This window comes from Candidatus Symbiopectobacterium sp. NZEC127 (genome assembly GCF_025962675.1).
Taxonomy (GTDB): Bacteria; Pseudomonadota; Gammaproteobacteria; order Enterobacterales; family Enterobacteriaceae; genus Symbiopectobacterium.
Map to the genome: position 1 here is coordinate 461,371 of NZ_JAGFPG010000003.1, position 57,671 is coordinate 519,041.

Annotated in this window: 50 protein-coding genes and 2 pseudogenes (2 of these 52 only partly in view); 41 read left to right on the forward strand and 11 right to left on the reverse strand. The window is 53.7% G+C overall.

Annotated elements, in window-relative coordinates; translation table 11 throughout:
• The 6 genes from J5069_RS15450 to J5069_RS15475 all read left to right on the forward strand — a co-directional run.
• On the forward strand, window positions 1-1,300 hold the 3' portion of the coding sequence (locus J5069_RS15450) for an enolase C-terminal domain-like protein (protein ID WP_413542238.1). It extends 41 nt beyond the left edge of the window; 1,300 of the gene's 1,341 nt are visible here — the last part of the coding sequence; its start codon lies beyond the left edge, outside the window; the stop codon is at window positions 1,298-1,300.
• Between the two features lie 90 nt (window positions 1,301-1,390).
• The gene (gudD, locus tag J5069_RS15455) at window positions 1,391-2,731 is read left to right on the forward strand and encodes a glucarate dehydratase (RefSeq protein ID WP_264644713.1); all 1,341 of its coding nucleotides are present in this window, start codon (window positions 1,391-1,393) and stop codon (window positions 2,729-2,731) included.
• Between the two features lie 55 nt (window positions 2,732-2,786).
• Window positions 2,787-3,566, forward strand: a complete 780-nt coding sequence (garL, locus tag J5069_RS15460; protein ID WP_195312217.1) for a 2-dehydro-3-deoxyglucarate aldolase — start codon at window positions 2,787-2,789, stop codon at window positions 3,564-3,566.
• Window positions 3,567-3,622: 56 nt separating this feature from the next.
• The gene (garR, locus tag J5069_RS15465; protein WP_264644714.1) at window positions 3,623-4,507 is read left to right on the forward strand and encodes a 2-hydroxy-3-oxopropionate reductase; all 885 of its coding nucleotides are present in this window, start codon (window positions 3,623-3,625) and stop codon (window positions 4,505-4,507) included.
• 107 nt (window positions 4,508-4,614) lie between these two features.
• Window positions 4,615-5,757, forward strand: coding sequence for a glycerate kinase (locus tag J5069_RS15470; RefSeq protein ID WP_264644715.1), 1,143 nt, complete (start codon window positions 4,615-4,617; stop codon window positions 5,755-5,757).
• A 201-nt stretch (window positions 5,758-5,958) separates the two neighbouring features.
• Window positions 5,959-6,612, forward strand: coding sequence for an RBBP9/YdeN family alpha/beta hydrolase (locus tag J5069_RS15475; RefSeq protein ID WP_264644716.1), 654 nt, complete (start codon window positions 5,959-5,961; stop codon window positions 6,610-6,612).
• 588 nt (window positions 6,613-7,200) lie between these two features.
• On the opposite strand, the gene J5069_RS15480 is transcribed toward J5069_RS15475, so the two are convergent.
• From J5069_RS15480 to barA, 6 genes are all read right to left on the reverse strand, one after another.
• Entirely contained in the window at window positions 7,201-8,148 is a 948-nt protein-coding gene (locus J5069_RS15480) for a hypothetical protein (RefSeq protein WP_264644717.1), read from the reverse strand.
• A 10-nt stretch (window positions 8,149-8,158) separates the two neighbouring features.
• On the reverse strand, window positions 8,159-9,169 hold the full coding sequence (locus J5069_RS15485; protein ID WP_264644718.1) for a hypothetical protein: 1,011 nt from the start codon (window positions 9,167-9,169) through the stop codon (window positions 8,159-8,161).
• A gap of 84 nt (window positions 9,170-9,253) precedes the next feature.
• A complete protein-coding gene (locus J5069_RS24290; protein WP_413542246.1) occupies window positions 9,254-9,325 on the reverse strand; it encodes a hypothetical protein in 72 nt (23 codons plus the stop codon).
• Window positions 9,316-9,453, reverse strand: a complete 138-nt coding sequence (locus J5069_RS15490) for a hypothetical protein (RefSeq protein ID WP_264644719.1) — start codon at window positions 9,451-9,453, stop codon at window positions 9,316-9,318. Before J5069_RS15490 ends, J5069_RS24290 begins: the two co-directional genes overlap by 10 nt.
• Before the next feature lie 21 nt (window positions 9,454-9,474).
• Window positions 9,475-9,609 carry a helix-turn-helix domain-containing protein gene (locus J5069_RS24295; RefSeq protein WP_413542239.1) on the reverse strand — a complete coding sequence of 45 codons (135 nt, stop codon included), beginning with the start codon at window positions 9,607-9,609 and terminating at the stop codon, window positions 9,475-9,477.
• Between the two features lie 739 nt (window positions 9,610-10,348).
• The gene (gene barA / locus J5069_RS15495) at window positions 10,349-13,123 is read right to left on the reverse strand and encodes a two-component sensor histidine kinase BarA (RefSeq protein ID WP_264644720.1); all 2,775 of its coding nucleotides are present in this window, start codon (window positions 13,121-13,123) and stop codon (window positions 10,349-10,351) included.
• Between the two features lie 60 nt (window positions 13,124-13,183).
• Between barA and rlmD the strand changes: the two genes are divergently transcribed.
• The 9 genes from rlmD (at window position 13,184) to J5069_RS15540 (ending at window position 27,626) form a co-directional block, all read left to right on the forward strand.
• Entirely contained in the window at window positions 13,184-14,614 is a 1,431-nt protein-coding gene (gene rlmD / locus J5069_RS15500) for a 23S rRNA (uracil(1939)-C(5))-methyltransferase RlmD (RefSeq protein WP_264644721.1), read from the forward strand.
• A 9-nt stretch (window positions 14,615-14,623) separates the two neighbouring features.
• The gene (gene relA, locus J5069_RS15505; protein ID WP_264644722.1) at window positions 14,624-16,855 is read left to right on the forward strand and encodes a GTP diphosphokinase; all 2,232 of its coding nucleotides are present in this window, start codon (window positions 14,624-14,626) and stop codon (window positions 16,853-16,855) included.
• A gap of 146 nt (window positions 16,856-17,001) precedes the next feature.
• Window positions 17,002-17,799 (forward strand): nucleoside triphosphate pyrophosphohydrolase, encoded by a 798-nt coding sequence (gene mazG, locus J5069_RS15510; protein ID WP_264644723.1) that lies wholly within the window; start codon window positions 17,002-17,004, stop codon window positions 17,797-17,799.
• A gap of 226 nt (window positions 17,800-18,025) precedes the next feature.
• Entirely contained in the window at window positions 18,026-19,663 is a 1,638-nt protein-coding gene (gene pyrG, locus J5069_RS15515) for a glutamine hydrolyzing CTP synthase (RefSeq protein WP_264644724.1), read from the forward strand.
• Window positions 19,664-19,743: 80 nt separating this feature from the next.
• On the forward strand, window positions 19,744-21,045 hold the full coding sequence (gene eno / locus J5069_RS15520; RefSeq protein ID WP_264627418.1) for a phosphopyruvate hydratase: 1,302 nt from the start codon (window positions 19,744-19,746) through the stop codon (window positions 21,043-21,045).
• A 317-nt stretch (window positions 21,046-21,362) separates the two neighbouring features.
• Entirely contained in the window at window positions 21,363-23,540 is a 2,178-nt protein-coding gene (locus J5069_RS15525; protein WP_413542240.1) for a TonB-dependent receptor, read from the forward strand.
• Between the two features lie 82 nt (window positions 23,541-23,622).
• Complete coding sequence (locus J5069_RS15530) at window positions 23,623-24,588, forward strand: ABC transporter substrate-binding protein (RefSeq protein WP_264644780.1); 966 nt, start codon at window positions 23,623-23,625, stop codon at window positions 24,586-24,588.
• Between the two features lie 296 nt (window positions 24,589-24,884).
• The gene (locus J5069_RS15535; protein ID WP_264644726.1) at window positions 24,885-26,447 is read left to right on the forward strand and encodes an MFS transporter; all 1,563 of its coding nucleotides are present in this window, start codon (window positions 24,885-24,887) and stop codon (window positions 26,445-26,447) included.
• A gap of 39 nt (window positions 26,448-26,486) precedes the next feature.
• The gene (locus tag J5069_RS15540; protein WP_264644727.1) at window positions 26,487-27,626 is read left to right on the forward strand and encodes a glycoside hydrolase family 105 protein; all 1,140 of its coding nucleotides are present in this window, start codon (window positions 26,487-26,489) and stop codon (window positions 27,624-27,626) included.
• A 55-nt stretch (window positions 27,627-27,681) separates the two neighbouring features.
• On the opposite strand, the gene J5069_RS15545 is transcribed toward J5069_RS15540, so the two are convergent.
• Window positions 27,682-28,659, reverse strand: a complete 978-nt coding sequence (locus tag J5069_RS15545; RefSeq protein WP_264644728.1) for an MBL fold metallo-hydrolase — start codon at window positions 28,657-28,659, stop codon at window positions 27,682-27,684.
• A gap of 227 nt (window positions 28,660-28,886) precedes the next feature.
• Here J5069_RS15545 and queE point away from each other — a divergent pair, with 227 nt between their 5' ends.
• Entirely contained in the window at window positions 28,887-29,558 is a 672-nt protein-coding gene (queE, locus tag J5069_RS15550; RefSeq protein WP_264644729.1) for a 7-carboxy-7-deazaguanine synthase QueE, read from the forward strand.
• A 16-nt stretch (window positions 29,559-29,574) separates the two neighbouring features.
• Here queE and queD read toward each other — a convergent pair whose 3' ends face one another.
• Window positions 29,575-29,937 carry a 6-carboxytetrahydropterin synthase QueD gene (gene queD / locus J5069_RS15555; protein ID WP_264644730.1) on the reverse strand — a complete coding sequence of 121 codons (363 nt, stop codon included), beginning with the start codon at window positions 29,935-29,937 and terminating at the stop codon, window positions 29,575-29,577.
• 306 nt (window positions 29,938-30,243) lie between these two features.
• Here queD and cysJ point away from each other — a divergent pair, with 306 nt between their 5' ends.
• The 3 genes from cysJ to cysH are packed head-to-tail and all read left to right on the forward strand — an operon-like array spanning window position 30,244 to window position 34,559.
• Window positions 30,244-32,064: an NADPH-dependent assimilatory sulfite reductase flavoprotein subunit gene (cysJ, locus tag J5069_RS15560; RefSeq protein WP_264644731.1), complete on the forward strand. Its 1,821-nt coding sequence runs from the start codon at window positions 30,244-30,246 to the stop codon at window positions 32,062-32,064.
• 14 nt (window positions 32,065-32,078) lie between these two features.
• A complete protein-coding gene (gene cysI, locus J5069_RS15565; RefSeq protein WP_413542241.1) occupies window positions 32,079-33,812 on the forward strand; it encodes an assimilatory sulfite reductase (NADPH) hemoprotein subunit in 1,734 nt (577 codons plus the stop codon).
• Window positions 33,813-33,824: 12 nt separating this feature from the next.
• Window positions 33,825-34,559: a phosphoadenosine phosphosulfate reductase gene (gene cysH, locus J5069_RS15570; RefSeq protein ID WP_264644732.1), complete on the forward strand. Its 735-nt coding sequence runs from the start codon at window positions 33,825-33,827 to the stop codon at window positions 34,557-34,559.
• A 70-nt stretch (window positions 34,560-34,629) separates the two neighbouring features.
• On the opposite strand, the gene J5069_RS15575 is transcribed toward cysH, so the two are convergent.
• Entirely contained in the window at window positions 34,630-35,364 is a 735-nt protein-coding gene (locus J5069_RS15575; RefSeq protein WP_264644733.1) for an XRE family transcriptional regulator, read from the reverse strand.
• Window positions 35,365-35,619: 255 nt separating this feature from the next.
• On the opposite strand from J5069_RS15575, the gene J5069_RS15580 reads away from it, so the two are divergent.
• The 22 genes and pseudogenes from J5069_RS15580 (at window position 35,620) to J5069_RS15680 (ending at window position 56,319) form a co-directional block, all read left to right on the forward strand.
• Entirely contained in the window at window positions 35,620-36,051 is a 432-nt protein-coding gene (locus tag J5069_RS15580; RefSeq protein ID WP_264626115.1) for an antiterminator Q family protein, read from the forward strand.
• 1,130 nt (window positions 36,052-37,181) lie between these two features.
• A complete protein-coding gene (locus tag J5069_RS15585) occupies window positions 37,182-37,400 on the forward strand; it encodes a class II holin family protein (protein WP_264644734.1) in 219 nt (72 codons plus the stop codon).
• The gene (locus tag J5069_RS15590) at window positions 37,393-37,947 is read left to right on the forward strand and encodes a lysozyme (RefSeq protein ID WP_264644735.1); all 555 of its coding nucleotides are present in this window, start codon (window positions 37,393-37,395) and stop codon (window positions 37,945-37,947) included. Before J5069_RS15585 ends, J5069_RS15590 begins: the two co-directional genes overlap by 8 nt.
• Window positions 37,948-37,951: 4 nt before the next feature.
• Complete coding sequence (locus tag J5069_RS15595) at window positions 37,952-38,479, forward strand: hypothetical protein (protein WP_264644736.1); 528 nt, start codon at window positions 37,952-37,954, stop codon at window positions 38,477-38,479.
• Window positions 38,480-38,543: 64 nt separating this feature from the next.
• On the forward strand, window positions 38,544-38,945 hold the full coding sequence (gene gpU / locus J5069_RS15600) for a phage minor tail U family protein (RefSeq protein ID WP_264644737.1): 402 nt from the start codon (window positions 38,544-38,546) through the stop codon (window positions 38,943-38,945).
• 7 nt (window positions 38,946-38,952) lie between these two features.
• Window positions 38,953-39,423: pseudogene (locus J5069_RS15605) on the forward strand (phage tail tube protein); the annotation flags it as partial.
• 80 nt (window positions 39,424-39,503) lie between these two features.
• Complete coding sequence (gene gpG / locus J5069_RS15610; RefSeq protein WP_264644738.1) at window positions 39,504-39,890, forward strand: phage tail assembly chaperone G; 387 nt, start codon at window positions 39,504-39,506, stop codon at window positions 39,888-39,890.
• Window positions 39,891-39,910: 20 nt separating this feature from the next.
• The gene (locus J5069_RS15615) at window positions 39,911-40,216 is read left to right on the forward strand and encodes a phage tail assembly protein T (RefSeq protein WP_264644739.1); all 306 of its coding nucleotides are present in this window, start codon (window positions 39,911-39,913) and stop codon (window positions 40,214-40,216) included.
• Window positions 40,197-41,549, forward strand: a complete 1,353-nt coding sequence (locus J5069_RS15620; RefSeq protein WP_264644740.1) for a phage tail tape measure protein — start codon at window positions 40,197-40,199, stop codon at window positions 41,547-41,549. Before J5069_RS15615 ends, J5069_RS15620 begins: the two co-directional genes overlap by 20 nt.
• Window positions 41,549-41,896 carry a phage tail protein gene (locus tag J5069_RS15625; protein ID WP_264644741.1) on the forward strand — a complete coding sequence of 116 codons (348 nt, stop codon included), beginning with the start codon at window positions 41,549-41,551 and terminating at the stop codon, window positions 41,894-41,896. Before J5069_RS15620 ends, J5069_RS15625 begins: the two co-directional genes overlap by 1 nt.
• Window positions 41,897-41,959: 63 nt before the next feature.
• A complete protein-coding gene (locus J5069_RS15630) occupies window positions 41,960-42,712 on the forward strand; it encodes a phage minor tail protein L (protein WP_264644742.1) in 753 nt (250 codons plus the stop codon).
• 4 nt (window positions 42,713-42,716) lie between these two features.
• Window positions 42,717-43,445: a C40 family peptidase gene (locus tag J5069_RS15635; RefSeq protein WP_413542242.1), complete on the forward strand. Its 729-nt coding sequence runs from the start codon at window positions 42,717-42,719 to the stop codon at window positions 43,443-43,445.
• The gene (locus J5069_RS15640) at window positions 43,429-44,028 is read left to right on the forward strand and encodes a tail assembly protein (RefSeq protein ID WP_264644743.1); all 600 of its coding nucleotides are present in this window, start codon (window positions 43,429-43,431) and stop codon (window positions 44,026-44,028) included. The genes J5069_RS15635 and J5069_RS15640 overlap by 17 nt, the downstream gene beginning before the upstream one ends.
• Window positions 44,029-44,104: 76 nt before the next feature.
• On the forward strand, window positions 44,105-44,434 hold the full coding sequence (locus J5069_RS15645) for a hypothetical protein (RefSeq protein WP_319801681.1): 330 nt from the start codon (window positions 44,105-44,107) through the stop codon (window positions 44,432-44,434).
• A gap of 47 nt (window positions 44,435-44,481) precedes the next feature.
• Window positions 44,482-47,151, forward strand: a pseudogene (locus J5069_RS15650) (host specificity protein J); the annotation flags it as partial.
• Window positions 47,152-47,304: 153 nt separating this feature from the next.
• Entirely contained in the window at window positions 47,305-48,693 is a 1,389-nt protein-coding gene (locus tag J5069_RS24300) for a DUF1983 domain-containing protein (RefSeq protein ID WP_413542247.1), read from the forward strand.
• 27 nt (window positions 48,694-48,720) lie between these two features.
• Window positions 48,721-51,192 carry a pyocin knob domain-containing protein gene (locus tag J5069_RS15655; RefSeq protein WP_264644745.1) on the forward strand — a complete coding sequence of 824 codons (2,472 nt, stop codon included), beginning with the start codon at window positions 48,721-48,723 and terminating at the stop codon, window positions 51,190-51,192.
• Between the two features lie 275 nt (window positions 51,193-51,467).
• Complete coding sequence (gene cysG / locus J5069_RS15660) at window positions 51,468-52,889, forward strand: siroheme synthase CysG (RefSeq protein WP_264644746.1); 1,422 nt, start codon at window positions 51,468-51,470, stop codon at window positions 52,887-52,889.
• Between the two features lie 9 nt (window positions 52,890-52,898).
• Window positions 52,899-53,807 carry a sulfate adenylyltransferase subunit CysD gene (gene cysD, locus J5069_RS15665; protein WP_195316280.1) on the forward strand — a complete coding sequence of 303 codons (909 nt, stop codon included), beginning with the start codon at window positions 52,899-52,901 and terminating at the stop codon, window positions 53,805-53,807.
• Window positions 53,808-53,818: 11 nt separating this feature from the next.
• A complete protein-coding gene (gene cysN, locus J5069_RS15670; protein WP_264644747.1) occupies window positions 53,819-55,246 on the forward strand; it encodes a sulfate adenylyltransferase subunit CysN in 1,428 nt (475 codons plus the stop codon).
• A complete protein-coding gene (gene cysC, locus J5069_RS15675; protein ID WP_319801682.1) occupies window positions 55,185-55,934 on the forward strand; it encodes an adenylyl-sulfate kinase in 750 nt (249 codons plus the stop codon). The genes cysN and cysC overlap by 62 nt, the downstream gene beginning before the upstream one ends.
• Window positions 55,935-55,992: 58 nt before the next feature.
• Window positions 55,993-56,319 carry a DUF3561 family protein gene (locus J5069_RS15680; RefSeq protein WP_264644749.1) on the forward strand — a complete coding sequence of 109 codons (327 nt, stop codon included), beginning with the start codon at window positions 55,993-55,995 and terminating at the stop codon, window positions 56,317-56,319.
• A 35-nt stretch (window positions 56,320-56,354) separates the two neighbouring features.
• Here J5069_RS15680 and J5069_RS15685 read toward each other — a convergent pair whose 3' ends face one another.
• Both J5069_RS15685 and J5069_RS15690 read right to left on the reverse strand, forming a co-directional pair.
• Entirely contained in the window at window positions 56,355-57,077 is a 723-nt protein-coding gene (locus tag J5069_RS15685; RefSeq protein ID WP_264644750.1) for an amino acid ABC transporter ATP-binding protein, read from the reverse strand.
• On the reverse strand, window positions 57,064-57,671 hold the 3' portion of the coding sequence (locus J5069_RS15690; protein WP_264644751.1) for an amino acid ABC transporter permease. 154 nt of this gene lie beyond the right edge of the window; only the last 608 of its 762 coding nucleotides appear in the window; the start codon falls outside the window, past its right edge; the stop codon is at window positions 57,064-57,066. Before J5069_RS15690 ends, J5069_RS15685 begins: the two co-directional genes overlap by 14 nt.

A 57,671-nucleotide genomic window follows, 5' to 3' on the forward strand; every position in this document is an offset into this window, starting at 1 on the left:
GAAGGTTATCCCGGTTGCCGGCTATGACAGCATGCTGTTGAACATTGGCGGCGCACACGGTGCCTATTTCACGCGCAACCTGGTGGTGTTGACCGACAGCGCGGGCCACACCGGTGTGGGCGAAGCACCGGGCGGCGAGGTAATTTACCGCACGCTGGTCGATGCGATCCCCCGTGTGAAAGGTGAACAGATTGCGCGGATGAACCGTCTGGTGCATGACGTGCACACCGGTAACCAATCCTCTGATTTTGATGCCTTCGGCAAAGGGGCCTGGACGTTTGAACTGCGGGTCAACGCCGTGGCGGCGCTGGAAGCCGCGCTGCTGGATTTACAAGGGCAGTTTCTGGGCGTGCCGGTTGCCGAGCTGCTTGGGCCGGGCAAACAGCGTGATGAAGTCACGGTGCTGGGCTACCTGTTCTACATCGGCGATCGCACTAAAACAGATCTGCCTTATCTGCCGGGGGAAACCGGCAAGCACGAGTGGTATCACCTGCGCCATCAGGCGGCAATGGACAGCGACGCCATTGTGCGGTTGGCTGAAGCGTCTGCCGATCGTTACGGTTTCAAAGATTTCAAACTGAAAGGTGGGGTACTGCCGGGCGAACAAGAGATTGAGTCGGTGAAGGCGCTGAAAAAACGCTTCCCGGATGCCCGCATCACCGTCGATCCCAACGGTGCCTGGCTGCTGGATGAGGCCATCCGTTTGTGCAAAGGCATGAACGGCATTCTGACCTATGCCGAAGATCCCTGTGGGGCTGAACAAGGTTTCTCTGGCCGTGAGGTGATGGCGGAGTTCCGTCGCGCCACCGGCCTGCCAGTGGCAACCAACATGATCGCTACCAACTGGCGTGAAATGAACCATGCCGTGATGCTGCAAGCCGTGGACATCCCGTTGGCGGACCCGCATTTCTGGACCATGCACGGTGCGGTGCGCGTCGCGCAACTGTGTAACGATTGGGGCCTGACCTGGGGCTGCCACTCCAATAACCATTTTGACGTGTCACTCGCCATGTTTACCCACGTTGGCGCGGCCGCTCCGGGCAACCCTACCGCGATTGATACCCACTGGATTTGGCAGGAAGGGCAGCATCTGACCAAAGAGCCGCTACAGATCGTCAACGGCAAGATTGCCGTACCCGAGCGTCCAGGGCTGGGGGTTGAGCTGGATATGGTGCAAGTGATGAAGGCCCATGAGTTACACAAAAAACTGCCCAGCGGCGCGCGCAATGATGCGGCGGCCATGCAGTACCTGATTCCCGGCTGGACATTCGATCGCAAGCGTCCCGTTTTCGGTCGTTAATAAACGGGCCTGCGCAACGGGCAGGCAAACGCTTTAGTAAAGCAAGCTTATCAAGACAGCTACCGAAAGACAGACTAAAAGGATAACAACATGACCCTACAACAATCCACACCGGTGATTACCCACATGCAAGTCATCCCCGTCGCGGGACACGACAGCATGTTGCTGAACCTGAGCGGGGCGCATGCGCCTTACTTCACGCGTAATATCGTGATTCTGAAAGATAACTCAGGTCATACCGGTGTGGGTGAAATTCCCGGTGGCGAGAAGATTCGCCAAACGCTGGAAGAGGCGTCGGTTTTGGTGATCGGTAAAACGCTGGGCGAATATAAGAACGTCATGAATGCCGTGCGTAACCAGTTTGCCGATCGCGATGCTTCCGGTCGCGGGCTGCAAACCTTCGATCTGCGTACCACCATTCACGTGGTCACCGGGATTGAAGCCGCCATGCTCGACCTGCTGGGCCAGTTCCTCAACGTGCCGGTTGCCGCCCTGCTGGGTGATGGTCAACAGCGTGACGCTGTAGAAATGCTCGGTTATCTGTTCTATGTCGGCGATCGTACCAAAACGGACCTGCCGTATCAGAGCCAGCCGGATGAGAAATGCGACTGGTATCGCCTGCGTCATGAAGAAGCGCTGACCCCTGAGTCGATAGTGCGTTTGGCGGAAGCCGCCTATGAAAAATACGGTTTCAATGATTTCAAACTGAAAGGCGGCGTGCTGGCCGGTAGCGAAGAGGCGGAAGCGGTTACCGCGCTGTCCAAACGTTTCCCGCAGGCGCGTATCACCCTCGATCCCAACGGTGCCTGGTCACTGGAAGAGGCCATTCGCCTTGGCAAGCAACTGCGCGGCGTGCTGGCGTACGCGGAAGATCCGTGCGGTGCAGAGCAGGGCTTCTCTGGCCGCGAAGTGATGGCGGAGTTCCGCCGCGCGACCGGCTTGCCGACGGCCACCAACATGATCGCCACTGACTGGCGTCAGATGGGACACACTATCTCTCTGCAATCGGTCGATATCCCGCTGGCGGACCCGCACTTCTGGACCATGCAAGGTTCGGTACGTGTGGCGCAGATGTGCCATGAGTGGGGCTTGACCTGGGGCTCGCACTCCAACAACCATTTCGATATCTCGCTCGCCATGTTCACCCACGTCGGTGCTGCCGCACCGGGTAAAATTGCCGCGCTTGATACGCACTGGATTTGGCAGGAAGGCAACCAGCGCATCACCAAAGAGCCACTGAAAATTGTCGGCGGTATGATTGAAGTGCCGAAGAAACCGGGTCTGGGCATTGAGCTCGACATGGATCAGGTGATGAAAGCGCACGAGCTGTACAAAAACATGGGGCTGGGCGCACGTGACGATGCGGTTGGCATGCAGTACCTCATTCCTGGTTGGACGTTCGATAACAAACGCCCCTGCCTGGTTCGTTAATTCACGCTGTACGCCGCCTCATCCGGGGCGGCGCGATAAAGAGTAAGGATAAAACATGAAGACGCCATTGTTGCCAAATCGGTTTCGCCAGGAGTTAACCGAGGGAAAAACCCTGATCGGTTGCTGGTGTGCGTTGGCTAACCCCATTTCTACCGAAGTGCTGGGTCTGGCCGGGTTTGACTGGCTGGTGCTGGACGGAGAGCATGCACCGAACGACATCAGCACCTTTATTCCTCAGCTGATGGCGCTGAAAGGCAGCCACAGTGCGCCGGTGGTACGCCCGCCCTGCAATGAGCCAGTCATCATCAAACGTCTGCTGGATATCGGTTTCTATAACTTCCTGATCCCGTTTGTGGAAACCGAAGAAGAAGCGGTGCGCGCGGTGGCGTCTACGCGTTATCCCCCTGCCGGTATTCGCGGTGTCTCTGTCGGTCATCGCAGCAATGCTTTTGGTACCGAACCCAACTATTTCGCCACCATCAACGACAACATCACGGTGTTGGTGCAGATCGAAACCCAGGAAGGTGTCGACAACCTGGATGCCATCGCGGCGGTCGACGGTGTGGACGGTATTTTCGTTGGACCGGGCGATCTCTCTGCGGCACTGGGCTATCTGGGGCAACCAAATCACCCGGAAGTGCAGAAAGTCATCCGTCATATTTTTGAGCGTGCGGCAGCGCACGGCAAACCGAGCGGCATTTTGGCACCGGTTGAAGCGGATGCGCGCCGTTACCTGGAGTGGGGTGCCAGCTTTGTTGCCGTTGGCAGCGATCTGGGCGTGTTCCGTGGTGCCACTGCGGCGCTGTGTGACAAATTCAAAAAATCATTTGAATAAATCCGGGCCAGTCAGGCCATTACCGCATTTAACGATCGGACTACGGGGTTAACGTAATGAAAATTGGTTTTATTGGACTGGGTATTATGGGTAAACCGATGAGTAAAAACCTGATCAAAGCAGGTTACTCATTGGTGGTCTCCGACAGAAACAGCGCTGTGGTCGCGGAAGTGGTTGCCGCCGGTGCTACCGCCGCCGACACCGCCAAAGCGGTTGCCGAGCAGAGCGATATCATCATCACCATGCTGCCCAATTCACCGCACGTGAAAGAAGTGGTGCTGGGTGAAAACGGCGTTATCGACGGTGCGCGCGAAGGCAGCATCGTAATTGACATGAGCTCCATTGCGCCGCTGGCCAGCCGTGAAATTGCGGCTGCACTGGCAGAAAAAGGCATCGAGATGCTGGATGCACCGGTGAGCGGCGGTGAGCCGAAAGCCATCGACGGCACCCTGTCCGTGATGGTGGGCGGTGACAAAGCGATATTCGATCGCTGCTACGACGTGATGAAAGCGATGGCGGGTTCCGTAGTGCACACCGGCGACATCGGCGCAGGCAACGTGACCAAACTGGCGAATCAGGTGATCGTGGCGTTGAATATCGCCGCCATGTCTGAAGCGCTGGTGCTGGCGACCAAAGCGGGCGTAAACCCGGATCTGGTGTATCAGGCAATCCGCGGTGGGTTGGCGGGCAGCACGGTGCTGGATGCCAAAGCGCCGATGGTGATGGATCGCAACTTCAAACCGGGCTTCCGTATCGATCTGCACATCAAGGATCTGGCGAACGCGCTGGATACTTCGCACGGCGTTGGCGCGCAGTTGCCGTTAACGGCGGCGGTGATGGAAATGATGCAGGCGCTGAAAGCGGACGAACTGGGAACGGCAGATCACTGTGCATTAGCACGGTACTACGAAAAGCTGGCCAACGTTGAAGTGACTCGCTAAGGCAACAGGTCGGTACGACGACTATTCGATACCGACCTGACATACTGACCCGTAACGACTCCGCGGCCCGTTGATACTGGTGGATCGTTTATGAAATCGGATCGTTTATGAAAATAGTTATCGCACCGGATTCTTATAAAGAAAGCCTGTCAGCACAGGAAGTTGCTACACAGATTGAAGCCGGTTTTCGGGAGATTTTTCCTGACGCCAGCTACGTCAAGCTGCCCGTGGCGGATGGCGGCGAAGGTACGGTTGAAGCCATGGTGGCGGCAACGCAAGGGCGTATTGTCGAGGTTCAGGTTACCGGCCCGCTGGGCGACAAGATCGACGCTTTTTTCGGCCTGTCGGGTGATGAAAAAACCGCCTTTATCGAAATGGCGGCGGCCAGCGGGTTGGAGCGGGTGCCAGCCGCGCAGCGTAATCCGCTGCTGACCACCAGCTATGGCACGGGCGAGCTGATTCGCAGCGCGCTGGACCATGGGGTAAAACACTGCATTATCGGTATCGGTGGCAGCGCTACCAATGACGGCGGCGCGGGCATGGCGCAGGCGTTAGGGGCAAAACTGCTGGATGCGCAGGGCGAACCGATCGGTTTTGGCGGCGGTGCGCTGGATGCGCTCACACGCGTTGACGTCAGCGAACTGGATCAACGCATTAAAAGCTGCCGTTTTGAGGTGGCGTGCGATGTGACGAATCCGCTGACCGGCAAGCTGGGTGCCTCTGCGGTGTTCGGGCCGCAAAAAGGGGCGACGTCGGCAATGATCGTGCAGTTAGACAATGCCCTCAAGCATTACGCCGAGGTGATCCGTCACAGCCTGGATATCGATGTGGATCAGGTGCCGGGTTCCGGGGCGGCCGGTGGTATGGGGGCCGCGCTATTGGCCTTCTGCGGTGCGGAACTGCGTCAGGGCATTGAGATTGTTACCGAAGCGCTGGGGCTGGATGAACTGGTGCGGGACGCGTCGCTGGTGATCACTGGCGAAGGGCGCATCGATAGTCAGACGGTGCACGGTAAAGTGCCGATTGGCGTGGCGCGCGTGGCGAAGCGTTACAACAAACCGGTGGTCGGGATTGCGGGCAGCCTGACAGCGGATGTGGGCGTGGTGCACGAACACGGCCTGGATGCAGTATTCAGCGTGCTTTACAACATCTGTTCTCTGGAGGAGGCGTTGGACAACGCGGCAGCCAACGTGCGCATGACAGCACGTAACGTCGCGGCAACCATCAAGCTGGCGCAAACGCTCCAATAACGTTCTTTTTGCCGATTTTTTCTGGCGGCTCCTTTCTTCGTCGTCCCCGCGCTGGTGCCGGGGGCGACGCGTCATCAAAGATCCAAAATCCATTCATTTTGTCATCACTGACGCTAACACCCTCTGTGCCATTGGGCTCGAAGCACTAAGATTCAGGTCTATCGACAACATCTGACTTTTCATCCCATTCAGTGAGGGAAAATGAATAAACTTATCGCTCTACTCCTTTCGATGGCAGCCGTATTGTCGGGCTGTACCTCTCCCGCAAACACACAACAATCAACTGCGCGCATCTACATTGTTCACGGATACGGCGCTTCACCGTCAGAGCATTGGTTCGCGTGGCTGAAAAGCGAGATGGAGAAAACGGGAGCTACGGTGTCGATCGTTAATTTACCCACTCCTGACGATCCACAACCGCAGGCATGGCAACGGGCTCTTGAAACACAGGTGACATCGCTAGATAAAAACACCTATTTTGTCGCGCACAGTCTTGGCAGCATTTCGCTGTTAAGATTCCTTGAAAAACACCCGACCAACGCGCCCATCGGTGGCTATATTCTGGTATCCGGCTTCAATGGCAGCCTGCCGACGCTTCCGCAGCTTGACCGCTTTATAAAACCCGCCATTGATTATGGCGCGCTGGCGCAGAGGGCAAGCACTCGGGTCGTTATCGCTGCGGCTGATGATACCGTGGTGCCTTACCGGTTCAGCCAGGCGTTGGCGAAATCCCTCGACGCCAGGTTCATTACGGTTGAGCAGGGTAACCACTTTCTGGCAAGCGATGGCTTCACCGCATTTCCTCTGGTGCTGGCCGAGCTACAGAAGGCTATTTCACTTTCGGAGGTTTTGTAAGGTCGCATGCTTTCTAACTAACTGGTTTGCTGCGTTCCATTTTTCCAGCAGTGCCAGTTCGTTGAATAGCGCTCGAAAATATGACAATTCTCGGTTAACGGTGGTTGGGCTGATTTTGGCTTCGCGGCAATTATATGATAATTGGCTGTTAAGCCGCTTTTAACGGTAAATAGAAAAATCACCGTCGGTAAAGTCGGTTCCCAATGGATTGCTTAATGACTTGGAGGTACTGTTAAGAACGCTCTTTCTGACTTCACGGTCACTCAGCGAGATTCTGTGGGTGCAATACATATATCAATCAGGTCAGACTGCTTGCGCGTATCGCGCTTCTCAGCTGTACACGGTGTTTTCTTCCTGTTCCATTGTGAATCATTCAAAGGACATGGTTTTCCTTTTGGTAGCAAAGTGCTTGCACATACGCTTGTCTTCACGTTCGCGCGAGGAGCACTCACATAGCCATTTTCCTGATGCTTGTTTATGAACTGCCATACAGCCCTCTGTTGACTGCGGATTGTATTTAACCTGTATGTAAACACAGTGGTCAGTGTTTGGTTTTGAACTGAATAAAAAGTATTTTAATATGTTGGTTTATTGAGTTAGATATGAATTAAAATCGTCGAATTCCTCTGATGTGAACGCAAGTTCTCCTATATGGAAAGAATTAAATGGTTCACTTGTTTTTTTCATTTTTTTGAAAGATGAAGAGAAATGGTATTCTTTGTTTTTGAATGCATAATTGCTTAGGTTAGGATAATAATCAAACTTTATATCCAATAAGTTCATAATGGTAATGCTCATGCTGTATAAGTTTTTTAAATAATCTTTTAACTCCTCTTCCTCTAAAAAAAAAGTGGAAATTTTGAATTTTGTATTGTTCTCAATAAATAATAACTTTCGATTGTTTTGGTTCGATGATATTTCGTGAGTGTTAATGTTTAAATGTCTCGATAATGATGTTATTTCAATCAGCATTTCAAATAGAATAATGTTTGATCTTGACGTTTCACCTTCTAATGCCTTAAGTTTTTTATCAATTTTATTGAGTGAACTCGATATTTCTGTCGCGTAATTTGTTTTTTTATCTAGAATAACTCCATTTTCAGGTGACGAATGAGGGAAAAAACTACGATATAAAGAATTAATGTTTGATATTTTGAGTTTGAATATATCCCCATTCGTTTTTATATTGCTGGATTCAACTGATGAAAGCGATTCTGTTATATATTTATAATGCGAGTAAAATCTATCACTTATGTTTTTTTGATCTGTTAATTGTATTTGCTTTTCCGTTTGAATCGTCCTGTGTATATGTGCAATGATAGCAACCAAAGGAATAGATAAAGACAAGACTCCTATAGGTAATGAATACATCAAAAGGAACCTTGCATATCCAGAAGATGAAAAGTCGAATGTTGTTTCGAACCATAATGGTATGCATAATAAGAAACTTATTGTAAAAGGTATTGCTATTGCCAATCTAAAAATCCATTGTTGTGATAGTCTTTTTTCATCTAATTTTAACCAAGTTAGCGACATAAAAAATCTCTTAATTATTATTAATTGTCATCTGGTTTTTAGTTGTATCACTCGCATTATCAGATTTTGAAGGCATCATGTTTTTTATCTGCGCTAATAATCCATGAACTGATGGCGGCTGTTCTGTTTTTTCAGAAAATGCGGTGTCACCTGACATGTTCCAATCTTTAAATACATGAATTGCATCTTCTTTTGAAGCCGTGCCGCCAAAAATCTGTAGGAAAATTTGCCCAAACATCAAAGCATGTTGACGATCTTTTCTCCGAATTGATTCGTGAGTGTATCGTCTTGAATTATTCAAGCATATGTAGGAAAGCCATGAAAGTAAGCCGATCCCTAACAATCCACGTGTAAATAAATAGAATAGGCTTATTGAGTTCAATTCCTCGTTTTTTAAAAGAGTATCAATGCCTGTTTTGAAAGTAAAAAATGCAGCAACTATTGCGCAAACACAAAAGAATGCGCCACAACTAGACCAAAGATGTGACATTTTTATAAAAAAAGCGTCATCTGCATTAAGCTTGTTTTTTACTGACTCAACATAGTCTGATATGTTTTCATCTATACGTGACTGTTGGTTCTTCTCTTTTAATTCATTGTTTTCTTTTTCGAGAGAGTCGATTTTTTCTTTTAGTGATTTATTGCTCAATAATGTTGATTCATAAAGTTCACTTATTCTAGTCGATTTTTTTGATAAATCAGTGTTTTTTTCTTCAAGCGATTTTGATTCTTCGTAAAATGCTTCTGATTTCTTTTCAAGAAAACTACACTTATTAAGTGCTTTCTGTAGTCGCTCATTTTTTTCAGCAAGTTGCTGTTGTAATTCTTTCTCTTTTTCTCTATTAAACAAGGATGATTCACAATTAAACAACATTCTCTCTGCGGCGGCAATATCTCCATTTATATAAGTGTCTAATATTCTACGCCCCCTTACTGTGCTTAATAATTCAGATTTAATTAATCGATCTACTCTTTCTCTAAAAAAATAATCATTTTCATGGTTGTTAGTTTCATCAGACATTTGAAAATCCCTCTTTACTATATTGATTAACTTATGACAATTCTAATTATTGCAATAACACCAACTACAAAATAAAACGCCATATCAACGTTTGCCTACAGGGATATGGGGCAGATCGCAGACACTGGTTTTACCTTCAACCTCAATCAGCCACATGCCATCTGTCTCGTCACAAACTTGCGATCAGCATTATATTCACCATCGCCATCAAAAATTACTACAGGATCTTGCAGTGCATAGAGCATGAAAGCCTTGTCAAACATGTAGTAGTTTGAACCGTTCATTTGCATTCTTGCGAAGAATGCTTATAACGTGTGTTTCCCATCTTCAAACATTGGCATGTTCCCAGTTATTAACCAGAAAAGCGAACTGCCCGTTTCAAGTGAGCACTGAATGATCCAATTAGAAGAAAAAATATCACTTAACCAACTGTTTGTCATTGTATTTTTTCATTGGCCTGAATGATAACAAAAAGCCTGCCGCGTCGAAAAACCGTAAGCTTCAACTAAGCGCGCTATTCCCCTTTTACCACCCTCATTTGGATTTACAGAGAACCCAATTGTGTATTTTTCGTTGGGCATGTTGCCTTATGAACATGAACATAAACATAAACATAAACATAAACATAAACATGAACACGACAATTTTAATTCCTAAGCCGTACATCACGTGTTAGGAGTGTTGCCGCCGTACTGGCACTGAAGTGACCACGGACAGAGTAATGGCTAATGATTGCTATTTACTCATCAAGAAAAAGACCTTAAAACTAGGTAAATCAGAAGTTAACGGTCAGTAAGAAATCAACATGGGCGTGCAGTGATCGAAGACCACTACGCATCTGTCATTCTGAATCCGTGATTGCGATTTTGTTAAAGAGGATGGGGCCTAACGTGTTTGATCATGAAATTGCTAAAGACCCGTACTTTGATGCCGTTTGCCAAGCGTTCGCACTAGCGCACAACTTTGAACTGATAGGATTGCTACCAACCTAGTGGAATATACCCCAACCGATTGCAATTAAATTAGCTATGCTGTCTAACGTCTAGACAAATTTAGCACCTAAATATTTGACACCCAAGGTGTGGACAGTCCCTTGCCGAGTGTGGTTCGAGGGTGCACTCCCCTGTATGCCAGAATCAGAATCCGATCGCCGCAAGACCTGCCGACTGCACCTGAGAACTACGGCAAATGCGCCTGCGCCGCCCGCCGTACGTTGGCGATTTCATCGAGCAGCTCCAGCCATTCCGGTTCCAGTTCCAGCAGGTCCGTTCCCTTACGCAGTGCGGTTTCCAGTGTGTAACACAGTTGCTTCAAGCGTGGCACGCCGCTGTAGCCGCAACTGCCGTGCAGTTTGTGAATCAGTGGCAGCGTGTCTTCCACCGGGTGGCCCGCTAACAGCGTTTCGATGTGTCGCTGTACGTCGGGCAGGGAATCCAGCAGCATTTGCAGCAGATCGCGCGCCAGGTCGGGTTTGTTGGCTGCCTGGCGCGTTGCCAGCGACCAGTCGAGCGAGAGCTGACTGTCATCATGTTCCGCCAGTAATTGCGTCATGCTGCCGTTCTCGCTCTCAACCGGTATAACCGGTTGTTGGGTATAACGCGCTAATACCGATGCCAGCATCTGTTCATCAATCGGCTTTGCCAGATAACCATCCATCCCCGCTTGCAGCAATGATTTGCGCTCGTCACTCAGCGAATGGGCGCTGACCGCAATAATCGGCGTGGTGGCGTGGCGGGAAAGCTGGCGAATGTGCTCGCTGGCGCGAATGCCGTCCATGCCGGGCATTTGGATATCCATCAAGATGACGTCGATATCCTGCATTGCCGCCTGCGCGATAGCCTCTTCACCGCTGTCGCACAGCAGGGTGTTTTCTACCTGCTCTTCCAGCAAGGTGCCGATCAGTTTCAGGTTGGCCGGATTGTCATCCACCGCCATCACACACAGCGGCAGGCGCGGCGTGGGCAGCGTCGCCGCGTGCGTCACGGGCAGTAAGGATAACTGCTGGATCAACAGACCTTCTTGTATTAACGGCAACAGGCGTACCGAGGAAAGGGGTTTGCTTAGACAGGCGTGGATACCGAAGGATTTCAACTGTTCGGCATCCATCTGTGCCAGACTGGGCAAGGCCAAAATAACACAGGCTGCCTTACGGCTCATGTCGCGTAGCTGCGAGGTGTAATCCAGCAAGGTATTACGATGCCGGACGGGAACGCCGAGCAGCAAAATATCGAAATGTTGCGGCGGTAACTGTTCAAGGGTAGGGCTAAAGTGCACCTGCAACGGCGTTTGTCCCAGAATATCTAACCCGGCTTGCGCGGCGGAGGCGTTGGCTTCCACATAGGCAATGCTGTGTCCTTGCAGTACCGAGAGATTATTCTCCGCCACGGCGCTGTGCGGATCGCAGGTTAGCGTGATGTGGAACCAAAAGGTGGAACCCTGGTTTACCGTGCTTTGGAAGCGAATATCGCCCCCCATCTCTTTCACCAGCCGCTGGGTGATCACCAGCCCCAGCCCGGTACCGCCGTGGCGGCGGGAAATGCTGGTATCGGCCTGTCGAAACGCCTGGAATAGCTGCGCCTGTTGCCCTTCAGCGATGCCGATACCGGTATCCCGGATCTGAATTTCCAACTCCAGCCGTTTATGGCTTTGGCGGTGGCGCTCAACGCGGATATCGATATTGCCCTTTTCGGTGAATTTGATGGCATTGCCCAGCAGGTTGGTGATCACCTGTTGCAGACGCATCGGATCGCCGACAAAACGTTCGGGCACGCCGGGTTGAATGTTGAGCGTCAGTTCCAGCCCTTTCTCGTGGGCGGTGTGCGCCAACAGCGTGATGACATCGTCCAGCGTGTTATGCAGTGAGAACGGGATGTTTTCCAACACCAGCTTGCCAGCTTCCAGCTTGGAGAAATCCAGCACGTCATTGATGATAGCCAACAGATTGTTGGCGGAGCGCTCGATGGTGCGCAAATAGTCGGTCTGGGTGGCAGTTAACGTGGTTTTCAGCGTTTGACGGGTGAAACCGATCACGCCGTTAAGCGGAGTGCGCAGCTCGTGCGACATATTGGCTAAAAACTCGGACTTGATGCGCGCGGCCTCTTGCGCCCGCTTTTTCGCCAAATCCAGCTCGACGTTCTGGATCTCCATCTGTTCCAGCGTCTCTCTGAGATCGTAAGTGGCCTGATCGATGTTTTGCTGCATCTCCTCGTGGTAGGCCGTCAGGGACATCGCCATGGCATTGATGCCATTTTTCAGCATATCCAACTCGCCCAGCATGCACCCTTCAGCTCGGCTGTCCAATTGACCGCGGCGGATGCGATCGACGGTATCCACCATATTGCGTATTGGCATGGTGACATCGCGCACCAGGCGATAGGCGAACAGACCGGCAATCCCCATACACAGCAGCATCAACAGCGTGGCGATAAAGGTCTCCTGATACTGTTGCAGCATGATGGAGTCGGTATCCAGCTCCAGCAACACATACCCGACGGTCGCACCGGGACGCTCAACCTTGCCCGCATGGCGGGTGAATTCCGGGCCGATGGTGATAGGTATGTGCAGCAACAGCTTGTCATCAACCTGGTGAGAATGCAGCCCTGACGGCATCGGCTGCTGCTTTACTGCATCAATCAGTTGGGTGATATGGCGCGAATCGGTGCTGAATAACACCTGATGTTGTGCGTTAGTGATGATAATGGCGCGTACAATGTCGGAATGGCGCCGATGCAGCATATTGATCAGCGGCTGAATCATCTCCTGCTGGTTGGCTACCATTGAATAGGCGGCAACGGCGGCGAGCGGCTCAATAATACTGGCACCCGCGCTGGCAAGCTGGTCCTGCAACTGGTTGCTGCGGTGAATAACGAAGAAGGTGCTGAGCAGCAATCCGATAATCAATGTCGGAGCCAGAATCAGTATCATCATGCGGGCACGCAGACTGTATTTGGTCATGAGGTTCCAATGTGGGAGAATTAGGCCCAGACGTTCAGCTTAAAGACACAGTAGCAAACTATGGCGCAATTCTACTCTCCAAACCGGCGTGTGACGACCCGGCAAACCATTAACGTGACCGTGACCGATCTCGATCCATTTGGACAGGGGGTGGCGCGTCATCAAGGCAAAACCGTTTTCGTGCCTGGCGTGCTGCCGGAGGAGCAGGCGGAAGTCCGGCTGACCGAGGATAAACGCCAGTATGCGCACGCTGAACTTAAACGGCTGCTGACGCGCAGTGCGCAGCGTGTGGAACCGCGCTGCCCGCATTTTGGCGTGTGCGGCGGCTGTCAGCAGCAGCACGCCGATGTTGCGTTGCAACAGCGCAGCAAATCAGCCGCGCTGCAAAAGCTGATGACGCGAGAAACCGGACAAACGCTGACGGATATCGGGCTGATTGCGGGGCCGAGCTATGGTTACCGTCGGCGAGCGCGTCTTGCGTTATACTTTTTGTCGGGGGAAAAGTCTGCGCCAGCGGGCGGGAAAGCCTCAGCCCGCGCCAAGACAGTGCCTCAAGCCGCGCCGGGTTTGCGCATGGGATATCGCCAAGGGCAATCGCACGATGTGGTGGATATCACGACCTGCCCGGTGCTGGCACCGGAACTGGATACCCTGTTAGCCCCGCTGCGTCACTGCCTCAGCCAGTTGCAAGGGGTGAAGCGGCTCGGGCATGTGGAACTGGTGCTGGCGGATAACGGTCCGCTGCTGGTGTTGCGCCATCTTGATGCCCTGAGCGTGGCGGATACCGATGCGTTGCGTGCGTTTTCCGTGGCGCAGCAGGTGGCGGTCTATCTGGCACCGGAGGCCGATGTCGTCACCTCCCTGACGGGGGATACGCCGGTTTATAGCGTGAACGGTATGACGCTGGCCTTCAGCCCGCGCGACTTTATTCAGGTCAATGACGCGGTGAATCAGCAGATGGTGGCACAGGCGCTGGCGTGGCTGGATGTGCAGCCGCAAGACCGCATTCTGGATCTGTTTTGCGGCATGGGCAATTTCACGCTGCCGCTGGCAACGCGCGCGGCAGAAGTGGTCGGCGTTGAGGGTGTGCCCGCGTTGGTGGAGAAGGGGCGAGAGAATGCGCGTCGTAACGGCTTGTCTAACGTCACATTTTCTCACCAAAATCTCGACGAGGATGTTGCGCAACAGTCCTGGAGTGCCCAAGGATTTGATAAGATACTGCTAGACCCGGCACGCGCCGGGGCGGCGGAAGTGATGCCGCAAATTGTTAAACTTGCACCCCAGCGTGTGGTCTATGTTTCCTGTAACCCCACTACGTTGGCGCGGGACAGTAAAGTGCTGTTGGCCGCAGGTTACACGTTGGCGCAGGTCGCCATGTTGGATATGTTTCCTCACACCGGCCACCTTGAATCGATGGCACTGTTTTTGCAGCGTTCTGGTAAGGCGGCACGCTCTGGCAAAGCGGCATGCTCTGGCAAAGCAGCAATGTAGGGAGAGTTTATGGTTGCGGTAAGAAGTGCGCATTTGAATACGAACGGCGAGTTTGTGCCAGATGCCTGGATTGCATCGTTAGGCATCAATAATCAGCAGTCGTGTGAACGCTTAGCCGAGACCTGGCGCTATTGTGAACAGCACACGCAGGGACACCCCGATGGGCTGGTGCTGCTGTGGCGCGGCATTGAAATGGTAGAGATCCTCTCCACCCTCAGCATGGATAACGACAGCATGCGCGCGGCGATGCTGTTCCCGCTGGCAGACTCTGGCGTGGTGGATGAAGACACGCTGCGTGAAGCGTTTGGCAAGAATATCGTCGATTTGGTGCACGGCGTGCGCGATATGGATGCGATTCGCCAACTGAAGGCGACGCAAAATGACTCTGTCGCCTCTGAACAGGTGGACAACATTCGCCGTATGCTGTTGGCGATGGTGGAAGATTTCCGCTGCGTGGTGATCAAGCTGGCGGAGCGCATCGCGCACCTGCGTGAAGTCAAAGACGCGCCGGAAGAAGAGCGCGTGCTGGCGGCCAAAGAGTGTACCAACATCTACGCACCTTTGGCGAACCGCCTCGGTATCGGCCAGCTCAAATGGGAGCTGGAAGATTTCTGCTTCCGCTATCTGCACCCGGATGAATACAAAAAAATCGCCAAACTGTTGCACGAGCGTCGTATTGATCGTGAGCAGTACATTGACGATTTTGTCAAAACCCTGCGCACCGCGATGGCGGGCGAGGGGGTCAAGGCCGATATCTATGGCCGACCCAAGCATATCTACAGCATCTGGCGCAAGATGCAGAAGAAATCCCTGTCGTTCGATGAACTGTTTGATGTGCGCGCCGTGCGTATTGTGGTTGAACGTTTGCAAGATTGCTATGCGGCGCTCGGTATCGTTCACACCCACTATCGTCACCTGCCCGACGAATTCGACGACTACGTGGCAAACCCGAAACCTAACGGCTATCAGTCCATCCACACGGTGGTGTTGGGGCCGAGTGGCAAAACCCTTGAAATCCAGATTCGCACTAAACAGATGCATGAAGATGCCGAGTTGGGCGTGGCCGCACACTGGAAATACAAGGAGGGCGCGGTTGCGGGCGGACGCTCCGGTTACGAAGGGCGCATTGCCTGGCTGCGCAAGCTGCTCACCTGGCAAGAAGAGATGGCCGATTCGGACGAAATGCTGGACGAAGTGCGCAGCCAGGTGTTCGACGATCGTGTCTACGTGTTTACGCCGAAAGGCGACGTGGTCGATCTGCCGACCGGCTCCACGCCGCTGGATTTTGCCTACCACATTCATAGCGATATCGGACATCGCTGCATCGGCGCCAAAATTGGCGGGCGCATTGTGCCCTTTACCTACCAGTTGCAGATGGGCGATCAGATTGAAATCATCACCCAGAAGCAGCCGAATCCAAGCCGCGATTGGCTGAACCCGAACCTGGGCTATATCACCACCAGCCGTGGCCGATCCAAAATCCACAACTGGTTCCGTAAGCAAGATCGCGACAAGAATATTCTGGCTGGCCGCCAGATTCTGGATAACGAGCTGGAGCATTTGGGTATCAGCCTGAAAGCGGCTGAGAAACTGCTGCTGCCGCGCTATAACATCAACTCGCTTGATGAGCTGCTGGCGGGCATTGGCGGCGGGGATATTCGCCTCAATCAGATGGTGAACTTCCTTCAGGCGCAGCTCAACCAGCCCAGCGCTGAGGAACAGGATCGCGAGGCGCTGCGCCAGCTCACCCAGCAGAAAGCGCCACCGCAGAACAGCCGCAAGGACAGCGGCCGCATTGTGGTAGAAGGGGTGGGCAATCTGATGCATCATATTGCGCGGTGCTGCCAGCCGATCCCAGGCGATGAGATCATCGGTTTCATCACTCGCGGGCGCGGTATCTCTATCCACCGCGCTGACTGTGAGCAGTTGGACGATCTGCGCAGCCATGCGCCAGAGCGGATTGTCGATGCTGTGTGGGGCGAAAGCTACTCCAGCGGCTACTCGCTGACGGTGCGGGTAACCGCCAACGATCGCAGTGGGTTGCTGCGCGATATCACCACCATTCTGGCGAATGAAAAGGTGAATGTGCTGGGCGTGTCCAGCCGCAGTGATACCAAACAGCAGATCGCGGTGATCGACATGGAGATCGAGATCTACAACCTTCAGGTATTGGGACGGGTGCTGGCGAAGCTCAACCAACTGCCGGATGTTATCGACGCGCGTCGCCAGCAAGGGGCGTAATTTTTACGTAGGTCATCAAACCGCACAAACTTTGTCATCCCCGCGCAGGCGGGGATCTCCTACAGGCTGAACGCGTTCCTCCTGCAAGAGGTCCCCGGCCTGCGCCGAGGACGACAGGCGATTTTTTATTTATTCAGGAATCAGGCATGACAGCAGCGGCTATTGAACGTCTTCTTTCCATTATGAACACATTGCGCGACCCGGAAAACGGTTGTCCATGGGATCGCCAGCAAACTTTCGACACCATTGCGCCCTACACGTTGGAAGAGACCTACGAAGTGCTGGATGCTATTGCGCGCAAGGATTTTGACGATCTGCGCAGCGAATTGGGCGATCTGTTGTTTCAGGTGGTGTTCTACGCCCAGATGGCGCAAGAGCAGGGGTTGTTTGATTTTTCTGCGGTGTGCGATGCGATAAGCGACAAGCTGGAGCGGCGACACCCGCATATTTTTGGCGATGCAACGCTTACCGACAGCGACGCGGTGCTTGCCAACTGGGAGCAAACCAAAGCCCAGGAGCGCGCAGAAAAAGCCCGCTATTCGGCGCTGGACGATATCCCCGACGCGTTGCCCGCCTTGATGAAAGCGCACAAAATCCAGCAGCGTTGCGCGTCTGTCGGTTTCGACTGGAACAGCCTGGGGCCCGTGGTCGATAAAGTGTATGAAGAAATTGATGAAGTGATGCACGAAGCCCGGCAGGCGGTCGTGGATGAAGAAAAATTGGCCGAAGAAGTGGGCGATTTATTGTTCGCGACGGTCAATCTCTCGCGCCATCTTGGTCAGAAAGCTGAAAACGCGCTTCAGGCGGCAAACCGCAAATTCAGCCGCCGTTTCCGTCAGGTAGAACAAATTGTTATCGCCTCGGGAAAAACCGTTGAACAGGCAACGCTTGAGGAAATGGATGCGGCCTGGGAGCAAGTAAAACGTCAGGAAAGGGCCGGTTAAGGATTTTTAGTCTGCTTGCCGCATTTTTTTGGCTGTTTTGTTATTTATCTTCATGATTTAAATGCCGATGTTGAATGTCATTTGTGCGTGATACATCGGTTTAGTCACCACGTTACGATCGCTACAATGATGAAAAGCAACATTTGTAGCCTTCATCAGGTTCAGGTATACTACTTTCCCGTCCTGGTACTTCACATCGTTATAAACCTAAACTCTCAGGTTCAGCATGACAACTAATTATATTTTTGTGACCGGCGGGGTCGTATCCTCTCTGGGTAAAGGCATTGCCGCAGCCTCTCTGGCGGCTATTCTCGAAGCCCGTGGCCTCAACGTTACCATCATGAAACTGGACCCGTACATCAACGTGGATCCGGGCACGATGAGCCCGACGCAGCACGGTGAAGTGTTTGTCACCGAAGACGGCGCCGAAACCGATCTTGACTTGGGCCACTACGAACGCTTTATCCGTACCAAAATGACGCGCCGCAACAACTTCACCACCGGCCGTATCTATTCCGATGTGCTGCGCAAAGAGCGTCGCGGCGACTACCTGGGTGCAACCATTCAGGTGATTCCGCACATCACCAATGCCATCAAAGAACGTATCATTGAAGGCGGCGAAGGCCATGACGTGGTACTGGTGGAAATCGGCGGCACCGTCGGTGATATCGAATCCCTGCCGTTCCTTGAAGCGATTCGGCAGATGGCGGTGCAAGTCGGCCGTGAGCATACCCTGTTTATGCACCTGACGCTGGTGCCCTACCTGGCGGCAGCGGGCGAAGTGAAAACCAAGCCGACTCAGCACTCGGTAAAAGAGCTGCTTTCTATCGGTATTCAGCCGGACGTGCTGATTTGCCGTTCTGACCGCACCGTGCCTGCCAACGAGCGTGCGAAGATTGCTTTATTCTGTAATGTGCCGGAAAAAGCAGTAATCTCCTTAAAAGATATTGATTCAATTTATAAAATCCCGGCGCTCTTGAAATCGCAGGGATTGGACGATTATATTTGTAAACGATTCAGCTTGAATTGCGCCGAGGCAGACCTGTCCGAATGGGAACAGGTTGTCTATCAGGAAGCCAATCCGGGTGGCGAAGTTACCATTGGCATGGTGGGCAAATATGTCGCACTGCCGGATGCCTACAAATCGGTGATCGAAGCCCTGAAGCACGGCGGGTTGAAAAATCGCCTGACCGTCAACATCAAGCTGATTGATTCGCAGGATGTAGAAACTCGCGGTGTTGAAGTTCTCAAAGATCTTGATGCTATCTTGATCCCAGGGGGGTTCGGCTACCGCGGCGTTGAGGGTAAAATCATGGCGGCGCGTTACGCCCGTGAGAATAACATCCCTTATCTGGGCATTTGCCTGGGAATGCAGGTCGCTTTGATGGAATTTGCCCGTAACGTAGTGGGCATGGAAGCGGCAAACTCAACGGAATTTGTGCCAGACTGTAAGTACCCGGTCGTTGCGCTGATCACCGAATGGCGTGATGAAGAGGGTAACCTCGAAGTGCGTAGTGAAGAGAGCGATCTGGGTGGCACCATGCGCGTGGGCGGTCAACCGTGCCACCTGGCGGAAGGCAGCCTGGTGCGCGGCATGTACGGTGAAGCGACCATTATTGAACGTCACCGTCACCGCTATGAAGTGAACAACATGCTGTTGAAACAAATTGAAGCGGCGGGATTGCGTGTTGCTGGTCTTTCCGCCGACCGCAAGCTGGTGGAGATTGTTGAACTCCCTGATCATCCGTGGTTCGTGGCCTGTCAGTTCCATCCGGAATTTACATCGACACCGCGGGATGGGCATCCCCTGTTTGCCGGTTTCGTTAAAGCCGCTGGCGCGTATCAAAAGCGTCAGGTGAAGTAAGGGTTTTTCAGCAACGCGCGGTCCAGAACCGCGCGTTGTTCGTCTAAGGTTTTAGTTTAACTTGTACTGAGGAAAATCTAATGTCCAAAATCGTTAAAGTCATCGGCCGTGAAATCATCGACTCACGCGGAAACCCGACCGTTGAAGCCGAAGTTCACCTGGAAGGGGGCTTTGTAGGTCTGGCCGCTGCACCGTCAGGCGCATCTACCGGTTCTCGCGAAGCACTGGAACTGCGTGATGGCGACAAATCCCGTTTCCTGGGTAAAGGCGTGACCAAGGCTGTTGGCGCGGTGAACGGCCCGCTGGCACAGGCTATTCTGGGCAAAGATGCCAAAGATCAGGCCGCCATCGACCAAATCATGATCGACCTGGACGGTACTGAGAACAAATCCAACTTTGGTGCTAACGCCATTCTGGCGGTGTCTCTGGCTAACGCCAAAGCAGCAGCAGCATCCAAAGGTCAACCGCTGTACGAACACATCGCTGAACTGAACGGCACCCCGGGCAAATTCTCTATGCCTCTGCCGATGATGAACATCATCAACGGTGGCGAACACGCTGACAACAACGTTGATATCCAAGAGTTCATGATTCAGCCGGTTGGCGCGAAAACCGTGAAAGAAGCGATCCGTATCGGTTCTGAAGTGTTCCATCACCTGGCGAAAGTGCTGAAAGGCAAAGGCCTGAACACGGCTGTTGGTGACGAAGGCGGCTACGCGCCGAACCTGGGTTCCAACGCTGAAGCACTGGCTGTTATCGCTGAAGCGGTAAAAAATGCCGGTTATGTGCTGGGCAAAGACGTTACGCTGGCAATGGACTGTGCGGCTTCTGAGTTCTACAACAAAGAAACGGGCAACTACGAACTGAAAGGCGAAGGAAAAACCTTCACTTCTCAAGAGTTCACCCACTATCTGGAAGGCCTGACCAAAGAATATCCGATCGTTTCTATCGAAGACGGTCTGGACGAATCTGATTGGGACGGTTTTGCATACCAGACCAAAGTGCTGGGCGACAAAATCCAGCTGGTAGGTGACGATCTGTTCGTAACCAACACCAAGATCCTGAAAGAAGGCATCGAGAAAGGCATCGCTAACTCCATCCTGATCAAATTCAACCAGATCGGTTCTCTGTCCGAAACTCTGGCTGCTATCAAGATGGCGAAAGATGCAGGCTACACTGCCGTTATCTCTCACCGTTCTGGCGAAACCGAAGACGCTACCATCGCCGATCTGGCGGTAGGTACTGCTGCTGGTCAGATCAAAACCGGTTCCATGAGCCGTTCTGATCGCGTTGCCAAGTACAACCAACTGATCCGTATCGAAGAAGCACTGGCTGGCCGTGCTGCATTCAACGGTCTGAAAGAAGTGAAAGGCCAGGCGTAATCGCCTGTCCTCTATTGGGCGTTCGCGCCCGATAATACTCACCCGGAAGGGCTTCGGCGCTTCCGGGTTTTTTTATGTCCTTATTCTGCCGCTATTCTCCATCCGGGTGCGGATTTTTCCGGCATGCGTTTGCTCCTTTGGGAGTAATTCATCCCCTCATCAAGAGTAACATTCTAATTTTCAATCAATTATCTATTGATCTCGGGCAATGAGAACGAGTTTTCTTCTTAAAAAGCGTCTCGTATCTTTGTATATTGCGCACCGATATATAAAAAAATACATATCGATAACCAAAATACAAAACTGAGATAAAGAAAATGACAATGCAGAAACGGAAAACCCGCATTCATTGGCTATTGCCTGCGTTATTGGCCGCGTCGCCTTCCTCCTGGTCCGCTGCGGCTAACGTTAAGCCTGAAGGGGATAAAAAAGAAGATGTGCTGGTGGTAACCGCCAAACCGGCAGAAGATTCGCCAAACCCGGCAGGGGCGGGGATGAGTGTCGATGCCGTCGAGATGGGGCCTCTGGGCAAGCGCGATCGTATCGATACGCCGTACTCCACCACCACGGTGACCTCCGCCATGATCGCCAACCAACAGGCGAAAAACGTCAACGATCTGCTGAAATACAGCGCGTCAGCGCAGATGCAGGCGCGCGGCGGCATTGATGTGGGACGCCCGCAAAGCCGCGGTATGCAAGGGGATGTGCTGGCGAACAGCCGCCTCGATGGGCTTAATATTATTTCTACCACTGCGTTCCCGGTTGAGATGCTGGAGCGGCTCGACGTGATCAACAGCCTGACCGGTGCGCTGTATGGCCCAGCCAGTCCGGCCGGGCAGTTTAATTTCGTGCAAAAAAGACCCACCGCGCAAACCCTGAACCGCTTTACTGCCGGTTACTCCAGCAAAGGCGCGGCTTCCGGTCATGCGGATCTGGGCGGTCATGTCGGCGACAACGATCAGTTTGGCTACCGCATCAACCTGCTGCACGATGAAGGGGAAGGCAGCGTCAGCGACAGCACGCTGCGGCGGCGTTTGGCCAGCGTCGCGCTGGACTGGAATCTCTCTCCAGATACGGTGTTGGAATTTAACGCCAGCGAATACCGCTTTAAGAAAATGGGCTATGCGGGCGGCTTTTCTTACGGCCCCACGGTGCAACTGCCCAGCGCACCGGACGTCACCCGCAAAGGGTACGGGCAATCTTTTGCCGGGTTGGACTTGGTGACGAAAACCGTCAGTTCCCGGGTAAAACACTTCTTTAATAACAACTGGTCTGTCACTGGCGGCGTGGGTTATCAGACGGCCGATCGCGGTATGCGCACGATTTCGAACAAGCTGTCGCCGAATTCAGACGCTATCACTTCAGGGTTTACCCAGCCTTATACCGCAGGGCGCTTCCGGGTGCTCAGCAATACGCTACAGCTTAACGGTCATATCGATACTGCCGGACCTTCTCATGACGTGGTATTGAGCACCACCGGGTTCCAGTGGACTAACTATGCCGCGCTGGGTAACGATAACGACTTTACGCTGGGAACCACCCCGCTTAACGCCCCTCGGCGCTATGATGATCCGAGCAATGGGCGGTTCTATGCGGGATCCGGGCGCTATAAGTCCAGCCGCAGTAGTCAACAATCGGTGACCGCAGGCGATACCATTACCTTCAACGAGCGTTGGTCGGCCATGGGCGTGATAAGCCAAAGTTGGCTCACCTCGCGCAGTTACGGTGCGAAAGCCGCTGCACAGCACAATGACGGTATTAGCCCGACCGTGTCGCTGATGTATAAGGTTGTGCCGAATGTGATGACCTATATCGCCTATGCTGATTCGCTGGAGCAGGGGGGCGTCGCACCGAAGGGGACCAGCAACTATGGGCAAGTGCTGGATCCCTACCGTAGCACTCAGTATGAGGCGGGTGTAAAATCCCAATGGGGCGACATGAATATGAATGCGGCGCTGTTCCGTCTGGAACGTCCGTTTGCCTACACCGGTAACGACAATATTTACAGGGAGCAGGGCAAACAGGTTAACCACGGTCTTGAACTGATGGCCGATGGTGAAGCCTGGGATGGGTTACATCTGTTTGGCAGCATGACGTTGCTCGATCCTAAAATGAAGGACACCAGTTCGGCAGCAACGCGCGATAAACGCGTGGTCGGCGTACCCAAATTCCAGGCCAACCTGTTGGCGGAATATAGCCACCCGAGCGCCCCGAATATGGTGTATCAGGCCAATCTGCATTACACCGGAAAACGTGCGGCTAACGACACCAACACCACTTGGGCGGCGGGCTTTACCACGTTGGATCTCGGTGCACGTTATGCCTTTAAACTGCACGACAAAAATGCCGCAGTGCGTGTGATGGTGAATAACGTCACTAATGAGCGCTACTGGGCTTCCCTGTTCCCAGGTAAAAATGACGGTTCCAACGGTTCCGCCAATGCCTTCCTGGGCGAACCGCGTGAAATCCGCGCTTCTCTCTCCGTTGACTGGTGATGCCATGACTCAATCGATGATATGGCGTCTTTCATTGGCACTGGTCGTCAGCGTGCTGGCGGGTCCGGTGCTGGCCGAAACGATGCCGACCCGAACCGTGCAGTATTACGGCGATCGTTCCGTTACCGTACCCGCTCAAATAGAACGGGTAGCCACCTCCTGGAATGCGCAGAATTCGATTATCGCCATGTTGGGTTATGGCGATCGTATTGTCGCAACCACCAAAATCGTGCGCGATACGCGGCTGTTTCGCCAGTTTGTGCCGTCGATTGCGCAGGCGGCTTTAGCCTCGCGCAGCGGTGACATGGGGATTAACAGCGAAGTGCTGGTTGCCAAACGCGCTCAGGTGCTGTTTGTGCCGCAGAGCATACCGTTAGCAGAAGCGGAGACGCTGAGCAAAGCGGGGGTTCAGGTGGTGGCGCTGCATTACAACTCGCTGGAGGCGATGGTGGAGCGCACGCTGATTACTGGCGAAATTCTCGGGCCGGATGCGTTACAGCGTGCCCGCGATTTTGCCGTCTATTATCAGGATAACGTGCGCCGGGTACAGGCGGTGATTGAGCGCATTCCCCGTGAGCAGCGCGTAAAGGTATACCACGCCGTGGGCGATCCGCTGACCACCTCGGGCCGTCCTTCTCTTAATCAAGACTGGATGGATCTCGGCGGCGCGATAAACGTGGCGGAGCCTTGGTTTCGTAAGGCGGGCGTCAGCACCGCACCGGTTTCTCTTGAGCAGGTGGTGCAAGCCGACCCTGATGTGATAATCACCATGCGCGCAAGCGACGCGGCGGCAATCCGTCAGGATCCGCACTGGCAAACGCTCAGGGCGGTGCAACAAGGGCGCGTCTATGCCAATCCGCAGGGGATGTTCTGGTGGTGCCGCGAAACCTCCGAGCAGGCATTGCAGTTTCTCTGGCTGGCAAAAACGCTCTATCCGCAGCAGATGCAGCATATCGATATGGCAAAGGAAACTCACGACTTCTACCAGCGGTTCTACGGTTTTGATCTGAACGCGCAGCAGGTCGAGGATATTTTACACCCGCGTTAATCGTCTGGAACGCCGCCAGCACGGGGCGTTCCGCTTCTCATGTCCTTCCTGCATCCCCTTTCCACCCTGTGATCGCCATAAACGAACCGTCGGTTTCATTGGTTTAAAATGGCTTTTTATAAAAACCTTGAGGTCGATCGTCGCGTTCTTCCCTGGGATGCCAATCCCGCTCGGGGCGTGGCAACGGTGCAAAGGTTTTCGCAACGTCCCGGCAGTAGTTTAGCTATCACGGCAGTAACGGGTTTGTACCCTGCCGCATTACCTTCATAAAGACAATGACACAGGAAGGATGGCAAATGAAAACGCGTAAAATTGGGCTGGCCAACTATTTGGCTTACGGCTCAGGTGATTTTCTCGGTGCGGGAACCACGGCGCTAACGGCGGCGTGGTTGCTCTATTTTTACACCACCTTTTGTGGTTTGACGCCCATTGAAGCCACGTTTATTTTCGCGATGGCCAGAGTGCTGGATGCCGTCGTCAGCCCGCTGATGGGTTTCCTGACGGACAACTTTGGATCAACCCGCTTGGGTAAACGCTTTGGTCGCCGTAAATTCTTTATTTTGCTCGGTATCCCCTGTGTGTTCAGCTACAGCTTTATGTGGGTGGGCGATATGGGGTACTGGTACTATCTGCTGACCTATCTGGTGTTTGACGTGGTCTACACCATGATTCTGGTACCGTATGAAACGTTGGTACCGGAAATGACCGATGATTTTAAACAGAAAACCAAATTCTCCGGTGCGCGTATCGCGCTGGCGCAGCTTTCTGCCATTCTGGCGGCCTTCCTGCCCGGTATCCTGCTCAGCCACTTTGGCAAGGACAACGCGATTTCCTTCTTCTACTCAAGTCTGGTGTTCTCGGTGATTTGTGCCGCCGTGCTGACGCTGGTGTATTTCTTTACCTGGGAACGGCCGCGCGAAGAGATGTCGGCGGCGTCCTTGCAGGCAGAAAAGGAACGCCAATCGCTGACGCTGAAGCAAAGCCTGAAACGCCTGAATGTCGAGCTCTCTTCCACGTTGCGCATTCGTATTTTCCGTCAACATCTCGGGATGTACCTCGGCGGCTACATTGCGCAGGACGTGTTTAATGCCGTGTTCACTTACTACGTGGTGTTTGTGTTGATGCAAAGCCCCACGGTGGCCTCCAACCTGATGGGCACCATGGCTATCCTGCAATTCCTGGCGGTGATTGGCATGATCCCGCTGTGCATTCGCTTCGGACCGGCACCTTCCTACCGTCTGGTGGTTTGCCTGTTCGGTCTGGCCGCGATGTCTTACGGTGCGCTCTATTACAGCGGCCTGCACGATGTGTTCTCTCTGTTGTTGCTGGTCTCTGCGTTGGCGGGGCTGGGGCGCGGTGGCATCAACTATGTGCCGTGGAATACCTACACCTATATTGCCGATGTGGACGAAGTGATCACCGCACAACGTCGTGAAGGGATCTTCGCCGGGATCATGACGCTGACCCGTAAGGCCTCTCAGGCAGGCGCGGTGATGCTGGTTGGCGTGGTACTGCAATTGTCGGGGTTTGTTTCAGGGCAGAGCGTACAGGCACCGGGCGTGAGCCACACCATCCTGATGGTGCTTAGCGTAGGTACAGTCTGCGTGCTGGCGTTGGGTTTTCTGGTCTCATTACGGTTTAAACTGAACCTGCAAACGCACCAGACCCTGCGTGAAGAGACGCTAAAAATGCGCGAAGCCGGACGTCCGGTGCCGGAACACATTACGCCGCAGGCGCGTCAGGTGGTGGAAATGCTCTCTGGCATGTCTTACGAATCGCTGTGGGGCAACAACAATATCGGTTACCTGAATCGCCACAAACAGCCGGCGCATTCAGCAACCCAGGTGACTCAGCATTAACCGCATTAACGCATTAACGATAAGAGTGGATGATAAACTATGACCGTATTCAGTGTTAAACATAGCCCGCTGCTGCGTCAGCCTGAGCACTTTATCTCTCGCGACGATCTGAAGGCGCTGATCTGTCGCATTACCGATAATCTGGTCAATATCAAGGATGAAACCGGTGAGTTTCTGCTGCGGTTGGATGATGGTCGTGTCATCGATACCAAGGGTTGGGCCGGGTGGGAGTGGACGCACGGTATTGGCCTGTACGGCATTTACCAGTATTACCAACAGACCGGCGATGACCAGATGCGTGCCATCATTGATGATTGGTTCGAGGCGCGTCTGGCGGAAGGTACGCCCACCAAGAACGTCAACACGGTCTGCCCGTTCCTGACGCTGGCCTATCGCTATGAAGAGACGCGCGATGCCCGTTGGGTACCCTATCTGGAACGCTGGGCGGAGTGGGTGATGTACGACATGCCGCGCACCCAGAAAAACGGTTTGCAGCATATCGTCTACAACAGCGAAAACACCGATCAGCTGTGGGATGACACCCTGATGATGAGCGTGCTGCCGCTGGCAAAAATCGGCAAGTTGCTCAACCGCCCTGAATTTATCGAAGAGGCGACCTACCAGTTCTTACTGCACGTGCAGTATCTGATGGACAGACGCAGTGGCCTGTGGTTCCACGGTTGGACGTTTGATGGTAAGCACAATTTCGCCGAAGCGCGTTGGGCGCGCGGCAATAGCTGGCTGACGGTGGCGATTCCTGAGTTTATCGAACTGCTGGAACTGCCAGAAGGAAACGCAACGCGCCGCTTCCTGTTGCAGGTGCTGGAAAGCCAGATTGAAGCGCTGGCGCAGTATCAGGATGACAGCGGCCTGTGGCATACGCTGCTGGATGATGCCAACTCTTACGTGGAAAGCTCTGCAACCGCCGGATTTGCCTATGGCATCCTGAAGGCGGTGCGTAAACGCTATGTGGATAAGCGCTATGCCGACATGGCGGAAAAAGCGATTCGTGGCGTGATTGCCAACATCAATCCGCAAGGCGAACTGGTCAATGTATCGTTTGGTACCGCAATGGGCCGCGATCTGGATTACTACCGCCAGATTCCGCTGACCTCCATGCCTTACGGTCAGGCGATGGCAATTCTGTGCCTGTCTGAGTATCTGCGCGTCTATTTGTAATCGGTAACTGAAAAATTGCCCCGCGAAGGCCGTATCTGCTTCGCGGGGTTTGGCATTATTTCAATCCGTTCAGGCTGTAAGTGACCGGGATCCAGCGATAGCCATTGGTGGTGCCGTTACGTTCTACGCGGGTATTCACATGGCCGATGCCTGGGAACGGCAGGTGTGCGCCCGCCACCAGATAGCCTTCACTGGCAGCCTGAGCAAACAGGGCTTCGCGGGTTTTGGTGGCCTGATCCATATCTGAATCGAAGCTGATGGTGGTTTCCGGTAGCGGCATTTGCACCGCTTCAGCGTGCACGATATCGCCCCATGCCAGCAATTTCTGGCTGTCACTGACGATGCTATACGCGGTGTGTCCCGGCGTGTGGCCTGGCGCAAACACCGGCGCAATGCCCGGCAGCAGCGCGGCATCCCCGGTAAAGGTTTTCACTTTATTTGCAGCAGCAAGGATCTTGAAGACGTCCTGCACCCGTTGGAAGGCGGGCTTGCGTTCGGGGGCGGCTTGCGCCAGGTGCTGCGGATCCAGCCAGAAATCATATTCTTTTTGCGAAACGTAAACGGTCGCATTGGGGTAGGCGAGCTTACCGTTTTGCACCAGACCGCCAAAATGGTCGCCGTGCAGGTGGGTCATCAGGATGGTATCGACCTGCTCTGGGCGATAGCCAGCCGCCAACAGATTTTTTTGCACTTTTCCGACGTTGCTGTTCGCTTGCGTGCCGTTGCCGGTATCAATCAGCACCAGATTTTTGCCGGTGTTGACCAGAAACGCATTGATGGAGGTTTCGACGGTAGGGGATAACGATTTCTCTGCCAGCAGTTGGCGAATGGTGTTGGGATCGGTGCGCGTGAGCATTTTGTCCATCGGCATGGCGTTGGTGCCATCTGAAAGCGCGGTGATTTCATATTGACCCAGCAATTGCCGATAGTAGCCGGGTTGGGTTTTGACTTGCGCCGTGGGTTCTGCCACTGCGACATCAGGGAGGCCAAATGCTGTCATAGCCATCAGACACGCCGCTTTCAAAGGTTTCATCGTATCGTTCCTTGTCGTAAACACCGTGAAAAAGAAATGGGCAATCCCTTTGATTATTAACCGAACTGCAACATTCCTCAAATGTTATCACCCCCTATCCTAGCGTTATATTGCACCTGCTATCTGGTGCTATCTCGCAATGCGGAATTTGGCGCACCGCAGGCAATCTGCGATAATAGCTGTTTGCCAGCCCTGGCTGGTACCCGATGGCTAAATGATAGGTTGTTATGCTGTACCCGATAAATGAGATGTTTCAAACCCTGCAAGGTGAAGGCTTTTTTACCGGCGTTCCGGCGATTTTTGTTCGTCTGCAAGGGTGTCCGGTGGGTTGCAGTTGGTGCGATACCAAACACACCTGGGATAAGTTTGCTGAACGTGAAACCACGCTGGATCATATTCTGGTAAAGACGCAGGAGAGCGACGCCTGGGCACCGGCCAGCCCGGAAGCGATTCTGGCGCGCATCCAGCAAGAGGGGTATAGCGCACGGCATATCGTTATCACCGGCGGTGAGCCTTGCATCCACGATTTGACGCCGCTGACCGACTATCTCGAGCAAAACGGCTACCGCTGCCAGATAGAAACCAGCGGTACGCATGATGTGCGCTGTTCTCCGCAGACCTGGGTCACGGTCTCACCCAAAGTGAATATGCGTGGTGGCATGGTGGTGCTCGATCAGGCATTAGTGCGCGCTGATGAAATCAAGCATCCGGTGGCGCGAGAGAAAGACATTGACGCGCTGGATGCCCTGCTGGCGCGCTTACACGATGATAAAGCACGTATCATCGCCTTGCAGCCCATCAGTCAGAAAGACGCGGCGACCAAACTCTGTATCGAAACCTGTATCGCGCGTAACTGGCGTCTGTCGATGCAGACGCACAAGTATCTGAATATCGCTTGATGGCAGGTCGATCCTTTTATTCCCCGCGATAAACGCAGCCCGCCGTGCAGGTTTCTTTCACCATCACGGCGCTCAGCAGAGGCAGTGTGGGTTTTAACTGCTGCCAAATCCAGTGCGCCAGCACCTCGCTGGTGGGGTTTTCCAATCCGGCAATTTCATTGAGGTAGTGGTGATCCAACTGCTGCCAAACCGGGTTGAATACCGCTTTCAAGTCGGCGAAATCCATCACCCAGCCGGTATGCGGGTCGACTTCACCGGTGATTTCCAGTCTCACCATAAAGGAATGCCCGTGCAAGCGGCCACATTTATGCCCTTCCGGCACGTGCGGCAGGTGGTGGGCGGCTTCAAACTGAAAATCTTTAAATAGCGTAGTGACCATAACAACGTTCCTGAAGGGATAACCAAGCGTAAACAAAAGCCGTCGCATACTACCGGAAAGTCGTCCTTGAAGCACGTTTGGTTGAAGAATAATCTGATTGATGGGGCGTTCATCTGAGCGGGCAACCTATAACGCTTTAAGCGTTAAGGATTATCAGAAAAACCATTTAGGCATTTTGGTTATTAAATATTGCCATCGCGTCTTTAATTGTTGCGCGCGGGATAGGTAACCTTATATTCCATACAACTTTAGATTGCATAAATATCGCTTTATCGCGGGACGACTTAAAAGGACACTGAAATCACGATGACCACTCCGGTTTCGTTGCTGCCGCTTAGTGCCGAGCAGCTCGCGCGTTTGCAAAGCGCCACGGGGGATTTTTCTCCAGCGCAGCTGGCCTGGCTGTCAGGCTATTTTTGGGGCGTCGCGCAGGGCCATGGGGCTCAAAGCGGTGCCGTGTCGGCCATCTCGCTCCCGGCCAGCGCCGCTGCGCCTGCACCTGCGCAAAGTATTACCCTTATTTCCGCATCGCAAACGGGCAATGCTCGTCGTGTGGCCGAACAGCTGCGTGACGATTTGCTGGCTGCCAAGCTTGCGGTCACGTTGGTGAATGCGGGCGACTATAAATTTAAGCAAATTGCGCAGGAAACGCTGTTGCTGGTGGTGACCTCTACACAAGGGGAAGGGGAGCCGCCGGAAGAGGCCGTAGCGCTGCATAAATTCCTGTTATCCAAAAAAGCCCCCGCGCTAAAAACCACGTCGTTTGCGGTGTTCGGCTTGGGCGATACCTCTTACGAATTCTTCTGCAAAGCCGGTAAAGATGTCGATGGTCGCTTGGCTGAGCTGGGGGCAGAGCGCCTGCTCGATCGTGTGGATGCCGATGTTGACTATCAGGCGGCCGCCGAACAGTGGCGTCGCCAGATTGTTGATATCCTTCAGGCACGTGTTCCGGCACAAGGCGCGGCGGTTATTCAGGCGAGCGCCAGCGGAACGCGGGATGAAATTTCCAGCAGTCCTTACAGTAAAGCCGCCCCTTACGCGGCAAGTTTCGCCGTGAATCAGAAAATCACGGGGCGCGCGTCCGATAAGGATGTGCGACATATCGAGATCGACCTGGGGGATTCCGGGCTGCGCTATCAGCCGGGTGATGCGCTTGGCGTGTGGTATCAAAACGATCGGGCGCTGGTGCAAGAGCTGCTGGAACTGCTGTGGTTGAAAGGGGATGAACCTGTGACCGTGGCAGGAGACACACTGCCTTTGTCGCAGGCGCTGCAACGCCATTTCGAACTGACGCAAAACACCGCACCGTTGGTGGAGAAGTACGCCGCGTTGTCCCGTAACGAGGCATTGCTGGCGTTGGTGGCAGAAAAACCTGCGCTGCAACAGTTTGCCCAGCGCACGCCGCTGGTGGACATGGTGCGTCAGGCGCCGACGGAACTGACGCCGGAGCAACTGATTGGCTGGCTGCGCCCGTTGACGCCGCGCCTCTATTCTATCGCTTCGTCTCAGGCCGAGGCCGAAAGCGAGGTGCATATTACCGTGGGCGTGGTGCGCTATGACTATGAGGGGCGGGCGCGAACCGGCGGTGCATCTGGTTATCTGGCGGATCGTCTGAATGAAGACGATGAGATTCAGGTCTTTATTGAACATAACGACCACTTCCGCCTGCCTGCCGATCCCGCTACCCCTGTCATCATGATCGGGCCTGGCACCGGCATTGCTCCGTTCCGCGCCTTTATGCAACAGCGTGAAGCGGACGGTGCAGAAGGGAAAAACTGGCTGTTTTTCGGCAACCCACACTTTACCGAAGATTTTCTCTATCAGGTGGAATGGCAACGCTACGTCAAAGACGGACTGCTGACCCACATCGATCTGGCCTGGTCGCGCGATCAGGCACACAAGATCTATGTGCAGGACAAACTGCGCGAGAAGGGCGAACAGCTGTGGCGCTGGATCCAGGACGGTGCACATCTTTACGTGTGCGGCGATGCCAACCGCATGGCGAAAGATGTGGAACAGGCGCTGCTGGACATCATCGGTGCCCACGGCGGTCTGGATGCAGAACAGGCCGATGAATTTTTAAGCGAACTGCGCCTTGAGCGCCGTTATCAGCGCGATGTGTACTAGCGAGATCACTATCCATGAGCGAAAAATTATCAATCGATCAACGTTATCCCGGCCCGTTAGTGGTGGAAGGGAAACTCGCTGATGCGGAGCGCCTGAAGCAGGAAAGCAACTACCTGCGCGGCACCATTGCTGAAGATTTGCAGGAAGGGCTGACGGGTGGTTTTAACGGCGACAACTTTTTGCTGATCCGTTTTCACGGCATGTATCAACAGGATGACCGCGATATTCGCGCGGAGCGTGCCGAGCAAAAGCTGGAGCCGCGTCATGCCATGATGCTGCGCTGCCGTTTGCCCGGCGGCGTGATGACGCCGGAGCAGTGGTTAGGGATCGATAAATTTGCCGCCGAGAGCACGCTCTATGGCAGCATTCGTATTACTAACCGCCAGACCTTCCAGTTTCACGGTATCCTGAAGCCGAACGTGAAACCGGCGCACCAAATGCTCAATCATCTGGGGCTGGATGCGCTGGCGACCGCCAACGATGTGAACCGTAACGTACTCTGTACTTCTAATCCGGTGGAATCCGAGCTGCATCAGCAAGCCTATGACTGGGCGAAGAAGATCTCTGAGCATCTGCTGCCGCGTACCCGTGCCTACGCCGAGATCTGGCTGGATCAGGAGAAGGTCGCTACCACCGATGAAGAGCCGATCCTCGGGGCGACCTATCTGCCGCGTAAGTTCAAAACTACGGTGGTGATCCCGCCGCAAAACGATGTGGATCTGCACGCCAACGATCTCAATTTTATTGCCATTGCCGACAATGGTCGCTTGGTCGGCTTTAACGTGCTGGTCGGCGGTGGGCTTTCTATCGCCCACGGCGATAAGGCAACCTACCCGCGCACTGCCAGTGAGCTGGGCTATATTCCGATTGAGCATACGCTGGCCGTGGCCGAAGCGGTGGTGACTACGCAACGCGATTGGGGCAACCGCACCAACCGTAAAAATGCCAAAACCAAATATACGCTGGAGCGCGTTGGCGTTGATACTTTCAAACGCGAAGTGGAAAAGCGCGCGGGTGTGACCTTTGAATCGCTGCGCCCGTATGAATTCACCGGCCGTGGCGATCGCATTGGCTGGGTGAAAGGTATTGATAGTAAATGGCACCTGACGTTGTTTATCGAAAATGGCCGTATTCTCGATTACCCGGGCCGTCCGCTGAAAACCGGGTTGGCCGAAATCGCCAAAATCCATAAAGGGGATTTCCGCCTGACGGCGAACCAGAACCTGATTGTGGCGGGCGTGAGTGCACGCAATAAAGCAAAGATTGATGCGCTGGCACGCGAGCACGGTTTGATTGACGATAGCGTCAGCGAGCAACGTAAAAACTCGATGGCCTGTGTATCCTTCCCAACCTGTCCGCTGGCGATGGCGGAAGCCGAGCGTTTTCTGCCAGAATTTGTCACCGACGTGGAAGGCATTATGCAGCGCCACGGCGTGGGCGACGAGCATATCGTACTGCGCGTAACCGGCTGTCCGAACGGCTGTGGCCGCGCCATGTTGGCGGAGGTGGGGCTGGTCGGGAAAGCCGTGGGGCGCTATAACCTGCATCTGGGCGGTAACCGCGAAGGCACTCGCATTCCGCGTATGTACCGCGAAAATATCACGCAGGCGGAGATCCTGAGCGAGTTGGATGGTCTGATTGGCCGCTGGGCGCGGGAACGCCAGCCGGATGAAGGGTTCGGTGACTTTGCCATCCGTAGTGGCATTATCAAGCCGGTACTCGATCCGGCGCGCGATTTTTACGATTAACCGGGAGGCATGATGTCGGCATTCTCTCTTGAAGCGCTTAACGCGCTACCCAAGCTGGAGCAAGCGCAAGCGCTGGCTGAAACCAACGAACAGTTGGAAACGCTCTCCGCCGAGGGGCGCGTTGCCTGGGCGCTGGAGCACTTGCCGGGGGAGTATGTGCTCTCTTCCAGCTTCGGCATTCAGGCGGCGGTAAGCCTGCATCTGGTCACGCAACTGCGCCCTGATATTCCGGTGATCCTTACCGATACCGGCTACCTGTTTCCGGAAACCTATCAGTTTATCGACACGCTGGCCGAGCAGTTGAAACTCAATCTGAAGGTGTATCGTGCCGAGCACTCCCCGGCCTGGCAGGAAGCACGCTATGGCAAACTGTGGGAACAGGGCGTTGAAGGCATTGAGCAGTACAACCAGCTAAACAAAGTGGAACCGATGAACCGTGGGCTAAGTGAGCTACAGGCGCAGACCTGGTTTGCTGGATTACGGCGCGAGCAGTCGGGCAGCCGTGGACATCTGCCGGTGCTGGCTATCCAACGCGGCGTCTTCAAGGTGCTGCCGATTATCGATTGGGATAATAAGCAGGTGTATCAATACCTCAAGCAGCACGGTTTGTCTTACCACCCGCTGTGGGATCAGGGCTACCTGTCCGTGGGGGATACGCATACCACGCGTAAATGGGAGCCGGGAATGAGCGAAGAAGAAACGCGCTTCTTCGGTTTGAAACGGGAGTGTGGGTTGCACGAGGGGTAAGTGACAGCGTGCAGAAAGGGAAAAGGCCGTTGGTTAACGGCCTTTTTTGTACACAGCGCGGGTACGGGAATCAGTAGTCCAGCACCGCCCACCAGAACACGCGCCCAATAATATCGACCTCGCTGAGGGATTTCTCTTCGATAGGGTGCTCGGCGCTGTTGTAGCTGCGGATGCTTACCGTGTTCGGCCCAACCTGATACAGCAGCTTGATGCGGTTCCAGCCATTTTGGCTGATGGCGTAGATCTTGCCATCGATAATGCGCTTATCGTTGGTGTTGACGGCGACGGTGGTACCATCGGGAATAAACGGTTCCATGCTGTCGCCCTTGGCCGGGAAACAGAGCACGCCAGAGCCATCCGAATTGGCGCCGACGCTGCGTAAGGTCGATTTGGAAAACCGCAGTTTAAACCCGTTATGATCTTCATTCATGATACGCCCGGTCCCACAGGCGAATTCGATATCTTTCAGAAACGGCACTTCCACTTCATCATCCCGCAACGGGGTGTGGCTGTCCCATACGTCAACCGTTCCCCACTGAGATTCCGGCGGAATGTTGGAGCGCGAATCGTAAGGCGCGACCGCTGGCGTACGCATCGGTTCATCGCCATTCGCCAGCCATTCCGGGCGTACCCCCAGCGCATCGGCAATATCAATGATACGCGACGTTCCTTTCGCCTGACCGGAGGTCAAGCGCCAGATTGTCGGCTGAGCCATGTTAACGGCGCGTGCCAATTGTCCCTGAGTCATTCCCGTCAGCGACATAGCATGGTTAAGCCGTTCTGCCAAAGTGTTCATCGTTTTCATGCGAACAACTTTATAGCATTCGCTATTGCTTTTCAAGTGAAATAGCAATACCTTTTGCTATTATCAATAGCTAAAGGTATTATTAAACCAACAACACTGGCTACGTGTGAGTAGCGGACTTGGTTGTTAATTAAATCAATAGCTTTTTGGTGGCAGTTCATGACTGCTGCTCTTTTGTTACTCCAGGGGACGGTGCGGCAAGACCCCAATGGTCTTGCCAGATAACGGTATAGAAACAACAAAGGTGGCGAGATGATTCGTGATATCCAAAAGGTGCTTGAGCGTTATGGCGCATGGGCTTCCCATACTGAACACGGGCTGTATTACTCATCGGTTGCTGCGGGCTTCCGTGGGCTGCTGCCCTCCAGCCAGCGCTCACGCCCGTCGTGCTGCGATGACGATGGGTTGATTGTCAATGGGGCGATGGCGTGTTTGAAAAAACGCGACCCGTATCTGCATGTGCTATTGGAGTGGCACTATGTGCTTGGCCTGCCGGTGAGGGCGATTGGCACCAAACTGGGTATTTCACATACGCTGGTGCTAAAACAGCTGCAAATGGCGGAAGGATTTATCGATGGCTGCCTGAGCATGATGGATATCAAGCTGGATATCGATCTTGAATGCCAAAAAGAACTGGTTTATACGCCGAAAATAAAAAAAGTGGTGGAATTCCAAAAGGCAATATAGCCTGATAAAAATGATTATTTCATCCTATTCCTAATGCGAAATTCATTTCCTATGACAAGCTGATTTTTGCGAATGGCTAACTGTCCTAATTAACGGATGAGCTAAAGCATGTGCATGCATATTTTGATTTTTCGCAAAGAAAGGCGTATTGGTATGTGTAATATCGTTCACTATCGAACGCACGGCACAGGAGTGCATTACCTTCGTAATAACCTACCGAAACAGTAAATCAGGAATATTCCAGATTAGTCTTATCGAAAAAAGTGAAAGTAATATTGCCACTTCGTCCGTTAAAGAGGCCTATGATGAAGACGCTGCTGTTATTCATGTTGGTTCCTGTGTTGCTTTCCGGGTGTTCAACGCGGTGGGTGAAAATTCGTGATAACCCGACTGACCATGTTACTTCAAGATCCCTCTGTCGGGTTAACGCGGAACAGCGATTCCCAGTTCGCAATGAAGTGATAAATCGCACCAACTACCGTACTGTCACTGAGCCTTGCGATTACAAACGGTGGTGCGGTGGGAAAAAGTACAGGACCTATGAGGTTGAGGAATTACAAAGCTATGTCACGGACGTTAACAACGGTAGCCGTAACAGTTCCTACCACGATTGCATGTGGGATAATGGCTGGCAGCAACAGACCAAATCAAATTGGGAATGGGATAGAACACCCATTACGCTGCAATATACTGGGCCAGCGAAATAATCACCTGGCGTGAAAGCATCGCCGGGTAGAAACAGAATGGTGATGTTTTTTTTATCATATTATCCTGAAAAGCGGTTGTGGAATTCCAAAAAGGTATTTATTCTACAAAAAATGCTTATTTGGCTCGGTATCAGAAAAAGCTATCTGCCGATTAAAACAGACATTAAAAACGTTGTGGAATTCCAAATGGCAAGGTAGTCTGTTAAAAATCGTTAATTTACAGCAATCATAAAAAAGGCTTCGCTTATGCGAGGCCTTTTTTTCAGAATATTAATAGTGATTTGGCATATTCACGTTTTTTTAAACATTATTCCTCTCTCGTTCTTCGACATCGCGGCATCGAGATGCCGGAACGTTATTAATGACGACTTTCCGCTTTTTGTTCTTATCACTGTAGGCACCCCGCACGACGGCGGTGAGGTTATGCGTATGTATAAATTGACGACGGGCATCTCCTATGGCGCTTCGGGTGCTACTGGCAGCTACTGGATGCTTCAGTTACTGGATGCGGTTTCTCCCAACCAGTGGACAGCCATTGGCGTGATGGGGAGTTTGCTGTTTGGCCTGCTGACTTTTCTGGTGAATGTGTTTTTCAAAATCAGGGAAGACCGGCGCAGAGAAGAGGGAATGCATAATGAGTAGACGCAAGATTGCCACTGCTGCGTTGTGCTCTGTCAGCGTGATTATTGCCATGGCGCTGAGTAATAGCGATAGCTATCGCTCCCAACAGGGCAATGCCTTGCGTTTCAGCCAGGCCGCGATGGAGGTGATGGGGAATGCGGAGGGATGTCGACGCGATGTTTACCAGTGCCCGGCCCGTATCAGCACTCAGGGCATTGGTCATACGCGGCGTGTTACAGGAACTGCCACGCTGGCGGATGACCAGCAGGTTGCCCGCTGGTTCGCGGAAGATCAACTGGATGCACAAAACTGCCTTGAGCAGAACGTCGAACGCAAATTGGGCGTGCGCTTGCCGCAGAACGTTTTTGACGGTGTCGGCAGCTTTGTGTTCAACGTCGGCTGCTCGAATTTCCTGACGTCCACGCTGTACCGCTACCTGACAGCGGGATCTTACCTTGCCGCCTGTCATCAACTTAGCCGTTGGGTCTATACCGGGCAGGAGGTGCTTCCGGGGCTGGTGGCGCGCCGCGCCAAAGAGCAGGCGCTGTGCCTGGCTGCGCAGAAATAGCCCGATGATGAAAATCCACCTATTGCTGACGGGCTGTGCACTCGCGGCTGCCTTCGGTGCCGGTTGGTCTCTACAAGGGATTCGTTGGGAGGCTGATATTGCCGCTCGTGACAAACAATCCAGCGAGCTGCGCCAGACGCAGCAACAATCGATTATCGCGCAGCAGGCGTTTACGTTTCAGCGCGTGAACCAGATAGCTGCCGATGCTTATCAGCACAGTCTCTCTATCAAGGCCGACTCGGATGAAAAACAGATTATTTACCGCACGACAGTCAAGCGCGATCCCGTGGGGCGTCAGTGCGTGCCTGATGCTGTGTCTGGGCGGTTGCTCGACGACGCGCACCGTCTACGTGCCAGCGTCGTGCACAGCGTTTCCCCAGACGCTAACGCAGCCGGTCGTGGTGCCGCTACCGCCGATTGCCGATTGACCTATGCCCAGGCCGTTTACTGGATTGAGCCACTGTTGGCGGCATTGGAACAGGCCAACAACCAGCTTGATGCAATACGTACGGCACAGGCCGACAGAAAGTAATTCGCTGTCCGCTGAGTGCCAGTACGTCTCTCCCTGACAAACAACTACGGATGACATGCCAATCATGATCAAGCATATGCAGCTACGCGCTGCCGTTTTGGCTGCGCTGCGCGCCGCCATCACCGAACACACCACTTTTCTTGACGGACGTCCCGTCGCCTTAGCGTCAGACAGCTTGCCCGCCATCGCGGTCTACATCAGTGATGCACAACTGGTGGAAAACGCACTGGATGAGGCGCTGTGGCAAGCCAATCTGCACGTTGCGCTTTTCGAACAGGCGGGAAGCCCGGATTCGACGCTGGATGAAAAGATGGCGCAGAAAATTTCCCCTGTGCTGATGTCAGTATCAGCGCTTAAGGAGAGCACGGAAACCTTCTCAACGCAGCGATATGACTATCGACTCGATGAAGAAGGGAGCATTTGGAGGTCTGCAGACCTCGAATTTTCAATAACTTATTATCAGTGAGGCCATTATGTCTACAACAGAAGCCATTAAAGGTGCAGGAACCACGCTTTGGGTTTTTACCGGCACCGGTGACCCGTATGCCAACCCAACGGGCGACAGCGGTTGGACCCGTCTGGCGCAGGTTAAAGAGTTGACGCCGGGCGAGATGACGGCGGAATCCTTCGATAACACCTATCTGGACGGTGAAAACGCCGGATGGAGCGATACCGCGCAGGGTATCAAATCCGCCGGGGACACCAGTTTCACCCTGGCATGGAAAGCCGGCGATCTGGGGCAACAGGAACTGGTGGATTGGTTTACCTCCGGTGCCGTGCGCGGCTACAAAATCAAGTATGCCAACGGCGTGGTTGATGTGTTTAAGGGCTGGGTCAGTGCGTTAGGGAAATCGATTCCTGTTAAGGAAGTGATCACCCGCACCGCGAAGGTCACCAATACCGGTAAGCCGGTGCTGGCGGAAGACGCACCGGCGGCGGTAACGCCTTAAGGCAGCCGGCGCTGCTTTTTTTATGCCCCGCGTACGCGGGGCTTAATCGGTAAACATCCTATCAAGGAGAACACATGTACCTGAAAACCGAGCCTTTTGGCCCCGATAAGGTGGTGCTGTCTGAGCTGTCAGGGTTGCAGCGCATCGAGTATCTCGAAGCGATTGTTGAACACATGAGTGCGTTGGAGAACATTCCTGACGCTATCCCTGAGGCCAAGAAAATGGCCATTTTTGGCAGCCTGACCATCAAACTGCACGCCTGGCTGGTATCCCGCTCGCTGTGGCAACAGGATCGGGAGCGCGCCCTGGATGACATTTTCAATCAGGTGCTCAACGACTGGCCACCGCGCTTGATCAATGAGGCCGCTTTGCTGGTTCAGCAACTCAGCGGCATCGCGCCTGAAAGTGCCAGTGAGGAACCCGCCGATGAGAGTACTTCCAGTACGCCGGGAAAGTCTTAGCCGCACAGGTGCGTTTTGCGATGCGTCTGGCTCGGGAGTTCCGGCGTCATGACTGGCGCACGATGCTGTCTGAGCTCTCTTCCAGCGAGTTATCGGAATGGTTTGCGTTCTATCAGGAGCACTACTTTTCCGATGTGCTGCTGGATGCGGAGTGTTGCGCCCTGCGTGCCACGATGCTGGCGTTGACGGGTCATCAAGACATCCCGTTACAGCAACTCAGCCTGTTACAGCCAACGGTTGAGCCTGAAACGATGAGTGATGATGAACTGATGGTAATAGGCGAAGGATTATTTGGAGGGGTTCGTTATGGCCCAGACAATCGATGAACAGGCATTAAATTTTAACGCTGTGTTGTTAAACAGCAGCGTGCTGCGCGTGCAGCAGGATTTGCTGTCGCTGGGAAGTGTCGTTACCCAGGCGACGCAGCGTTTTTCTCAATTGGTTGCTCAGCAGAGCGCGGCGTTGAAAGCGAGCGATGTGCGAGCTCAGCCGGGCACCTGGTCGGCACAACGCGTAATGGCGCAAGGGCGTGCTGATTTTAACGATACCAGTGGCTATATGCTGGCAGGGCTGAATGGCATTGGCACCGATCAATCCAAAGATGAAACGAAGGTGAAAACCTGGCGGGAGGGCCTGATTGAGTCATGGAGCGACTATGCCAAAGTGGCTTCAGATACTTATACCCAGGTGAAAACCGGCGGCGAGGCCGCATTTAAAACGCTGGACGCGGGATTAACGCGCTTTGTGAAAACCGGCAAACTGAATCTCTCGAATTTTGCCGAATCCATGTTGAGTATGTTAGCGAACGTAGCGTTAAGGGCATCAATGGTCGAAGGCGTTAACGCTATTCTTGGTTTTTTCGATATTTCGACAACCACCAAGGATAACGATAAGGATAAAGACCAGGGTAAAAATAAGCAGAGCGCCTCTTCAAATCCGGCAACCACCGCGGCGCAGCGCAACGATACCCAGAAAAGCAATAACAATCAGGAAGGCGGGGAGTCGAATAATAATATCGGCAAAACCTGGGTAGATGGCCTGAGCGAATCCTGGGGGAAATATTCAGAGAGCGCGCTGGATTCCTATTCCATTATTCAGGCTGGGGGAGATGCGGCATTCCAACAGTTAGATAATAGCGTGATGAACTTTGTGCGTACCGGAAAACTCAATTTCTCCTCTTTCGCCGAATCGGTGTTGGGCATGCTGGCGGAAATCGCGGTGAAGTCGGCGCTGGTGCAGGGGGTGAATGCGTTAATGGGGGCTTTTGGTGTAACGGCTAATGCCAAAGGCGGCGTTTATACCTCATCCAGCCTGTCGGCCTATTCCGGGCAGGTGGTCGATCGCCCCACGCTGTTTGCCTTCGCCAAAGGGGCAGGATTGATGGGCGAGGCCGGGCCGGAAGCGATTATGCCGCTGACCCGTAACGCCAACGGTGTACTGGGCGTACGAGCGGTGGGCGGCGTGAGTGGCAATACGGCACCGCAGGTCAGTATCAATATCGCCAGCGATGGCCGCATCTCCCAGACCTCATCGGCCGGACTGGCGCAGTTTGGCAGTGAGATCGGCAGCTTTGTCGATCAACGCTTTAAATCACTGCTGACCCGGGAAATGGGGCAGGGACGCATGTTAAGCACGGCAATGAAAGGGCGGAGAAGCTAATGGCAATTGAAACATTTCACTGGCCGCTGCAAATCGGCAATCAGCCCGAGGTGCAATACAGCGAAACGGTACGCAAAGTGCAGTTTGGCGATGGCTACACGCAACTGTCCGGCGCGGGGCTAAACGGGGAAACCATCACTTTTTCCTACGCGTTTCGTGGCACGCTCGACACCGCTGTCGAGATTCGTGATTTCTTGCGGCGTCACCGCAAAAAATCATTCCAATGGACCCCACCGCATGAAAAAGCGGGGCTTTATCGGGTGGTGGAGGACTCGATAAAGTTTGCTCCGGCCGGTAACGTTCAGGGGGTGATCACCGCAACCTTCGTTCAGTGGTATGGCGTGTAATTAGCGCCGCTTTCATCACCCTTCCCCAGCCTGCGCGCTGGTTTTTTTGTCTCTGGAGAACCGATGTCTATCAATCTCGACGCCCAACAGTTGGCGCCGGGCGATCGCGTGCGCTTGTTTGAAGTGGATTGCACCGCATTCGATGGCCCGGAGCTCTATTTTCACAACCATCCTATCCCGCACAGCGCCGAGGAGCTTGCCGCCGCGGCGGGGGATGAGAATAAACTCCCGGCAAAATCCCTCTGGTGGCAGGGAAAAGAGTACAAGGCGTGGCCGACGCATATTGAGGGGCTGGAAATGACCAGCGATGGCAGCGCTCCCACGCCCACGCTGGCGGTGGGCAATATCGACGGCACCATCACCGCGTTGTGTCTGGTCTATCAAAATCTGGCGCAGGCCACCGTGCGGATTCACACCACCTTTGCTCATTATCTGGATGCGCGCAATTTCCCTGATGGCAACCACAGCGCTGACCCGACGCAAGAGCGGCTGGAAGTCTGGTACATCGACAGTAAAGCCAATGAGGACAACGAATCGGTTACGTTCAATCTCTCCTCACCCGCTGATTTGCAGGGGATCATGATTCCCACCCGGCAGATTCACAGCCTGTGTACCTGGTGCGCACGCGGACAGTATCGCGGCGCATCCTGTGGTTACACCGGATCGCGCTATTTCGACATTGACGGCAATCCGGTCGATGATCCGGCAAAGGATGAGTGCTCCGGGCTGCTTTCCACCGGCTGCAAACCGCGTTTTGGCGAAGCGGCCGAATTGCCGTTCGGCGGCTTTCCGGGGTCGGCACTGATTAAGAGGTAATAACGTGAAACTGGGAAATTTGATCGTCAGCGCGATCCTCGCCCATGCTGAGCAAGAATATCCGCGCGAAGCGTGCGGCGTGGTCGTGCACAATCAACAGCGGCAACGCTACGTGCCTTGCCGCAATCTGGCACAGGCACCGCAGGATCATTTTATCATGAGCCCTGAGGACTATGCGCAGGCGGAAGACAGCGGCACACTGGTGGCGATCGTGCACAGCCATCCCGATGCCACCACCACGCCCAGTGCCGTCGATCTTGCCCAGTGCGATCAATCGCAACTGCCCTGGGTGATTGTCAGTTGGCCGGAAGGCGATGTGCGCACCCTGATGCCGCAGCAGGGGATTAAGCCTCTGCTGGCGCGTCCTTTTGTGCACGGCATTTGGGATTGTTACGCCATTGTGCGCGACTGGTATCAGTTGGAGCGCAATATTCAACTGCCGAATTTTGCGCGCACGGACGACTGGTGGAACCGTGGCGAAAACCTGTATATGACGCACTACCGCGACGCGGGCTTTACGCCGGTGACCGATGATATTGCGCCGGGGGATGTGATCATTATGCAAGTGCGTGCCAGCGAGCCGAATCATGCTGGCGTCTACGTGGGCAACGGTGAAATGCTGCACCACATGTACGGTCAGCTCAGCCAGAAAGTGCCCTACGGCGGCTACTGGTTGGACAGAACCATTATCCGACTGCGTTATACCGGAGGGAATCATGACGCTAGCCATTGAGTATCAGCCGTTAAAAACCATTCGGCTTTACGGCGTATTGGGGGCAACCTTTGGCCGTGTGCATCGCCTGGCGGTGGAAACCCGGCAGGAAGCCATAAAGGCGTTAAGCGTAACTATCCCCGGTTTTGAAAAGTTTCTGCTGAGCAGCAAGTCGCGCGGTTTGGCGTATGCCGTATTTGACGGCAAACGCAATCTTGCGCATGCAGAATTGGACTTTATCGTTGCGGATGAGATCCGTATTGCACCAGTGATTATTGGTAGCAAACAGGCTGGGTTATTCCAAACTATTCTGGGCGCTGTTTTGGTTGCGGTGGGCTATTTTACCTTTGGTACAACCTCTACTATCGGCGTTAGCATGATGATGGGCGGCGCTTCTATGACCCTTGGCGGCGTAATGCAAATGCTCACCCCGGTTCAAGGCGGTATTTCCATGCGCCAGTCTCCCGATAATAAGCCATCCTATGCGTTTGGCGGGCCGGTTAACTCCATTGCGCAGGGTAACCCGGTGCCGATTCTTTATGGTCGGCGTCGCGTTGGCGGCGCGATTATTTCTGCCGGAATTTACGCCGAAGACCAGCAATAATTATTGCCTTCATCAACGTTTTACCAGGGCTGTCGTGCTTTATTTACCGTTGTCTACACACAGCCAAGGTAAAAAAATGAAAGCACTCTTATTATTGCCACTGCAATTATGGTTTCAGCCAACTCTGTTTTTCTCCGTATTGTTTTTCTCCGTAGGGTTATTGCCGGAAGGTGCTATCGCCAAATCGCAGCCCGTCAATAACGATCAAATAAAACAAGCCATCATCGATGAGTCTATTTCTGCGTATCCGGGCAATTGCCCGTGCCCCTACCATTCAGCGCGTAACGGCAGCAGCTGTGGAAAACGCAGCGCGTGGAGTCGGGCCGGGGGCTATTCGCCGATCTGTTATAAGAATGAAGTGACGCAAGAGATGATAGATATCTGGAAGAAACGACATAAATCCTGATGCCGATAAACCCGCCTTGAGCGGGTTTTCTTTTTAATGGAGTACCCATGACAGCGATAAAAGGTAGCAAAGGCGGCAGCGCGAACGCGCGCGTTCCCGTTGAGTCGCCGGATTCCATTCAATCCACCTCCTACGCCAAAATACTGCTGGCGCTGGGGGAAGGGGAATTTGCTGGGAATCTGGATGGCTCGCGTATTTTTCTTGACGGTACGCCGCTTAACGACAGCAACGGCAACGCCAATTTTTCCGGCGTGTCGTGGGCGTTTCGTCCCGGTACGCCCGACCAAAGCTATATTCCCGGTTTTCCCGGCGTTGAAAATGAGATCGCGGTAAGCACCGAACTGACCAGTAAAACGCCGTGGATACGTTCGTTGCCCAATATCAACCTCTCAGCGGTGCGCATACGCTTCTCCTGGGCGGCGCTGCAACAGCAGCATGATAATGGCGATGTGGGCGGCTACCGCATTGAATATGCCATTGATATCGCCACGGACGGCGGCAGCTACCGTGAAGTGCTGAAAACGGCGATTGATGGCAAAACCACCACGTCCTATGAACGCAGCCACCGTATCGATTTGCCAAGTGCATCCATCGGTTGGCAGATCCGCGTGCGCCGTATCACGCCCAATTCCACCAGTAATCGTATTGCCGATAAGATGGCGATCGAAGCCATCACCGAAGTGATCGACGCCAAGCTGCGCTACCCGGAAACGGCGCTGCTGCTGATGCAGTTCGACGCGCAGCAGTTTCAAAATATTCCGGTCATTTCTTGCGAGCCGGACGGGCGTATTATCCGTGTGCCCACCAACTATGATGCACAAACTCGGCGCTACACGGGCAGTTGGGATGGCACCTTCAAGTGGGCATTCTCCAACAACCCAGCCTGGGTGTACTACGACATCCAGCTTTCAGAACGTTTTGGCCTTGGCGAGCGCATCAAAGCGACCAACCTGGTGCTGTCAAAATGGGCGCTGTACCAGATTGCCCAGTACTGCGATCAGCGTGTGCCGGATGGTCATGGCGGCAGCGGCACGGAACCCCGTTTTTTGTGCGATGTGTACATTCAATCGCAAGAAGAGGCGTGGACGGTGCTCAACGATCTGGCGGCGATCTTTCGTGGCTCCTCGTTCTGGGCCAACAACCAGATGAACGTGCTGTCCGATATGCCGCGCGAGATGGATTACGTGGTCACCCGTGCCAACGTGCGCGACGGGCGCTTTACCTACAGTAACGCCAGCAGTAAAACGCACTACAGCACGGCGATGGTGGCGTGGTCCGATCCGGATAATGCCTACCAGGACGCGGTGGAAGCCGTGGCGGATAACAAGCTGGTGCGGCGTTACGGCATTAAACAGGCGGATGTGACCGCGATCGGCTGTACGCGCCAGACCGAGGCTATCCGGCGCGGCAAATGGATTTTGCACACCAACGATGCCGATCGCACCGTTTCTTACACCATGGGGCTGGACGGTGATATTCCGGTCCCCGGCGCCATTGTCGGTATCGCTGATGCCTTGCTGGCCGGGCGTCCATTAGGTGGGCGCATCAGCGCGGTTGACGGACGTAACATCACGCTTGACCGCGTCTCTTCCGCGGCAATCGGTGAACGCCTGATTCTCAACCTGCCGAGTGGTAAAGCTGAGGGACGCACCATTGAGGCGGTGAACGACAAGGTGGTCACCGTCACCACGGCGTACAGCGAAACGCCGGTGCCCGAGTCGGTGTGGGCGGTCGATGCTAACGACCTGGCGCTGCAACTGTATCGCATCATTGGTGTGAAAGAAGGCGAGGACAGCGCTTCCTTTGATATCACGGCCATCGAATTCGATCCGGATAAATTCGCCAAGATTGATACCGGCGCACGCATTGAATCTCGTCCTATCAGTCTGGTTCCGCCATCGGTACAGCCTGCGCCGAACAACGTGGTGATCGGTAGCGATAACCGCATCGAGCAAGGTATCAATGTCACCACCCTGCGCATTACCTGGGACAAGGCGGACAGTGCCATTGCCTACGAAGTGCAATGGAGGCGTGATAACGGCAACTGGATCAGCGCGGCACGCACCTCGGCACAAGGCGTTGAGGTGCCGGGCATTTACGCCGGGCGTTATCAAGCGCGCGTGCGCGCCATCAATGCCACGGAGATCTCCAGTCTGTGGGCCAACGCGCAGGAAACTACGCTAACAGGTAAAGAGGGTAATCCGCCGGCACTGTCCAGTTTTACCACCACCGCGCTGGTGTTTGGCGTCCAGCTCGACTGGCAATTCCCCGCCGACACCGACGATACCTTAAAAACTGAGATTCAGTATTCCCTGACCAGCGACGGCCAGAATGTGTTGCTGCTGACCGATGTGGCGTATCCCACGCGTGCCTACCAGCAAATGGGGCTCAGTGTCGGCCAAGAATTCTTTTACCGCGCCCGTATCGTCGATAAGTCGGGTAATCAGGGGCCGTGGACGGGGTGGGTTGTTGGGGAGTCGAGTACCGACGTCGGAGATATCGCGGATGCCATTTTGGAGGAGATTGAGGGCTCCGATGCCTGGCAGTCTCTGGTGACCAATATTGCTACAAACACCCAGCAGATCGCTGATGGCATGCTCTCCAGTATTGAGCAGGCGAAAGCCATTTTGCGTAATAGCTTGACCATTGACGAGGAGTCTCGCAGATGGCGTAGCGAAAATGGTGCTCGTGTGGCAGAAATCGCCGATACACGCGCGGCGGTCGCCAATGAAGTTGAAGCGCGTACTATCGCGTTATTGGAGATGCAAGCGCAGATTGGCTCAACACAAAGTAACCTGAACTCATTGCAGCAGACGGTTACCACGTTGGAAAAGACCACTGCGCAGAATGTGGATAGCCTCAGTAGCAAAATGCGTGCAGCGGAAGGGGAAATCGACGGGCTTTCTACCGCTGTTGGTGGCTTACAGACTAAGGTGACGCAGCAGGGAAATACGCTAACGTCGCAGGGGCAATCGATCACGCAAATCACTGCCTCGGTTGGAACGGCTCAGACAGCGGCTGATAGCGCCAAATCTTCCGCTGCTGCCGCCCAACAGGCGGCAACGAATGCGGCTGCGGCGGCGGGTAATAAAGGTAAAGTGATCTATGGCACCGCAGAACCTGCGGTGGCGGATCGCCTGACACAAAACGTGTGGATCGATACGACAAATAGCGCCAATACCCCAAAACGCTGGACGGGCTCGGCATGGCAGGCCGTTACCGATAAGGCTGCCACTGACGCTGCGGCGGCAGCAAAATCTGCCGCTAGCGCAGCGGTGGCGGCACAGTCAACGGCTAATGGTGCAGTGCAGAGCGTTAATGCAGTATCTGCAACGGTGACGCAGCAAGGCAACACGATTACGGCACAGGGAACACAGATTAGCCAGCTAACCGCGACAGTGAACGGTGCCACAACGAAGATCAGTGACATTAGCCAAGCGGTTAATGGCATTGACGGAAAATTGTCAGCCTCTCGAACCATTAAAGTGGGGGTTGATGCAAACGGAAAACAATATCTGGCTGGTATTGGTCTGGATGTTTCAAATTCAACTACCGGGATGCAGTCGAATATTATTTTGTTGGCAGATAGAACATCGATAATGACTAATGCGGGAGGAACACCAACCCCTGTGTTTACGACGCAGGGAACGCAAGCAGTTTTAAATAGTGTTGTAATTGGGGATGCAACAATTACATCAGCTAAAATCAAAGATGCGGCCATTACTGGGGCAAAATTCTCGGATAACATATCATCTGATAATTATGTTGCTGGTTCATCAGGTTGGAAGATTAGTCGGACTTCTGGGAGTTCAGAATTCAATAATGTTATCGTCAGAGGGACAGTCTATGCAAAGGATGGTCGATTTGAGGGAACTGTTTATGCTGATAAGATTGAAGGTGATGTAATAAAATTCTCAGTTCTTCAAGCAGGGGGGGCATTGTTTATTCCAGCAGTACCTTATTCACGATTGATTGCAGTACCTTACGCTGGTATTAATGGGCGGCGTTATCGTTCTGGTTCGGGTGATGGTGCTACGTATAATGATGGCTATGGTAGAGGGAGTATTTTTATTTCCACCCCATCTGGAAATATCAGTATACTCACAATAAATGGGTATGAAATGATTCAAGCGTCGAGTGGGGCGGCTATATTGCCAGCTAATACAAACGGAACATTATATTGGTCGATCATCAACCAAGAACATTGTGTTTTCACTCCTGCGGTCGTTCTAATTTCTAAGGGCGATAGTGTTAATTGATTATTGATAAATGCATTAGGGTACTCTATGTCTTGGTACAAAACCGGAACCATCTCTGCCACTAATGGCAGCAAAATAATTACGGGTACAGGAACACAATTCACTAATCCATTAAACGGTGTATCAGCAGGGCGGATGTTATTATTGCCCGCCGCTGGCACTGTTCAGATTTATGAAATTGAGTCTGTGCAATCTGATACACAATTAACGCTGGTATCAGCGTTCACTGGTACAACGGGAACGGGTAAAGCCTATGCCATTCCCACTTCACCGGCTGTTTCCATTGAGCAGTTTGCTCATGAATTTGCCTCAACGCTTGCCTATTATCAGCAGCAGTTATCTGGCTGGCAGCAGATATTAACCGGAACAGGAAACGTTACGCTCACTTCGCCAGACGGTCAGACTGTTACCGTTCGCTCGCAGCAGGCTTGGGATGCTGCGCTAGATGGGAAAGCTGACTTAGCACAGGCTTTTAGAAAGCGTGGTGGGCTGGGTACCGTTGACCTAAATACTATCACTGGCGAGCAAGATGGGGTGTGGACTCAAAACTCAAACGCCAACGCTACTCTTGCCAAAAATTATCCCACACCCATAGCAGGCTCGCTTTTGGTTGTTCAGGGCACGGCCAACGGGAATACGGCTGCGCATCAACTGTATTTCCCCTACAACACCACGCGGGTTTATATCAGATATTTCCTCGCGGGTGGGACGTGGGGAGCGTGGTCTGAAGTATGGAACAGCGCGAGCCTTGTTAAGCAGACCGGGCAATTCGATGCAACCGCTGGCTCGGTAATGCTTAACGGTGCATGGGGTTGGGGTGGCTCTGGTGAAATTGTAGACCTAAACACGGATGCGGCGTTTTTGGCCTGGGCTAGATTATCAAGCAACGGGAGTAGAATTTTCAGAAACTCATCTGCCGTACCGCAATACACAAAACAATATGGCGTTGGTGTGTTGCTAAGGTCCGGCGACACATGGGCTACCATGTCTATAGGGTATGCTCCATCTGGTATTTCTGGAGGAATAAGAATTACCTCTGGAAATAATTCCGGTTCAACAAATTCAACTCATGAATTATGGACAGACCAGAATCTAAATCCAGCAAGGAACGCGCCAACATATATCAATATTACATCAGAGGATGCGTTACATGCGTGGGCGCAAAATTCAGCTAACAGCTCTGGAACAATAAGAAATGATGGAATAACAACCGCAACAAGTAGATTTGGTTCTGGTTGGTTCTCAAAGGTACAGGGGACTTATTCCATATTTACTGTTGGCCCAACAGCAGGAACGAGCGTGGTCAGGCTACAGGCTGGTGATTCGAACGGATATACGAATCATGTATTCTGGACTGACAAAAATCTCATAAAGCAAACAGGGGTTAACGATACAGCCCCCGGCTCCATAATGCTAAACGGGGCACACGGGTTAGGCAGATCGCAATCTGCCGGTATTGCCATGTCTACTATCTTGGACGGGAATAACGCAGTTACGGCAGGGTTTGTTGAGCCAGCTTCCGCTACAAATTGGTATTATCAATTTAGTCCTGCCGTTGTTGCTTTCCGTGCTGGTGGTGCTGATGGATCCGGGCAACTCATGCAGGTACAGGTAGGGCCAGGTGGTGAGCTAGCGGCTAGGCACCGAACCAATAACGCGTGGACCGATTGGGCTCCACATGTAACCACCAACACCTCGCAAACAATAGCCGGGCAAAAGACATTTTCATATAACGGTTCTGGATTATTCATAAAACCCGCATCCGCATCGCAGCCGGGATATATTCGTGGTCTTACCCATGATAACGGAAATCATTGGTTTGTAGGAAAAGGTGATACAACATTCGATGTTGTTTTAGCTAATCAGTATTCAACCGCTCAAAACAATATTATTTTGGCTGAGGATGGGAGTACACGATTAACCGTTAACTCAGCAAGATTGGCTTATATCCGCAGAAGCAATACCAACTACGCCATTCTGGCTAGCGGGTTAAACGCAGTAGCTGATTCAAACGGGTTCTATAAAACCGCAAGCCCGGTAGTGAAGCTATTTACAGACGGCACCAGCGAACTCACCAGCGAAGCGGTTGGCATCACCACCGAGCGCCTGAGTGAAGGGGTGTACCGCATTTCCGGCTGTCTGGGCCTGAATGCCGATCGCGCCTGGGGTGGTGATGACGGCGGTATCGATGTGCCGATGTGTCGCAACAAGCTGCCTCGTCTGTGGGTGGACTATGGCGGTGATGAGGGCAGTGAGAAGATAAACCCGGATGGCTCGATCGTTATCCGCACCTATCATCGGCCACACCCCGACGCCCCCGCCTTTGCGCACAATGAGATTGAAGGCTACGCCAACGGCGATCCGATCGATATTCCGCACGACACCTTTATCTCGGTACGGGTACAAATGCCAGACGTTGAGGTGCAGGAGGAGGTGGTTGAAACGATGCCCAATGAGGCTGAAAACGACGTTGTTTTGGAAACTTCAGCACAAGCATAAGTAATCCCCCGGGCCGGTCAGCGATGACCGGCCTGACTGGGGTGAACGCATAATCCCTCAACCTGAAATTTTTTCTCACAGCGGTGATATTCACGTTCCGTGAGCCTGAAGATGTTTTGTTAATTACAGTAAAATCAATCGATAAGCGTTACGCTGCGATTCTTGCTCCGCTGTTATTCCATTACGGAACTTATCATTCCAATTCGGCATTTCATAACCCTTCCTACAGCACCGTATAGTCTACTTATCAAATTTTTAACTTTGTTAAGGCGATTGTGAACTATCTCCCTTTGTTCGCTGACGTGAAGCAGCGTGTAGTGTTGGTGGTCGGCGGTGGTGAGGTAGCAACGCGCAAGATTGAATTGTTATTGCGTGCGGGCGCCGACGTGCATGTGGTGGCCAAATCCTTGGCAGAGCCGCTAGTGGCAAAACATAACGCCGGTCAGTTGCACTGGCTGGCGCAGGAATTCTCCCCAGAGCAGGTGGATAAAGTTTTTCTGGTGATCGCCGCCACCGATGATGTGGCGTTGAACGCAGCGGTGTCTGAAGCGGCGCAGCAGCGCTATCGCCTGGTTAACGTGGTGGACGACCAGCCCAAATGCTCGTTTATTTTCCCGTCTATTGTCGATCGCTCGCCGTTAGTGGTGGCGATTTCGTCTGGCGGACAAGCGCCGGTTTTGGCGCGTTTACTGCGCGAGAAGCTGGAGGCGTTGCTGCCTGCCAGTTTGGGCGATATGGCCCGGGTGGCCGGAGAATGGCGCGATCGCGTCAAACAGCGGTTTCATTCGATGCGTGCGCGTCGTCAGTTTTGGGAGCGGTTGTTTAATAGCCCTTTTGCCGACCAGATTGCCGCCGGGCAACAAACGGTGGCAGAAGAAACCCTGCGCCAGCAGTTGGATCAACCGCAACGGGTGCAGGGGGATGTGGCGCTGGTGGGGGCCGGGCCGGGGGATGCCGGTTTGTTGACCCTGCGTGGTTTACAACTGATTCAACTGGCGGACGTGGTGCTGTATGACCATCTGGTGAGCCCGGAAGTGCTGGAACTGGTGCGCCGCGATGCCGAGAAAATCTGTGTCGGCAAGCGCGCCTCCGCGCACTCATTGCCACAGGGGGAGATTAACCGCCTGCTGTTTACGCTGGCATCGAGCGGTAAACGTGTGGTGCGCCTGAAAGGGGGCGATCCGTTCATCTTTGGACGCGGCGGTGAGGAAGTGCAATACCTGGCAAAAGCGGGCATTCCTTTCCAAATCGTACCGGGGATCACGGCGGCTGCGGGCGTTACCGCCTATGCCGGTATCCCGCTGACCCACCGCGATTACGCACAAAGCGTGCTGTTTATTACCGGGCACTGTCGCCCGGATGGTGAAGCGCTCGATTGGTCCACGCTGGCGCGCGGGCGTCAGACGCTCGCCATCTATATGGGCACGGTGAAAGCGGCGGAAATCAGCCAGCAACTGATCGCCCATGGGCGTGCACCGGATACGCCGGTGGCGGTGATTAGCCGCGGCACGCGAGCGGATCAGTCCGTGAACATTGGCTCGTTGGCACAGTTGGAGACCTTGGCGCATCAGGCTCCGACGCCAGCGCTATTGGTGATTGGCGAGGTGGTTGCACTGCACCATCAGCTCGCCTGGTTTGGTCTACAGACGCAGGAGGCCGGGCAAACCGGACGTTCTGCGCTCGTGAATTTGGCTTGAGGAAGGGTTATGGACGAGAAACGACTGACGCACCTGCGACAGCTTGAAGCGGAAAGCATACATATTATTCGCGAAGTGGCGGCAGAATTCAGTAATCCGGTGATGATGTACTCCATTGGCAAAGATTCTTCCGTCATGCTGCATCTGGCGCGCAAGGCGTTCTATCCGGGCACCTTGCCGTTTCCGCTGCTGCATGTGGATACCGGGTGGAAGTTTCGCGAGATGTACACCTTCCGCGATCGCACTGCCAAAGCCTATGGCTGCGAACTGCTGGTGCACCGTAACCCCCAGGGCGAAGCGTTGGGGATTAACCCGTTTGTGCACGGCAGCGCCAAGCATACCGATATCATGAAAACCGAAGGGTTAAAGCAAGCGCTGGATAAATACGGCTTTGATGCCGCGTTCGGCGGTGCGCGACGTGATGAAGAGAAATCTCGCGCCAAAGAGCGTATCTATTCTTTCCGCGATCGATTTCACCGCTGGGACCCGAAAAACCAGCGTCCGGAGCTGTGGCATAACTACAACGGCCAGATTAACAAGGGGGAAAGCATTCGCGTGTTCCCGCTCTCCAACTGGACGGAACTGGATATCTGGCAATACATCTACCTGGAAAATATCGACATTGTGCCGCTCTATCTGGCCGCCCCGCGTCCGGTGCTGGAGCGTGATGGCATGTTGCTGATGGTGGATGACGATCGTATCGATCTGCAACCGGGTGAGGTTGTCGAACAGCGTATGGTGCGCTTCCGTACCCTCGGCTGTTGGCCGTTGACCGGCGCGGTGGAATCGCACGCACAGACGCTGCCGGAAATCATTGAAGAGATGCTGATCTCGACCACCAGCGAACGGCAAGGGCGCGTCATTGACCGGGATCAGGCCGGCTCGATGGAACTGAAAAAGCGTCAAGGGTATTTTTAAGGAATCGTCAAATGAACCAAAGCATTGCACAACAGATTGCCGATCAGGGCGGAGTAGAAGCCTATTTGCACGCGCAGCAGCACAAAAGTTTACTGCGCTTTCTGACCTGCGGCAGCGTGGATGACGGCAAAAGTACCTTGATTGGCCGTTTGTTGCATGACACCCGTCAGATTTACGAAGACCAGCTTTCCACGTTACACAACGACAGCAAACGGTTAGGCACGCAGGGTGAGAAGCTGGATCTGGCGCTGCTGGTGGATGGCTTGCAGGCCGAGCGTGAGCAGGGCATTACCATCGATGTCGCCTACCGCTATTTCTCCACGGAACGGCGTAAATTTATTATTGCCGATACCCCCGGCCATGAGCAGTACACCCGTAACATGGCGACCGGGGCCTCGACCTGCGATTTGGCGATCCTGTTGATCGATGCGCGCAAAGGCGTGCTGGATCAAACCCGCCGCCATAGTTTTATTGCCACGCTGCTCGGCATTCGCCATCTGGTGGTGGCGGTGAACAAAATGGATCTGGTGGAGTATCAGCAATCGGTATTTGAGCAGTTCAAGCAGGATTACCTCGATTTTGCTCAGCAGCTACCGGCATCGTTGCAGGTGACCTTCGTACCTATCTCCGCGCTGGATGGGGATAACGTGGCGACGCCGAGCACCACCATGCCGTGGTACAGCGGCCCGACGCTGCTCGACGTGTTGGAAACGGTCGACGTTACGCGCCAGAGCGATACGCAGCCAATGCGTTTTCCGGTGCAGTATGTGAATCGGCCCAACCTGGATTTTCGCGGTTATGCCGGAACGCTGGCGTCCGGCGTGGTGCAGGTCGGACAGCGCGTGAGGGTGTTGCCGTCCGGTGTGACCTCCTCCGTGGCCCGCATCGTGACCTTTGATGGTGATTTGCAACAGGCACACGCGGGAGAAGCCATCACGCTGGTGCTGGCCGATGAAGTGGATATCAGCCGTGGCGATCTGTTGGTGCCGGAGGCGGATGAACTGCGCGCAGTACAGCATGCGCAGGTCGATGTGGTGTGGATGGCGGAGCAGCCGTTGGTGCCGGGGCACAGTTATGACATCAAGATTGCGGGCAAGAAAACCCGTGCGCGGGTAGACAATATTCAGTATCAGGTCGAGATCAATTCGCTGACGCAGCGCGTCAGCGAAAATTTACCGTTAAACGGCATCGGCCTGGTGGATTTGACCTTTGATGAACCGCTGCTGCTCGAGTCCTATCAGCAGAATGCCACCACGGGCGGTATGATCTTTATCGACCGGCTGAGTAACGTGACTGTCGGTGCCGGGCTGGTACGCGAGCCGATGGTGCAGGTGACGCAGGAACCGTCTGCCTTCAGTGCGTTTGAGCTGGAGTTGAATGCGCTGGTGCGCCGTCACTTCCCGCATTGGGGTGCACGCGATCTGCTGGGAGGAAAGTAGCATGACGCTGCCCCCACAAGAGAAGCATCAGGCTATTGATGGCAATCGTGGCGATAACATTCGTGATGACAATATTCGTGATGACAACAGTCGTGATGACAACATTGTCTGGCACGATCACCCGGTGGCACGTCGCGATCGGGAGCGATTGCACCGCCATCAAGGGGCCGTTATCTGGTTCACCGGCCTGTCAGGGTCGGGAAAGTCCACTCTGGCCGGGCAACTGGAACAGCGCTTGCACCAACTCTGCGTTAGCACCTATCTGCTTGATGGCGACAATGTTCGCCACGGGCTGTGCCGCGATCTGGGCTTTTCCGATGCCGATCGGCGTGAGAATATTCGCCGCGTGGGCGAAGTAGCCAGTCTGATGGTGGATGCTGGGCTGGTCGTGTTGACGGCGTTTATTTCTCCCCACCGTGCGGAACGCCAGATGGTGCGCGAATCGCTGCCGGAAGGAAAGTTTATCGAAGTGTTTGTCGATACACCGTTGGCCGTATGTGAAGCGCGCGATCCTAAAGGATTGTATAAGAAAGCACGTGCCGGCACGCTGACCAATTTTACCGGTATCGATGCCGTGTATGAGCCGCCACACGCGCCCGATCTGCGCTTGGAAGGCGAACAATTGGTAACAAATTTGACCGATCAGTTATTAGATCTACTGCACAGTCGAGCTATTATCAAAGTCTGATTGGCTCTGTCAGGTGTCACCGCCTTTCGCGGTGGGGCGGAGTGTTACAGGGTAGACTATGCAGAATGTAACGCAGTTATCGGTAAGTAAGCGGCTACGGGTGCGTGAAGACGAACGCACCTACCCGTTTATGGGCGCCATCGCCGGTTTTTCTTTCTACTGGTTGGCGTTTGTGGTGCCGATTTGGGTCTATGGCTCGAACACCACGCTGTTTTTTATGCTCTACACCTGGCCATTCTTTCTGGCGCTGATGCCTGCCTCGGTGCTAATCGGCGTGTTTTTCAGTGTGATTTTCAAAGGCAATATGACGCTGATGGTGTTGTCCAGCGGCGCAGTGATTGTCTGTCTGTTTTGGCTGGTGTTTTCACTGATCACCGGGTGGTGAGGAGCGGCGGGCGCATCGCGCACGCCACTGCGGTGTTAGAGCACTTTACTGAGAAATGCTTGGGTTCGCGGATTGGTCGGTGCAGTAAACAGCGCTTCCGGCTCTCCCTCTTCTTGAATGATTCCCTGATCGATAAAGATGATTCGGTCTGCGACTTCACGGGCAAATGCCATTTCGTGAGTCACGATAACCATGGTCATTCCCTCCGTTGCCAGCGTTTTCATGACTGACAGCACTTCGCCTACCAGCTCTGGATCAAGCGCCGATGTGGGTTCATCAAACAGCATAATGGCCGGTTCCATCGCCAATGCGCGGGCGATAGCTACTCGCTGTTGTTGCCCGCCAGAAAGGCTATTGGGCCAGGCATCCACTTTATCCAGCAGACCCACTTTGTCCAACAAGCGGTGGGCGCGTTCAACCGCCTGAGCGCGTGAAAGCTTTTTCACGTCCATGGGGGCCATAATCATGTTTTCCAGCACCGTCATGTGCGGAAACAGATTAAAACGCTGAAATACCATACCAACGCTTTCACGTAACCGGTTGAGATCGGTCTTGGGGTTATGCAACGCAAATCCGTTGACGGTGATTTCGCCACCGGTTGGCGTTTCCAGCGCATTCAAACAGCGCAGGAACGTGCTTTTTCCCGAACCGGAAGGGCCTATCATGCAGATCACTTCCTGCGGTGCGATAGCGCAACTGATACCGCGCAGTACCTGCGTATCACCAAAATGTTTTTGCAAATTATTAACGTGAATCACTTTTGCTTAACCTTATTTCCATCTGCCGCACCAGAACCGAGAGCAGGAAGGTGATGACCCAATAAACCAGGGAAATGGTCAAATAGGGTTCCCAATAGGTGGCATAGGCACCCGACACCGTACGCGCCGCGTAGGCCAGATCGGCCAGTCCAATCGCAGAAGCGAGTGATGAGTCTTTGACGATGGCAATCGCATTGTTACCGAGCGGCGGCAGCATACGACGAAATGCCTGAGGAAGAATGACCTTGCGCATGGTACGGCCGTAGCTCATGCCCAGTGAACGCGACGCTTCCATCTGCCCACGGTCAATAGATTGGATGCCGGCACGGAAAATTTCGGACACATAGGCACCGGCATTCAGGGTGATTGCCACGATGCACGATAGGAAAGCACCGTAGTCGGCACGTAGCATGCGTGCGAAATCCGACGACATCAGGCCGCCACTGACGAATAAACCATCGCGCGGGTTAATGAGTAATGGGATCAGTGCAAAATGCACCACCATAATCTGAACGAAAAGCGGCGTACCGCGCAACGCACTGACATAAATACGCACAGGCCACTGTACGCCATAGTGCAATATCCATTTCCAAG

Excerpts from the sequence above, each read along its gene's own strand:
- gudD (WP_264644713.1), top strand. The coding sequence starts at position 1,391 with ATGACCCTACAACAATCCACACCGGTGATTACCCACATGCAAGTCATC.
- garL (WP_195312217.1), top strand. The coding sequence starts at position 2,787 with ATGAAGACGCCATTGTTGCCAAATCGGTTTCGCCAGGAGTTAACCGAG.
- garR (WP_264644714.1), top strand. The coding sequence starts at position 3,623 with ATGAAAATTGGTTTTATTGGACTGGGTATTATGGGTAAACCGATGAGT.
- J5069_RS15470 (WP_264644715.1), top strand. The coding sequence starts at position 4,615 with ATGAAAATAGTTATCGCACCGGATTCTTATAAAGAAAGCCTGTCAGCA.
- J5069_RS15475 (WP_264644716.1), top strand. The coding sequence starts at position 5,959 with ATGAATAAACTTATCGCTCTACTCCTTTCGATGGCAGCCGTATTGTCG.
- J5069_RS15480 (WP_264644717.1), bottom strand. The coding sequence starts at position 8,148 with ATGTCGCTAACTTGGTTAAAATTAGATGAAAAAAGACTATCACAACAA.
- J5069_RS15485 (WP_264644718.1), bottom strand. The coding sequence starts at position 9,169 with ATGTCTGATGAAACTAACAACCATGAAAATGATTATTTTTTTAGAGAA.
- J5069_RS15490 (WP_264644719.1), bottom strand. The coding sequence starts at position 9,453 with ATGAACGGTTCAAACTACTACATGTTTGACAAGGCTTTCATGCTCTAT.
- J5069_RS24295 (WP_413542239.1), bottom strand. The coding sequence starts at position 9,609 with ATGACAAACAGTTGGTTAAGTGATATTTTTTCTTCTAATTGGATCATT.
- barA (WP_264644720.1), bottom strand. The coding sequence starts at position 13,123 with ATGACCAAATACAGTCTGCGTGCCCGCATGATGATACTGATTCTGGCT.
- rlmD (WP_264644721.1), top strand. The coding sequence starts at position 13,184 with ATGGCGCAATTCTACTCTCCAAACCGGCGTGTGACGACCCGGCAAACC.
- relA (WP_264644722.1), top strand. The coding sequence starts at position 14,624 with ATGGTTGCGGTAAGAAGTGCGCATTTGAATACGAACGGCGAGTTTGTG.
- mazG (WP_264644723.1), top strand. The coding sequence starts at position 17,002 with ATGACAGCAGCGGCTATTGAACGTCTTCTTTCCATTATGAACACATTG.
- pyrG (WP_264644724.1), top strand. The coding sequence starts at position 18,026 with ATGACAACTAATTATATTTTTGTGACCGGCGGGGTCGTATCCTCTCTG.
- eno (WP_264627418.1), top strand. The coding sequence starts at position 19,744 with ATGTCCAAAATCGTTAAAGTCATCGGCCGTGAAATCATCGACTCACGC.
- J5069_RS15525 (WP_413542240.1), top strand. The coding sequence starts at position 21,363 with ATGACAATGCAGAAACGGAAAACCCGCATTCATTGGCTATTGCCTGCG.
- J5069_RS15530 (WP_264644780.1), top strand. The coding sequence starts at position 23,623 with ATGCCGACCCGAACCGTGCAGTATTACGGCGATCGTTCCGTTACCGTA.
- J5069_RS15535 (WP_264644726.1), top strand. The coding sequence starts at position 24,885 with ATGAAAACGCGTAAAATTGGGCTGGCCAACTATTTGGCTTACGGCTCA.
- J5069_RS15540 (WP_264644727.1), top strand. The coding sequence starts at position 26,487 with ATGACCGTATTCAGTGTTAAACATAGCCCGCTGCTGCGTCAGCCTGAG.
- J5069_RS15545 (WP_264644728.1), bottom strand. The coding sequence starts at position 28,659 with ATGAAACCTTTGAAAGCGGCGTGTCTGATGGCTATGACAGCATTTGGC.
- queE (WP_264644729.1), top strand. The coding sequence starts at position 28,887 with ATGCTGTACCCGATAAATGAGATGTTTCAAACCCTGCAAGGTGAAGGC.
- queD (WP_264644730.1), bottom strand. The coding sequence starts at position 29,937 with ATGGTCACTACGCTATTTAAAGATTTTCAGTTTGAAGCCGCCCACCAC.
- cysJ (WP_264644731.1), top strand. The coding sequence starts at position 30,244 with ATGACCACTCCGGTTTCGTTGCTGCCGCTTAGTGCCGAGCAGCTCGCG.
- cysI (WP_413542241.1), top strand. The coding sequence starts at position 32,079 with ATGAGCGAAAAATTATCAATCGATCAACGTTATCCCGGCCCGTTAGTG.
- cysH (WP_264644732.1), top strand. The coding sequence starts at position 33,825 with ATGTCGGCATTCTCTCTTGAAGCGCTTAACGCGCTACCCAAGCTGGAG.
- J5069_RS15575 (WP_264644733.1), bottom strand. The coding sequence starts at position 35,364 with ATGAAAACGATGAACACTTTGGCAGAACGGCTTAACCATGCTATGTCG.
- J5069_RS15585 (WP_264644734.1), top strand. The coding sequence starts at position 37,182 with ATGCGTATGTATAAATTGACGACGGGCATCTCCTATGGCGCTTCGGGT.
- J5069_RS15590 (WP_264644735.1), top strand. The coding sequence starts at position 37,393 with ATGAGTAGACGCAAGATTGCCACTGCTGCGTTGTGCTCTGTCAGCGTG.
- J5069_RS15595 (WP_264644736.1), top strand. The coding sequence starts at position 37,952 with ATGATGAAAATCCACCTATTGCTGACGGGCTGTGCACTCGCGGCTGCC.
- gpU (WP_264644737.1), top strand. The coding sequence starts at position 38,544 with ATGATCAAGCATATGCAGCTACGCGCTGCCGTTTTGGCTGCGCTGCGC.
- gpG (WP_264644738.1), top strand. The coding sequence starts at position 39,504 with ATGTACCTGAAAACCGAGCCTTTTGGCCCCGATAAGGTGGTGCTGTCT.
- J5069_RS15615 (WP_264644739.1), top strand. The coding sequence starts at position 39,911 with ATGCGTCTGGCTCGGGAGTTCCGGCGTCATGACTGGCGCACGATGCTG.
- J5069_RS15620 (WP_264644740.1), top strand. The coding sequence starts at position 40,197 with ATGGCCCAGACAATCGATGAACAGGCATTAAATTTTAACGCTGTGTTG.
- J5069_RS15625 (WP_264644741.1), top strand. The coding sequence starts at position 41,549 with ATGGCAATTGAAACATTTCACTGGCCGCTGCAAATCGGCAATCAGCCC.
- J5069_RS15630 (WP_264644742.1), top strand. The coding sequence starts at position 41,960 with ATGTCTATCAATCTCGACGCCCAACAGTTGGCGCCGGGCGATCGCGTG.
- J5069_RS15640 (WP_264644743.1), top strand. The coding sequence starts at position 43,429 with ATGACGCTAGCCATTGAGTATCAGCCGTTAAAAACCATTCGGCTTTAC.
- J5069_RS15645 (WP_319801681.1), top strand. The coding sequence starts at position 44,105 with ATGAAAGCACTCTTATTATTGCCACTGCAATTATGGTTTCAGCCAACT.
- J5069_RS24300 (WP_413542247.1), top strand. The coding sequence starts at position 47,305 with ATGCGTGCAGCGGAAGGGGAAATCGACGGGCTTTCTACCGCTGTTGGT.
- J5069_RS15655 (WP_264644745.1), top strand. The coding sequence starts at position 48,721 with ATGTCTTGGTACAAAACCGGAACCATCTCTGCCACTAATGGCAGCAAA.
- cysD (WP_195316280.1), top strand. The coding sequence starts at position 52,899 with ATGGACGAGAAACGACTGACGCACCTGCGACAGCTTGAAGCGGAAAGC.
- cysN (WP_264644747.1), top strand. The coding sequence starts at position 53,819 with ATGAACCAAAGCATTGCACAACAGATTGCCGATCAGGGCGGAGTAGAA.
- cysC (WP_319801682.1), top strand. The coding sequence starts at position 55,185 with ATGCGCTGGTGCGCCGTCACTTCCCGCATTGGGGTGCACGCGATCTGC.
- J5069_RS15680 (WP_264644749.1), top strand. The coding sequence starts at position 55,993 with ATGCAGAATGTAACGCAGTTATCGGTAAGTAAGCGGCTACGGGTGCGT.